The sequence below is a fragment of the Enterobacter sp. CRENT-193 genome, from assembly GCF_002787395.1.
Taxonomy (GTDB): domain Bacteria; phylum Pseudomonadota; class Gammaproteobacteria; order Enterobacterales; family Enterobacteriaceae; genus Enterobacter; species Enterobacter hormaechei_C.
Genome location: NZ_CP024812.1, coordinates 3766653 through 3818858, shown reverse-complemented (window position 1 = coordinate 3818858; position 52206 = coordinate 3766653). Strand labels below are relative to the sequence as shown.

Here is a 52206-nt window from a genome sequence, read left to right as displayed (position 1 = left end):
ACAGTTTACGTAGCCAGTCCGCCAGTACCCGCGCGTGATTCTGCTCCCTGTTTTTCGCCCCGTAGAGTAGCGTCACGGTCTGCTGTCGGGCGAGGGCCGCCAGGCGTTTGCCTTCATCCTGATGCTGCGCCAGCTCTTTACGATAGGCTTCACTGAACGCAGTGAAATCTATCGTTTCACTGTGAAAAGCTTTTCGCAGTTCGCTGGACGGCGTTAGCGATTTACACCACTCATCACAGGCGAGGTCGGTCTTTTTTATTCCTCGCGGCCAGAGTCTGTCTACCAGCACCCGGTAACCATCGTCTGACGTTGCCTGTTCATATACGCGCTTACATTGAATCATCCGTTTTCCTCCTGCCGTGCGACGTTCGGCAAGAACACTATAGCACCCGGCTTTTATCCACCCAATTTAAGGTATTGTGATAATTGCAAAAGATCGGTAGTCTGAGGCTCCTTATGTTATCTGAAAATCCTCCGGCATAAGGAATCTCTCATGGAACTCTCCCCGGTTAAAACGACGCTGCGCATTGCGCTGGTTGGTGATTTCAATCCTGATGTTATTGCGCACCAGGCGATCCCGCTGGCGATTGACGACGCCGCTGCGGTTCTGGATCTCACCGCTGATTATGACTGGCTCGCCACGCCTGAGCTGACCAGCCCCGAAGACCTCGTCGGGTATGATGCCATCTGGCTGGTACCGGCAAGCCCGTATAAAAACACCGAGGCGGCGTTTATTGCGGCGCGTTACGCGCGTGAGAATAGCATCCCCTTTCTCGGCACCTGCGGCGGGTTCCAGCATGCGCTGATTGAGTATGCGCGTAATGTACTGGGCTGGCACGATGCAGGCCATGCCGAAACCGATACCGAGGGAAGGATGGTGATTGCGCCGCTGACCTGCTCGCTGGTAGAAAAAACCGACGCGATAGAGCTGCGGAATAACACGCTGATTGCCAAAGCGTATGGCAAGCCGGAAATTCAGGAGGGGTATCACTGCAATTACGGTGTCTCGTCTGAGTTTGCCAGCCAGCTTGAGCGGGGCGACATGCGCGTAACGGGCTGGGACGAGCAGGGCGAGATCCGCGCGGCAGAGCTGATAACCCATCCTTTCTTTGTCATCACCCTGTTCCAGCATGAGCGGGCTGCGCTTCAAGGGCGACCTGTCGTGCTGGTACAGGCCATGCTGCGGGCGGCGCAGGGATAAAAAAAGCAGACCGTCAGGTCTGCCTTGAATGTCAGCGGGGTGTGATCTCCCGGTCACGCCCGGCCAGCATGCCGCACAGGGCCATCACTACCGCAGCCAGCGCACAGGCCAGCAGCGGAATGCGCCAGTCTCCGGCGGTATCGTGAATTTTCCCCATCAGCGGTGGGCCACAGGCCGCCAGAAGATAGCCAATCGACTGTGCCATGCCGGAGAGCGCGGCGGCCTGATGTGCCGAGCTGGCCCGCAGTCCGATAAACGTCAGGCCGAGGATCATGGTGGCGCCGGATCCAAAGCCAAACACCAGCGTCCAGACGACGGCCAGCCCCGGCGCGAACCAGAACCCGGCCGCACTGACAGCGCACATCAGAGCGACAAGCCCGGCTATGCCACGCTGATCGTTAAGACGGTGCAGGATCAGCGGAATGGCGAGACCGGGAACAGCGGTTGCCAGCTGGAGAAGCCCGTGCATGGAGCCAGCCTGCGTTTCGCTGTAGCCGTGGCTAAGCAAAATCGCGGGTAACCAGCCGATAATGACATAGTAAATCAGCGAGTTAATGCCCAGAAAAAGCGTCACCTGCCAGGCGAGTGCCGAGCGCCAGATAGCCCGGTTGTGCAACGCGCCCGCGCCGGTCAGGGTGGCGGCCGGCCTCTGGCGCCATTGCGGTAACCACAGCAGCAGCGCCACCAGCGGGAAGAACATCAGCATCAACAGCGCTCCGTGCCAGCCACCACTCCCCAGCGACAGCGGGACGATCAGCGCCGACCCTGCGGCAGCGGCGGCCCCCATCGTCAGCGAATACGCCCCCGTGAGTTTTGCGACCTGGCCCGGAAAATCACGTTTGATTAAGCCAGGTAACAGGACATTGCCCAGCGCAATCCCACAGCCCACGATCGCCGTACCGATAAACAGCAGCGCGGCCGACGGCAGCGAACGTACGCCAATCCCGATGCAAATCAGCAGCAGAGCGATAAAAAGGCTGCGCTCCATGCCCAGGCGCCGGGCGACGCCTGCGGCAAGGGGAGAGATAAAGGCGAAGGCAAGCAGGGGCAGCGTTGTGAGCAGGCCGGTTTGCGCCGTGCTTAAGCCATAGTCCTGTCGGATGGTGTCGAGCAGGGGGGCGACACCGGTAAATGTGACGCGCAGCGTCGTGGCGATCATCAGGATGCCTGCAACCAGCAGTGCACCCTGTTTCCCGGAAGGTTGAATAGCAGTAGTCATTATTGTCTCTTACGTTCAGGCGAGCGCATACCATACCGATTTAAGTTGTGGTTGAAATCAGGCTAAAATGACAGTTTATCGCTAATATCGGACAACTTTATGTACGGACTGGGGCTCGACGGCTACGATCCCGATAGCCAGCACGACGCGGCGGTGGCCTTTCGCATCCGCGTGGTGGCACAGGAACAATTTATTCCGCTGCATCAGCACCGCAAAGGGCAGCTGATTATGGCGCTGGGTGGAGCGATCACCTGTGAAGTGGAGAGCGCGATGCTGATGGTGCCGCCCCAGTATGCGGTGTGGATCCCAGGACAAACGCCGCACAGCAACAAGGCGACGCCCGGCGCGCAGCTCTGCCTGCTGTTTATTGAACCCGGTGCGCTCGAATTGCCGACGCGTACCTGTACGCTGAAAATATCGCCCCTGGTGCGGGAGCTGGTGCTGGCGCTTGCGGACAGGTCACGGGAAGAGTTGCCTCTTCCCGCTACCGGAAGGCTGGTAGACGTCCTGTTTGATGAACTGCCCCTGCAACCGCAGGAGCATCTACAGTTGCCGGTATCTCCGCATCCAAAAATTCGCCTGATGAGTGAGACCATGGCAAACGAACCTGCCGCCTGGCAGACGCTGGCGCAGTGGGCAAGCCACTTTGCCATGAGCGAACGCAATCTGGCGCGGCTGGTGGTGAAAGAGACCGGCTTAAGCTTTCGCCGCTGGCGGCACCAGCTCCAGCTGATTGTCGCATTGCAGTTTTTGATCGGCGGGAAGTCGGTCCAGCAGGCGGCGCAGGCGCTGGGGTATGACTCCACCACCGCCTTCATCACCATGTTTAAGAAAGGACTGGGACAGACGCCGGCCCGCTATATCGCCAGCCTGACTACGACTTCCCGATAAACAGCGAAACCAGACCGGCAGCAATCAGTGGGCCAACCGGCACGCCACGAAACAGCGCCACGCCTAACACGGTGCCCACCAGCAGCCCGGCCACCAGCGAAGGCTGGCTGCTCATCAGCGTCACGCCGCGACCGCCAAGCCACGAGACAAAAACGCCCACCGCAATCGCCACCAACGATTTCCAGTTTACAAAGGAGTGCAGCAGCGTTGAGGCCGGTAGCGTTCCGCTGGCAATCGGGGCCATCACGCCGATGGTCAAAATAATGATCCCGATGGTAAGCCCCTGTTTTTCTATCCACGGGAAGAAGGTGTTCAACGGTGTGACGCGAACGATGATCAGGACCAGAATGGAAATCGCGACGGTGGTGTTGTGGCTGACAAAACCCAGTGCAGCCAGGGCCAGAAGTATGAGCAGTGTAGGGTCGAACATGACGGGATCCTTGCCAAAAATAGTAAGCCTGCTTACTTTACGCGCAAACGCGTCGGCAGGCAGGCTTTACTGAAAAAATTGTCTATTTTTGGGCACTTGCCTGACGTCAGTCCACCAGCTGCTGGATAAGCGGACTCCCTTCGCGGATAAACACCGGGATGATTTCCAGCGCCGCAGGCACCCGGATATGCTCCCCACCGGCGTAGCGCTCACCGTTGAGAGCGACCCAGCTATTGCCCGTCGGCAGCCAGACATCGCGCTCACGCTGGCCGGCCTGCATAACCGGTGCCACCAGAAGATCTTCGCCAAACAGATACTGATCTTCACACGCCCAGCTCTGCTTGTCCTGCGGATAGTGCCAGAACAGCGGACGCATGAGCGGGTCTCCGTGCAGATGAGCCTGCTGGTACAACGCGTCAATATACGGGCGCAGGGTTTCGCGCACGGTAAGCCAGTGCTGCATGATGGCGTAATTCTCTTCTCCGTAACTCCACAGCTCATTAGGCGAACCGCTGTTACACTGAGGAATGCCGTCACGGTAGCGCTCCGGAGGCTGAATCTGCGGTTCGCGATAGCCGTGCATGCGCAGAACCGGTGTAAACACCGCCCACTGGAACCAACGGATCAGTAATTCGTGGAACGCCGGGTCGTTAACGTTCCCTCCCTGGAAGCCGCCGATATCGGTCGTCCACCATGGGATCCCCGCCAGCCCCATATTCAGTCCCGCGGCGAGTTGATTGCGAAAAGCATGGAATGAGGAGTGGACATCACCCGACCACGCCAGCACGCCGAATCGCTGGCTGCCTGCCCAGGCGCAGCGTACAAGGTTAACAATGTCGGTTTCACCGTTTGCCTGGAGCCCATCGTAAAAGCCCTGCGCAAAATCACGCGGGTAGCGATTGCCCACTTCCAGTACCGGACCGGCGTGGTAGCGATAGTTGTCAAAATCATAGGCGCGGTATTCCGGTTCCGCTTCGTCCAGCCAGAACAGCTTAATGCCCATGTCGTAGTAATTTTTCTTCACCGCATCCCAGACGAATTTCCGCGCCTCAGGATGGGTCGCATCAAAGAAGGTGGTATTGCCCATAAAGTCGAGGTTGACCTGCACGCCACGTTCACTGCTGACCAGCCAGCCTTTGGCTTTCATCAGCGGATAGAGAGGGCTGCGCGCCTCTACCGTTGGCCACACCGACACCATCAGCGCAATACCCATTTCGCGCAGCTCGTCGACCATCCCTTCAGGGTCGGGCCAGTCTACGGGGTCGAAGCACCAGGTGCCCTGATTCGGCCAGTGGAAAAAGTCGATGACCATTACCGACAGCGGCAGATTACGGCGGCGATACTCCCGCGCAACCTCCAGCACCTCCTGCTGGGTACGGTAGCGTAATTTGCACTGCCACAGCCCGCTGATAAACGCCGGGGCGGCGGGCGGAGTTCCGGTGGCTTTTACATACTGGCGGGTGATATCCGCCACCGTGTCAGCGGCGGTGATCCAGTAGTCCATTTCTCCCGTCACGCGGGCGCGCCATTCCGTCTGATTTTTTGCAAAGCTGGCTTCACCAATCGCCGGATTGTTCCACAGCAGGCCATAGCCAAGGCTGGACTGCATAAAGGGCACGCTGGCCTGGGAGTTGCGCTGCGCCAGTTCCAGCGTACAGCCTTTCAGATCCAGCCACGGCTGTTGATACTGACCCATGCCATAGATGCGTTCATCCGGACGCGATTCAAACCGGACGGTGAGCTGATATTTTCCCCCCATTAGCGGCTTAAATTCACGGCCATCCAGCTTCAGGGCGCTGACATATTTATCCTGACTCTTCTCGCTGGCACCGATACCCACCGTTGAACGCTGGCGCCACATCTCTTCCAGCAGCAGTTCGCCGCGCTGATTGTAGAAGGCCAGCTGACCTTTAAGGTTCAGCGTCGCGGTAATATTGCCGTTGCGCAGCGTCAGGCTTTCCGCTTCGGCGATAATCTCAGCCTGGCAAGGGGCGGCGGGCAACAGTGCCTGTAAGGCGTCCTCAAAAGCCGGGGAGCAGGTGGCCCTGACGCGCAGGCTGTTTTCTCCCCACGGTTCAATACGCAGGATCTGGCGTTCAAAACGCCATTCGATGCTGTTGGAATGTTGAATCAGCTCACTCATGGATAACGCGTCCTTCTAAACAGGGTTTTTGGCGAGATGGATGGATTGCATTGTGCTGTCGTCGAGCTTATACCAGCGCAGCGTGGCAAACGCGCAGAGTGACAAGACGCCAGGCACGACGGTGAAGAGGGCGATGATGCAGTACATGGCGGTGTTGGTCTGCTCCGGGGCATTGGCAACATAACCGCTTAAGCCCAGCGTCCAGCCAACAATCGCGCCGCTGATCGCCATCCCCAACTTGAGTACGGCGAGGAAGGTGGAGAAGATCACGCCGTCCATGCGTTTGCCCTGTTTCCATTCGCCGTAATCGGCGACGTCCGCCATCATTACCCACATCAGCGTGGTGGTGGCCTGGTAAAGGGTGGAGACGATAAACGTCATGGGCACCAGAATAAGCACCGACTTAGGCGCAAAGAACAGAGCGATGCTGAGTACCCCCGCCAGTACGGAACAGTATCCAAACATCTGCACTTTGCTGACGTTCTGCGTCAGACGTTTGGCCAGCGCGCTGCCTGCGGCTTTCCCGAGAATATGTGCCCCGAGCATCCACATAAAATAGCTTGCGCTACCGAGATAATAAGTGACGAAATACATCATTGCGCCAAGGCGAATAACGCCAAAACCAATGTTGGTTAATACCAGGACGGCGACAATCCGCCATTGGTCGTTTCGTAATAAATCCCGCAGTTCCGCAAGATAATTATTGTGGGTAGCGGGAGCCTTAATACGTTCACGCGTATTGGCGAAGCAGATCCAGAACATGACGACCGCGACGGTCGCCATAATGGCCATTGCCCAGCGGTAGCCCAGTAATTTATCGTCGCCACCTAAAAACTCTGCCAGCGGCATCATAAAGAATGTCGACAGCGCGCCACCCAAAGTGGCAAGGAAAAAGCGATAAGACTGGAGGGAAATTCGCGCATCGTTGTCGGGCGTAATCACCGCGCCCATGGAGCAATAGGGAATATTGATTGCGGTATACATCAGCATCATCAGGGTATAACTGACGGTAGCGAAAATCATTTTACCGTGCAGATCGAGGGACGCCGGCACGGCGTAGGTCAGCAGACAACTTGCGCCAAAGGGCAGCGCCAGCCACAGCATCCAGGGACGGAATTTGCCCCAGCGCGTGCGCGTCCTGTCAGCGATATAGCCCATCGCCGGGTCTATTATGGCATCGGCGGTTCTCGCCAGAAGAAACATGGTGCCCACGAATGCGGCAGGTAGCCCCACCACGTCCGTATAGTAAAACGTCAGAAAAATAATGACGTTATCCAGCCCAATATGGCTCGCCATATCGCCTAACCCATAACTGATCTTTTCTTTACGGGTAATTATCTCGGTCATTGTATTCACCTTGCCAGTGTAAGGTTTATTTTTGAGGTGCTCCGTAAACAGGGTTAACCAGGATGAAAAGGTTAACAATTGCGAGATCTGGCATCGGGGTTACGTAAATTTCTTTTCGTGATACCGGTAACAAATAAAGTATTTAAACAGTGACTTTATACGGAGGAGGATAGTTAACAGCGAATCGTTTCAGCGAAAAAAATCGTCTTTTCGCGGACGCGTCATTGTCATTTAGCTGTCATTGTGGGGGAGTAAAAAAGAGGTAAATGGGCAAAGCAGAGGGCATCATGAACGATCCTATGTTTGTCGAAACGCTAATTATTTCCTCATCATTTTTTATCATCGCGATTATTTTGATTGCTTCCGTGCTGCTGCTGGAAAACGGCTGACCGTTAGCCAGCCGCTGTATTTATTGTTTACGGAACGTCACCAGTTCAGGACGGGCGATACGCAGATAGTCCTGGGTATCCATTATCACCGATTTTTCCAGCAGGCCGGCGTTAAAGGCGATTTCATCGAAGCGCTCAAACAGCAGCGGATCGGCGACCAGCGTCAGATCCGGATGAAAGCTGAAGGGGGGAATGGCGCCGAAAACGCAGCCGGTAAGCGCATCCACTTCTGCCGGACTGGCGAGAGAGGCCTTTAGCCCACCGAAATGGCTGGCCAGCAGGCTCAGATCGGCCTGCCGATCGGCGGCAAGGATTGCCAGAATATGTTTCTTAACGCCGTTGCCTTTTACCTTGCAGACCAGTGCTTTTGCACCCTGCCGGAGATCGGTCCCGCGAATTTCACTGACCGCTTCGCATTTCCCAACGGCCTCATGCGCCACCACGCGAAAGCGCGCCTCCTGCTCGGTTAATAAGCTGATTAGCCGCTGATGGGTCGTCGTCCCGGTCACGTCATCAGACATAACGATTTCACCTGTGATTTGCCAATACGTAGCTTGCTACATTAGCACGGGACGGAGAGGGCTGAAAGAAAACAGCCAGCGGGAGCGCTGGCTGTTGGGTCATGCGTTGCTGGTGGATGACTGTTTCTGGAGCAATTCGCTAAAATCTAAGTGACTGAATTTAATTCGTAAAACTCTTTCCCCAAAACATCCCCAAAATAATTCCCCAAAACTCCCTGTTTAAATCACAACTTTTTTCCATTCTAGACCACGGTCATCTCCATACATTACGCTCATTGCTTCGGTTTTATGCCCTAAAAGAGTTTTGACATCTATACCCTGAGCTTTGTATGTTCTTGATGAAAGAGAGCGCTGTTCATGAAACGGTGGGAGGGCAGTGCAATCCTTAGGCCAGGTAATATTTGCTTTATCTCTTGCCTCCTTAAAATATCTTGATATTGTTTTTTCGGGAACGTGAGATCCCGCTTTACCGTAAGCGTGATGCTTAACATGGTGGATCAGATAAGGGCTCACTACTCTATCGCGACACTTACTAATAACATCAGCCAGAGTCAACCCGATTGCATCGCACCTTAAATTTAAGGGGATAGCTAACTTCATTCCGGTTTTATTTTGGGTAACATGAAGGTGATTATCCCAAATGTCACTAAACTTCATCTCGACTATGTCACCTATCCTTTGCCCGGTTACTAAAGCCAAAAGCATAGAATTTTGAGCGCAAGGCGGCAAAGAGCCTGCGCTTTCAAAAATCAACTTCCATTGTTCAATGCTAAGTCTGCTTCGTTTCACTTTGGCTATTGGATTTTTTACAGCTAAGGCTGGGTTGTAGCCAGGATCAACCTCGCCAGCATGCTGCGCCTCTTTGAACACGTCGTTTAGTACGCTTCTTATCAGTTGGCCCATTCTGTGCTTTCCCTCTGCCTTATATTCATCAATAATTTTTGCAATGAGTCTTGTATCAACATCCTTCAGGCGAAGGTTTGGCACTCTATCTGCGAGGATCTGAGAACATAATCGTCTGGATTTTAAAGTAGGGTTTTTTATCTCACCGTCACGCAACCTTTCCATCTGAATTTCGATGTATTTTTTAATCCACTCACAAACACGTATACCTTGATCCTTTTTCCCTGAGCTCTTCATTGCCATATCAATCAGAGCATAAGATTGCTGAGTTTCTTGTTCTGCGGTTATACGGTTCATCTCGATTGCAGCAGCTTTTGCCGCTTCCTCATCTGTTCCGAATCCAATAAATGAACCTGTTACAGGGTGGCGATATTGCCAATAAATTTTTGAAGTACGCTTATCTAACTTACAGTAAAGGTTGGGTATTTTGACATTATGTTTTCTGGGGCGAGCTGCCATTTATCGCTTTCTCCACTAACTGGCGGGCCTTGTCTGATAATGATGACGAAATATCAACACTGCCAACCATGCCAACAAAACGAGCATCTTCATCTATAACCCAGCGTCGACCTTGCTTTAAGGCTGGTGGATAAGTCTGTTTGGTCTTTGCTATTTTGTTTAATGCTGAGTTGCTTAATGGATATTTGAATCCATTAGGACCAGATGCCCACTCATAAAGTGTTACTAACTGCCCCATGCGTTTCTCTCCACTTAACCGGCTGCACCCGGTGTTTATTTCTGCAATTTATCCTTCATGCTCTTAACTGTTACCGTAAGCAGATCGATATCAGTCACTTTGCCATGAATTATTTCAGCTATCCGCTCAACGATAGCGCGGTATTTTGTTTGTTCAGCACCCTGAAGCATGGCGGCGCGGCGACCAGCTTTCCACGCAGATTCGGCCATAACACCAAGCATCTGTTTAGCTGCCGTGGTGTATTGGTTTTGCTGATAATGCTCATGCCATTCTCTACCGAACCATGAATAAAAATTATCATCAGCATCAACTACCGGCGCTGGCGGGGCGGTGTATAGCTCTGTACCAAGAGCAGGTTTGCGAGGTACGCCGTTATCTGCGTACCAACAAACCCCAACAGTCTCAACCTTCGCCACCGGAACAGCATTTTTCTCCGCTTCGAGCGATGCCAGCGCCAGCTTCATCGCAGCCAACGCCATAGCCGCGTCTTCGTTTACTGCGCCGGGCACAGCATCGCGCTCTTCTTCAAGCTCCATTATGGTCTTCACTAGCCATTCTTTTAGGGTAGTGCTCATTGGGCGGCCTCCTTGCGAAGTTGGACGGCGATGTCTTCGAGTACTCCATCAGCGAACGAGCGATCGAAATCCCCCTCTGGCGCATCAGCCATAAACTCTGTAGATGTGAGAATCATCCGTGCGATGTCTGCCGCGTTCTTCGCCGTGTCATCGATAAACCCAGCCTCCCATGCGGCCAGCATCCTGTTAGCAACAAAGTGAGCGCCTTCCTTGTGGGCCTGCGCCCGCACTTCAGCCAGGCATTTGCGGAATTCAGCAACGTATTGTTCGACACTCATTCCCCAGGTTAACGGGCATTCTTCGACGGTTTCGCCTTCGTATTCTTCATCAGGGACTTCTTTGGTAAAGAATTCGCGCTCGATGGCATGGAGCGTGTCAGCGAAGCGGCGTAGGTTTCTCAGACCTTCCGTGATAGAAAATTCAGGAGCCTCGCAGCCAGCGCCCATCTGCTGATATACGGCGGTTTTGAAGGCCTTCAGCCCCGCATTCTCCGCAGCCAGCGCCGCAGCTTCATTACGAACCTTACGCAGTTCCAGAACAGCTACCTGCACTGCATAAGCGAACATAGCAGCAGGTCGATCACTCACTTTTTCACTGTCTCGTTGCATGTTGACTGCAATAGTCATAAGTTCATCCAGCTGTTCGCCTGTCATTGGTTTATTGGCTGTCATGATTTTGCTCCTGCTGCAATTTGTGTTGCTTGACGAAGTGGGCCACAGCCTTTGACTGGCTGGCGACAATGGTTTTGTCATCCATGTCCAGCCAAACGGTTTTACCGCGATACAGTGAGGCCCGACCAATTTCCTTACCATTGAGCATCACATACAGAGATCGTCCGCGAATTTCTGTTGTTGGTACTGGTTGTGACAAGCGATAGAGTTCACGTGCTTCAGCAATGGCTTTATGTTCGTCAATAATCGAGAGCGCCTCGGCCAGGGCAGTCCCTTCAAGTGTGAAGACACCTTCATCAGTGATCGTGGCCTGAGCCATCAGCTCAACGAAACGGCGTGCGTTCTTTACGCTCAGCTCCGGCGCGATAGAGCTACGGGTAACTTTCGTTTTCCCCTGTGCAGCTGCTACTGCTTTATCGTGCTGTAAAACTTTCCCGGCCTGTTCGCCATACTCAATAACGCGATCAACCGCGACATCGACAGACACCGCACCGGATTTAACTTCCTGCTGAACGTCATGGTTCGCCGTGCTAAGGAGCAGCAGCTTCTCGACGGTGGCCACAGACTTATTCACCAGCTTTGCTATCTCGCTGGTGGTCTGGTTAAAGGCGTTATGTAGCTCCTGAATAACAGCTGCCTGTTCCATATCGGATAGCGGAAGCTGGTTATTACTGGTCATGATGCGGGCCAGGCGCTGAACATCGTTACCGTTGAACGGCATGATATGGATGCGGTCTACTGGCTTACCTGCTTCTGCACAACGCGCATAGCAGCGACGACGACGGTGACCTTCAACAACCCACACTCCACCTTCATCACGGGCGATAACCTCCAGCGGGGGAACGGAGCCACCGTTCATCAGGTAGTTGAAGAGGTCATCATCTGCCTGGCGGGTTCGTTCATCATCTTCGCGTTTGTTGAAACCTTCCCGCACATGGATTTGATCAAGGCTGATGAACATCCCGGTATCGGTGCGCTTGATGGTCCCGTCACGGGTCATTTGCTTGAATGAGTTAGCCATCAGAGAGCCACCTCGTTATTTTGGGAAATGACGATGGGTGACAGCTCACGCAATTCTCGCTGGGCTTCCAGTAAATGCATATTGGTTCTGCTCTTCGTGTGGCGTTCAACAATGCGGTCACACTCTTTGGCCCAGCTTGCTACATCTTCACGCAAGGTGATGTTCTGAAAAGCCAGTTCCTTACGCTGAGCCATCGCTTCGCAAAGCGCTACGCTTGTATAGTCCAGGCGGTTAGCCAGTTCGGTCATAATTCCGCGATAAGCTGGCGGAAGGAGAGGGGCGGCCTTACGCGCTGCGTCGATCAGCTGCTCCCGGGTCATGCGTGGTTGTAACTCGGTGACGTTCTGTGTGTTCGTCATGGTTAGTTTCTCCGTGTTATACGCGCTCTGCACAGCGCTGAATTTTGGTTGCACGAATCCCGGCACTTGAATGCTGCCAAATTCGTAATTATTCATTAGGTATTAAAAATATTCGCGATTATCAGAACGAACGCGTTCGAGAATAATTTTTGCTTCATCCAAGGTTGGTGCAAGCAAGGCTTTTTCTATCGCTCTGGCAAAACTAATCGCATCGCATTCGTAACTGTCTGCCCGTGATTCCCAATCAGATGCCTCTTCTTCAGCAGAAGAAATACGGTCATCGTATTCATATTCCAGCTCGTGGCGAACCTCAGCGCGAAGACTTTCACGAATAATGTCTGACGCTTCTTCAAGTGGAAGGATGACCAGTAAATTTTCGGGCTGATAAGTACCATATTTAACAGCCAAATCATTTGCAGACATGCTACCTCCAGAAAAAGCGCCCGCCGCTGAGCGGGCAAATAACATTTTTCCAATCCAACCAGAACAGGCTCATCGTCTCCTGTTGGTTGAGATGGCGTTATTACCATCACCAAGCACCCTGAGGATGCTTGAGGCTGGCAGCCACAATCGACACTGCAATGTCGACACGTTACTTCTCCACAAATGAGAGCGCGCTCTCCTGAGTTGATTTAACGACTACGGCCTCTCAAGTTGAACGCAGAACGCGCTTTCAGTTGTGTAAAAGGGGCGGTCGACAATAAGGACATTCAAAACTGCCGACCGCCAAGACTACACACAGCAATCAAAACTTTGCCTGTCTTTTCACCACATCAGGCTCAGTGGTATTCTTGGAGTTCTCACACAACCAAGAAGGAAATTAAAATGAGTCAAACTCCAATTGATATGGTAACTCTCGCCCGAAGGATTGAGGCGCTTGAGAACGCATTTACTGTTGCTCTTCACTCAATTTCAACAGCATTACCATCAGTTAAATCAGATGTAATAGAGAACCTTAATCGGCACGCTCAGTCTTATGAGGGTAAGGATTCTTACATTGTTTCTACAAGTCGTTCGCTTGTTGAGCGAATCGAGGGCTTTAACCCCACCATTAAAGGCTGATTTTTGTTATCTCGCCGCCCTGGATGTGGGCGGCTTCAATCATCGAGCGCTCTTCAAGTGCCAAAATAGAAGCCAAATTTGCAAACACCGTAACGCACTGAACAACGCAGTCAGAGCAAATGACCGCCTCGTCTTTTCCACCTTTAGCAATAATCCGTTTTGCCTGCTGTTCTGTAACTCCGCAGAAAGAGCACTTGTAGATACTGTTACCGCTCATTTATGTTCACCACCACAATGTTCGCTGCTGATGGATTAAATATGTACCAATAGTTCAATAATGTAAAGTACCAAAAGTACACTTGTAGTGTTTAAATACATAACTCATTGAAAGTTAGCGTGTTTTAATTTATCTAATGCCGATGCTATGATTAATAAAACATCAAAAAGGTGAGCGCTAATGGATTTGGACGATGAAAGGGTGAGCATGATTGTTCATGCTATGGGCAGGGCGATTATGGATTTATCGCTATCAGATCAACCAGTGACGAAGGAAGCCATCATCGAGAAGTTGGAACACTATCGCAGAGAGACAGGCAATGTGATCGGCAAGGGAGTTAACAGGGATGCTGCGGAGATATTGAGGGAAGGTAGCAAGGCTGTGAAGTAGGTACAAAAACCCGGCCCAATGGCCGGGGATTCATTTAGTTAGCCTTCTCGCAACCTGGCTGTCCACGGTCGATAACTTCGGTTCCCTCTACAATAAATCCGAATTTACCGAACAGGAAAGAGTGGTTGAATTGAGTAACAACAACGTCAGAAAGAGCAACAGAGCATCTGTTCTTCTCAATAGCACGATCAATTGCCGTTTTCACATTAGGGATCCCGAGCGGGAAAATCACGACGGGAGCAGAATCTTCTGCTTTAACGCGCGCACCTTTAACGAAATTGTTTGAGTTGAGATTGTAATTTTTTGTGCTCGCTACAGTCAGATCCGCAACGCGAGAGCTACACCCAGCTAACATCATTACCCCAAGAGCTAAAGCTAAAGCCTTTTTCATTTTTTGTTTCCTTTGATTGCAATCGGAAATATCTTAACATGGGTTGGTGGCAATAAAAAACCCGACCGAGGTCGGGTTTCATAATTTATCCAGCTATCCATGGTATCGGTAAGTAACTCAAAGATGTATGTTTTAGAATGTTTTCGGTTACTAACTTGAGCGCAATTGCATTGAAACGTTCAAAATACCATAAATTATCCTGAACGAATTGCTCATCAAAAGCATCCGCATCGCTTAAGGAAAAAAACGTAGTGAACACGGCATTGGACTCAAAAGCTAAATCGGATTCATCGGGATCCTCCCTTCTCGGTCCAGAGAATGCGCGAACCTTAGCTTCGATCAGCATGCTTATCTTGAATGAATTTGAGTCATCAACCTTTTCGTAACTAACCTCAGGGTCCTGAGTGTTTACAGTAATGAATCCCTCTTCACCGATGTTGATTTCTTTGAAAGAAGAGGAAATAACTTCAAAACCTTCAAAATAAAAATTTTCCAACATCAATGTCTTATCCCCCTGCCTACAGAGAGATGCCAGTTTCCTGGTTGGCGAAGCTCTCTACTGAAATCCAATGTTTCAGAAACGAATTCATTTTTTCTTTCAAAATGGAAATGGATTTCTTTTTTGATTGCCAGTTTTTCTTCTATCGCTTTTTTTACAAACTCATTCAAGTTAAGCCCTTGATTCTTAGCCGATAGATAAGCATCTTTATGCAGGTTTTCTCCAACCCTAACGTTAAAGGTTCCGCTCATAGCTTTTTCAGGTTGTTTCCCTATGGCAGAACAGGTCTCCAGATAGTCGTCAACTGCTTCCTCAAAGGCTCGCTTCAAGGCAGGGAGGGAGTCTGCTTCATAAGTAACAACATCTGCAATGCACTCAATTTTTCCATGCAAAACCATGTCATCAAGTGACGTTTCTACACTTCCACAATAATTCTTGTATTTCAGCATCTTATTCATTGCTATCTAACTCATCTAAAAGAGATTTGGCTTCTTCAAGCACATACCCTTTCACAATATTGCCTGGGTGTGGGCAATGGAAGGCTACGATACGCTTTACATCGTTGACAAATTTCCGACGCGATCCTGAACCGTTGATAACCTTAAAGCCATAGTGTCCAAGAAGCGTAACAAGTTCATCCCAAGTAAAATCTTTAGGAAGAGCGTTGAGCCTTGAGCGAAGTTTTTCCTTCCTGCTCATAGTGATTACATCCTATACGAAGAAGTATAGCAACTAAAAAACAGTTGCAAGTTGTGCTTAGTCTTAAAAATCAGAAAAATAACCACTTGCCACAGGTAAGGAAGCCTGTCTTTTCTGAGTTTTCTACAGGTCATCACTGCTTATGCTTAACAACTATAAATCAGAGCCTATTGTACGTGATTGACTCATGAATCAGCGCCTTACCCATTACGTAGAGTTGGTCCTGATTTTCTTCTTTGATGTACCACTTCTCATAAGCTGGGTTATCAGACAGAACTGCTAATTTGTCACCTTGCATCTGAAGACGCTTCACGTGGAAAGTTCTGCCGTACACGAAAGAGTAAACTCCGTCAGTTTGGAAATGTCGCACCGAGATATCCACGAACAACCTATCCCCTGACACTAAAGTTGGGGCCATGCTGTCCCCACTTACCGTCATTACTTTGACGTCTTGTTGTGGGCGATTACCGAAGAGAGAACGGGCATGTTCAGTGGTGAACTCGATTGCATACAGAACTTCAACATAGTCCGAAAGCATGTAGTTTCCGGGACCAGCACTTACAGTAAGATCAAGAACATCTACACGGTAAACATCGCTGCTCATGTTGGCTTGTCTTTTGGTAATTCCGTCCTCAGAAGAATCACCTAGCAGGTAAGTTGCAGACGTGCCAAGAAGAGCTGCCAGATCCTGCAACTTTCCACGCCTTGGTATTGCTTCCCCGTTAAACCATTTACTCACAGCTTTAGGTGTTAGCTTCATTTTCTTGGCAATTTCTGCCTGCCGACCATGAATCTGAAAACCAGCTTTTTCACAGGCCAGCGCTAGCCTTTTGGAGAAGTCTTGTCGCGCTCTTTCTTCCTGAACCATGAGTTCAATAATAGGTGTACTTGCGTGAACTATCAGTTCCGTCATAATATGTACTTTAAGTTCATAAAGTGAGGTTCATATGCAAGAGGAAAAACTCCCAACTCTTACTGAAGCAATCAAGGAGATTGGTGTCATTACCATCTCTTCTGCTTGCGGATGTAGTGCTCGTTCCATCTATAAGTGGATGAAAAAAGGATGTCTGCCTCGTACAGATTTTACTGGCGAGACTAACTACGCGGAAAAAATCGCCTTAGCCTCCGAGGGAAAATTCTCAAAGGAATTGATCAAGGCGATTAGTCGCCCCCAAAAGCCTACAGATTCAGCGGCTTGATAGAAACCACAGAAAGGAGGATATGACCGTGGGTAAAGAACCTGAATGGAAAGTTGAGAAGCAACCCGCCTGGCTGGTGGCCGCAATCAGGAAGACCATTGCCGCGTTGCCAGGCGGGTATGCTGAAGCGGCGGAGATTCTGGACGAAACCCAGAACTCACTCTTTAACCGCCTTCGTGCTGGTGGCGACCAGATTTTCCCAATGGGCTGGGCAATGGTGCTTCAGAGCGCTGCGGGCGTAAGTTACATCGCTGACGCGTTCTCTCGTGAAACTGATAACGGTATTCACGTTCCCGGCGCCGTGCCAGATGATGAAAACGAAGAGATTGGCCTGAAACTGGCCGAGCTGGTGGGGAGACTTGGTGAGCTGGTCAATGCTTACCGTCATTACATTGAAGATGGAGTCGTTGACCGGAGCGAGTGGCAAAGTCTTAACGATATCGCATATCAGTTCAGGGTCACTCTCATGACGTTCCTGAACCTTATTTCCCGTGTTTATTGCCTCCCAGAAATGGGTGAGGCCCGCGAGTGTGCAGCTCCGGGCCCCTTGGCGTGTCGTATCAGTGGAGAAACTAACGCATGAACAGTTTAACGGTAAACAACCGTCTCCCGCAACTCCGTGGTATTCCCGTTGTTGGAACCTCGTCGTTTCGGTATGAGCGCATGGTATCAGGCCGCTGGGTTCCATGTAACCACAGCAGGGCTATGGCGATTGTGGGTGTCTGGCGTCGGAAGGGGAGAGCGCTGTGCGAGAACTTAACCGGCGTTTCAGAGATCACTATGGCGTCCCGGTGCGCGTCATCAGGTGGGAGCCCGAGACTCGACGCGTTATATACCTTCGCGAAGGGTACGATCATGAGTGCTTCAGCCCTCTTGAGCAATTCCAGCGTAAATTTACAGAGTTAAAGGACGACCATGAGCAGAATCTTTGACATCGTCCAGTCAATGTCAGGCCAGAAGAACGTCATTGTTCTTCCCAGGCCGTACCTGCTGTTCTTTAAAGAAGACCAGCAGGCTCATGCGCTGGCAGCAGTTCTTAATAACCTCGTTTTCTGGTCAGCATTTGGGGATGAAGACGGCTGGTTCTATAAAACTCACAAGGAGCTTGGAGCTGAGGCGGGCGAATTAACTGAAGACCAGACAGAGCGGCTGGTTAAAAAGTTGGTAAACAAGTATCTGCCTGGCGTGATCGAGACCTGCTCTCGAAAGGTCAATGGTACGCCAACCAAGCATTATCGCATCGACGGCGATGCTCTAATCTCATTAATCTTTCCAGAAAATAACGATTCCGCAAAAGTACGTAATGGAAAACGTGAAGATGCGGAATCAAAACCGCGAAGCTGCGTTTCTCAATCCGCGAATGACAGGAATCTTGGGAGCCGCGAAAGTACGGAATCCTATCTCTATACAGACTTTAATACAGAGTTAAACAAGCAGACTAATAAACCTATTTGTCCGGTTGCGCCGCAACCAGACCGTGATGTGTTGATCACCGATCAGGCTAAACAGGTTTTAACCCATCTGAACCAGGTGACCAGTTCGCGTTATCAGGTTTCAACAACCTCGCTGCAAAACATTCGCGCCCGAATCGGGGAGGGATTCACCGTTGAAGATCTGTCGCTGGTGGTGGACTACTGCAACGCCAAGTGGAGCGACGATTTAACAATGGCGGCCTACCTGCGCCCGCAGACACTTTTCCAGCCAACGAAGTTTCCAGCTTACCTGAAGTCCGCTACCAACTGGGCGAATGCCGGAAGGCCAGCGCGTGTTAACGGGAAGTGGGAGCGTGAGGATGGAATCTTCAAATCAAGCTTCCAGAATACCGACTACAGCAAAATTCCCGATGGCTTCAGAGGAGCGAACAAATGATGGAATTAACGCCGCGTCAGAATGAAGTGTTCGAAGCTATCAAGGTTCATATCGAAAAGGCTGGCTTCCCACCTACGATGCTGGAGCTTGCCGGATTAATTGGCTGCGCATCACCGAACGCTGCTGTAACGCACGTGAAGTCACTTAAGAAAAAGGGTTACATCACTGTTGCTCCTGGCGCAGCCAGGGGCATTACCGTCGTCAAAACGGAATGGGATGCAGATCCAGTAACGATCATCAAAGACCTGCTATCCGGTGGAGATAAGGCCAGAGATAACGCTGTTGATTGGCTGAAAAAACAGGGAGTGAGTTTATGAAACTGGTGCTCCCGTTCCCACCGAGCGTAAACACATACTGGCGAGCCCCAAACAAGGGGCCGTTAAAAGGCCGCCATCTTATCAGCGAGAAGGGCAGGGCATATCAAAGCGCGGCATGTGCAGCGATCATTGAGCAACTGCGTTGCTTACCAAAACCATCATCATCACCAGCTGCGGTGGAGATCCTTCTCTTTCCTCCAGATGCCCGCCGCCGCGACATCGACAACTACAACAAGGCTCTGTTTGACGCGCTCACGCATGCAGGCATTTGGGAGGATGACAGCCAGGTGCAGAGAATGTTGGTGGAGTGGGGACCGAAGGTACCGGGTGGACGTGTAGAAATATCGATCAAGAAACATGAACCTCTGGCGGGTGCAGCCGCCTGATAAGTGGAGAAGAGCATGAATCAGATGAACATCACCGTAACGTGTCCGACGCACCATGCCGCCGCAATAGGCCATCAGATAACGATGTCCAGTCGTGAAATTGCGGAGCTGGTCGATTCCCGACATAGCAATGTCTGCGTAACCATCGAGCGACTGATGAAATCCGGCGTGATTGGGGGGTATGCTGCAATGCAGTACACCCATCCTCAGAACCAGCAGGTTTACCACTACTACGAAGTTAACAAGCGAGACAGCTATGTGATCGTCGCGCAGTTGTGCCCGGAGTTTACTGCCCGTCTGGTTGATCGCTGGCAGGAACTGGAGAGCGGGGTCGGGATGGTTGTTCCCCAAACACTCCCTGAAGCGCTCCGGCTCGCCGCTGATCTTGCTGAACAGAAGCAACGTCTGAGTGAAGAACTGGCAATTGCCGCACCGAAGGCTGAATTTGTTGATCGCTACGTCAAAGCTACCGGGTCAATGACTTTCCGGCAGGTTGCCAAGCTCCTTAACGCCAAAGAACCAGAGTTCGCGATGTTCCTCATTGAGAACGGCATCATGTATCGCCTGAACCGCGTGCTTACTCCGAAGAGTAAACACATCGAAGCAGGCCGATTTGAAGTTAAGACCGGGACCACTAACCAGACCAACTATGCGTTCAATCAGTCTCGTTTCACGGCGAAAGGGGTGCGCTGGATAGGTGGACTTTGGGCAGAGTATGTCGCTAAGGGGCAAATTGCGTGAGAGCCATACTGACGCCTGAAATTGCGCCGATGTCCGGGGTGGTTCTGTTCCGCCCTGGTACCGAACTGCTCTGGCTATTCCGTCAGGGAAGGGTAGTTATTGAGCCACCATCCGAAGCCATACAGCATCTGCCATCTGGATTAATCCCTGAAGCCCACCAGCCCCTGACTGACGATGCCAACATGCAGGCTATTTTCGTTAACGAGAGGGTCATTCAGCGAGCTGGTGGATTGAGTAGCCTTGATGCCTGGCTGGAGAGAAAATTTGAATGCCAGTGGCCTCACACTGACTGGCATGCCAGTGACTTTACGGTTATGCGCCACGCTCCGGGGAGCATTCGTCTTTGCTGGTCATGTGATAACCATTTACGTGAGCAAACCACTGAAAGACTGGCAGGAATTGCCATGCAGAACCTGGTAAAATGGCTGCTGGAAAGGGTAAATATTGATTTAGGTTTCAGCCCTGACCACACTCTTTCGCTTCCTGAGTTCTGCTGGTGGATGGTACGTAACGATCTTGCTGACCTTGTTCCTGAATCAGTGGCGAGCAAAGCCCTCAGGATTAAGCCTGAATCGCACACTTCAGTAATGCGGGAAAGCGACATTGTTCCGTCATTACCGGCGACTGAAATCCTCCAGGAGAAGGTTAAAAAGATAGTCTCGGTGAAAGTCGATCCTGAATCACCGGAATCTTTCATGCTGAGGCCAAAGCGCCGCCGCTGGGAGAACGATAAGTACACCCGCTGGGTGAAGTCGCAGCAGTGCAGTTGCTGCAATAACCCGGCAGACGACCCCCACCACCTGATAGGCCACGGGCAGGGCGGAATGGGTACCAAAGCGCACGACCTGTTTGTGATACCGCTGTGCAGAGCGCATCACAACGAGTTACACGCTGATCCTGTGGCATTTGAAGCGAAGCACGGCGACCAGTTAACGCTGTTGTTTCGGTTTTTAGATCGTGCGCTGGAAATCGGCGTACTGGCGTAAGTGGAGACGCAAATGATCAATCCTTCAGAAGTAGGCAAATCCGGCGAGTTGGTTCGCCTTCGCACTCTCGAAAGTATCTGGGTACAGGGAAAGCTCCGCATGTGGGGTCGCTGGTCTTATATCGGTGGTGGCTCGGGCGGAAACATGTTCAACCAGCTGCTGGCTTCCGGGAAAATAACCAAATCCGCTATCAACGATGCGCTGCGCCGCATGAAGAAATCCGGCATCACCAAACCAGAGCTGGAAGCATACCTGCGCGAAATCCTCGACAGCAAAAACAAAAGCGGCCTGGCATTCTGCTCGGATGAAGAGGGTCTGAAGGTGGATGGTGTTATTGCTTCCGTTCTGATGAATGACGACTACCGATCACTTTATGGCGTCATCGTGGACCGTCACAGACTTCGCAAGAGCAAGCTCCAGATGGCGAACGAGCTTAATGCCAAACACCCTGACTGGACCCTCATCACATGCCGTCGTCGCATTGATACATGGGTTAGTCTTGCAGAATCGATGCTTTACGCACCACTTTGTGACGCATTCGGCACAAATAGCGACAGATTTAAGTTGCAGAGTGAGCAGGAAAGTGCTTAAATTGTGGTAGGCTCGGGACGTTAAAGCGAACTGAGCAGCAAAACACTAAGAAACCCGCGATTAGCGGGTTTTTTCATTTCTGATTAAAAAAACATTTTTGACATAATCGTTTTGGAAATATGCTGAATCCACTTATCAACGAACAGGTGGATACATGCAGCAGATTAAAAACCATAAAATACCTCTTGATGGCACAAACCCCACAGATTTGAATGCCTTAAAAGATATTATCGAATCTAATTCGTATATGTTCGAAGAGTATCTTCTTACTGATTTTGGTGGAGATGCGAGATACTCGGTCGTTGATGGTTCTTTTGAAATCACGGCGATAGCCGAAGGATTTTTCGAATACACAGCCGAGATAAATTTCTACGCGGGATGCGCAAACATGAACGACACCAGTTCTGTTAACGGGACTATGGAGTTCGAAATCGAAGATGGAAATATCATCATCGAGTTGGATGAAACTGTTTGGGATGTCAGATAAAAAACAATTACCTATCTAAAGAATAAGGCCTCTTCATTAGAGGCCTTTTTTATTTCCCCTCATTACTGAGAGGACCCACGGCAATAAGAGGGGGCTAAATGTCCGCAGAACCGATATCTGCTACGGCAACTGCTGGTGTTGCTGCCGGAACTACCGGAATCACCTTCGCCACGATGTTTCCTGAGGCTACTCCTGCCGTAATGCTTTGTTCTCTTGCAGGGGCCGCTTTATACGTCCTGAGCAGCGAAGACCATAAGCTCTGGAAGCAGATACTGTTTGCGCTTATCTCATTTATCGGTGGGGTTTACTGCGCCGGAACAGCATCTGAAATCATCGCAGCGCTTATCAATGCGGCATTAAGTCACCTTTCTCCGCCAGTTGCCGTGAAAGTATCTCCAGCCATTGGCGCGCTGGCGGCCTCAACGGTTTCTGTCACCGTCCTGCTTCGCGTTCTCAAGCGCTCGAAGACGGGAGACTTACCCGGATTGAAGGGGGAAGAATGACGTGGCAAACACTGATCCTGAACATTAACGCTGTTGCATGCATCCTCATCACCATACGCCTGATGTTCTTCAGGAAGCGGAGCTTACGGCGCCGCCGTCTGATGGAGTTTCTGGCGTATGGGCTGATCCTCGCTCCAGCGTTTACTGCTTTCCGAATCTGGCATGGTGATTACGTGCAGGTTGATTACGGAGAGTTGGTCGTCAATCTCGTTGTCTGCATAGCCGTATGGCGAGCGCGCGGCAACATCGCAAGAATCGCAGGGGAAAGCACAACGTGAACCAATCACAATTTCAAAAGGCGGCTGGGCTAAGCGCCGAGTTAGCTGCGCGCTGGTTTCAGCCAATCAGTGATGCGATGGAAGAGTTCGGCATCACCAAGCCGGTAGACCAGGCCATGTTCATTGCTCAGGCTGGGCACGAATCAGCAGGTTTCACTCTGCTGGTGGAGAGCTTCAACTATCGCATTGCAGGACTGGTTAACTTCATCCGTGCGGGACGCCTCACGGCAGACCAGGCTAACGCGCTTGGGCGTCGTCCTGAAGAGCGAACATTACCGATTGAGCGACAACGCGCCATCGCGAACCTGGTATACAGCAAGCGCATGGGTAACAACGCTCCCGGTGACGGCTGGTTATACCGTGGACGTGGGCTTATCCAGATTACTGGCCTCAACAACTACCGTGATTGCGGCAACGGCCTGAAGGTTGATTTGGTCAAGCAGCCTGAGCTACTGGCTGATGATGTTTATGCAGCCAGAAGCGCTGCTTGGTTCTTCGCTACTAAGGGATGCCTGAAATACTCCGGAGACCTTATGCAGGTGACGAAGATTATCAACGGCGGCACTAACGGGCTGGAAGATCGTCGCGCTCGCTTCGGTCATGCCAAAACGGTCCTGGTGTGAGGTTGATATGGGATTCGAAACGCTTATCGCTATTGCTGCACTTGTTATGGCTGCTATCGCTGGTGCCTTTGGGATTGGTCATTCACGCGGCACAAGCAAAGCCGAAGCCAAAGCCGACCAGCAGCGCACCGAAGATAACGCAGCTGCAACGGTCGCAGCAGCGGAACGTCGGGTAGAAGCAACGAAAGAGGCCAGCAATGTACAACAGACTGTTAACCATATGCCTGGCGACGATGTTGATCGCGAGCTGCGCACAAACTGGACCCGTAAAGGTTGAGGTAGTGGACACTGCTTGCGACTGGGTTAAACCCATCTACGGTACGGATCACGACTGGGATGTACTGGACCGCCAGACGAAGAAAGACATCCTGGCGCATAACAAAGCGTGGCAGGCTAACTGTCATAATCCAAAGGAAGTGAGGTCCAAGTGATTGCAACCATCGGAACTATTCTTGTTTGGGCTCTAATCCTTATTGCTGGAGCTGCTGGACTGTTTTTCGCATTCATCGGTTTTATGTTTTTTATCAGTTGGCCGAAGTGACATTGAGTGTTAGTCATTACAAAGCTCACCGGCTGGTGGGCTTGATAATGGTTATTACTCGCGTAATGCAAATCCTTTCCAAGCTGCCATCCCAGCAAAGATGCCAATTACAGAGGAGGCCATGCCTCCTGCCCAAGTAATAACATCAGAGGCAGAAGGGATTGATTTTGATATAAATAAACAAAACTCTATACCAGAATGAGCTATAGCAATAACGACCCAAAGGCACAGTGCTTGTTTCAATAACTTGATCAACATGGATTTGCTCCCTTTGTGTTTACGCTCTTAGTTATAGCAGTTTATGGCATCACAGCAGGCATTCACTGAGTGCCTGTGATAATGACGAATTGTGGTGAATGCGCAGGCTGATGCGCTAAGCGGCAAAATAATCGGGATTAGGTAGGCCACCTATCCGCTGTTTTTCCAGCTTTGACTGGTAACACTCTAAACAAGCCGGAGATCAGCACCGGCCACCACAACCTATCCAAGCCACTGGCATCCGCTGGTGGTTTTTTTATGCGCATCGCACGCGCACATCGAAGAAAGTCTTTCAGCTGTGAGCCTGGGCAAACCGTTAACTTTCGGCGGATTTGCCGTGCGACAGGCTCACGTCTAAAAGGAAATACCACATGAAATATTTATCGCTACAGCAAGCGATGCTCGGCATGCGAGTCATCATGACCGACGATGGCCTCATTTTGAAAAGTCCGGCAGGTAGCGCACATTACGATTTGAAAGGACGTCGCCATACAGTATGGGGTGATGCTTCTTTCTTTCCTGAACATCTACGCGTTAAAGATAAGCGCAAACCGAAATGTGGCCACGTCAGTTTCGGAAATGACGAAATCGTTGCTCATCGGGCTGATGGTTCTGTGGCCTGGCGAATGGGTAAGATCGAAGAACCTACAAAAACGCCTGATGCTGCATTAGGTGAGCTGTCGGCTGTTTACACTCTTCCACGTTATAAAATTAGTAGCTACATGAAAAGACAGGAGCTGATTGCTAATGCCCTTGATGAAGCCAAGCAAAGATTTAGTGAAGAGTTTGGAGGGGTTCCAGCCGATAAAACAGCGGTAGTATTCCTGGCTGATCGCTGGGTTGCTGTTGAGGGGGGATATACTCCAGACGAAATACGTGATGCTGCGGAATACATCAAGCACAGACGCTTGACGAGGGAATTTGGCAAGGCGCTTGCTGATCTTTCTCCATTTGCAATGAAGGGTGGACATGTTTTTATCAAGGATACCTTCATTCAACCAAGCAATACTGTTAGCGCAAAAGTTGACACTTATTCCGTTGGTACCAGTACGTACAACTGCAACATGCGCATCAATGTTGATGGAGCGGATAAAACAATTCGCGAAAAAGTTCATGCTGTAGTTTCCAGTTATCTTACCCCTGAGGCAACTGAGTACACCGAAGAGATGGTGGATGAGTTAATGTCTCTCAAAGTGCCTGCCATTTGCGATGAGACAGCATTAGGCCGCCTTATTAGCGAAAAAATCGAACAATTGTTGCAGAAAGAAACCCGCCCCGGCGGTTCTATTCACAATGCAACCAAGCGTTAAGCGGTTGGAGGTAATATGCAGGTCACTATTGATGGTGTCCCATACGCTCCCGCCAGCGTCGTTTCATCCCGGATCGGCATTGCCATTTCGACACATCAGCGCGCAGACGTTTTAAAACGTTCACTCGAACAGCATCTGAGGCACCTGCCAGCCGGCGCGCTGGTGGTGGTTGTAGATGATGGTTCGAAACCTGCCGCAGTAGTGCCTGACGGCGTGCAGCTGCTTCGCCATGAAACATCACTCGGCATTGTTGCATCGAAGAACGCCAGTTTAACCGCGCTGATGGACGCCGGGTGTGAGCATCTTTTCCTTTGGGACGATGACGCCTGGCCCATCGCTGATAACTGGCACCTTCCATACATCGAATCACCCGAACCGCACCTGGCTTACCAGTTTCTCGATCTGGCAGGAACGAATAAGCTGAAGGATATGGCGATCCTGTACCGGGATGATAAGCACATCGCTTACACCGGGCAGCGCGGCGTGATGCTGTATTACCACCGTAGCGCTATCGACAAGGTTGGCGGTTTCGATCCCGTCTACGGTCGCGGCATGTACGAACACAGCGACCTCGCCCTGCGGATTCATAACGCTGGCCTCACGACGTGGGCTTACGGTGATGTGGTCGGTTCAGAAAAGCTGATCCATTCTCTCGATGAGCATGAAGCCGTAGAGCGTTCGGTACCGCGTCCCGACCGACAGGCGCTGGTGGAACGTAACGTGAAGATCCACAACGAACGGCGTGATGCCGGATTTACTGGTTACGTTGAATATCGCCAGCAGCGCGATGTGGTTATCACAACGCTGCTCACCAGTCAGCCTGACCCGCAGCGCGGCACGAGAATAGTGGCCTCGCCTGACATGCTGAGCAAATGGGCGGCCTCGCTTCGCCAGTGTGGGCGTATAGCGCTGGTGGATGAATTACTGACGGCTCCAACAGATGTTGAGCTGTATCTCGTACCTGACGTGAAGATGAATGTCTACTTTCGTCGCTGGCTGCACATCTGGCAGCACCTACGAGATCACCCTGAATACCGGTTCGTCTGGTGTACCGATGGTACCGATGTCGAAATGCTTCGCGCGCCGTGGGAAGAAATGGAAGCCGGAAAGGTGTATGTCGGTTCAGAACCGAAGACCTACGCCGACACCTGGGCAAAGCAGAATCATCCGGAGCGCATCTATCAGGAGTTCATTGAAGAGCACCGCAACGATGTGATGCTAAACGCTGGGCTGCTGGGTGGTACCCGCGCTGATGTAATGGCGTTCGCTCACGGCATCATCCGTCTTTACTACCGGATCGAGAGCTATCGTTTCTGGAAGAAAGAACAGGCTGGCGCCGCGGTGGGTGACATGCTGGCGTTTGGCAATGTCGCGCAGTCATTTGGCGATCGAGTTGTCACCGGCCCGCGCATCCACACAGTGTTTAAGTCTGAAGGTATCGGTAAGGAGTGTGCCTGGTGGAAACACAAGTGAAGTTTGTGGTGGTCGGGCATCACTCACGCTTGGGACATGCACAACGTCTTGCTGCGCTGCTGGATGCTCATTTGCTGATTGATGACGGTAACCACGGCGCGAACTGGAATCACCGGCGTGCGCTTGAGTGGGCAGCAGAGCAAAAATGCCGGGTAGTAGTGTTGGAAGACGACGCACTGCCAGTATATGGATTCGCCGAAAAGGTAACGGACTGGCTGGCGCGCTTCCCTGACGACATGCTGAGCTTTTATCTCGGTACCGGTCGACCGCCGCAGTATCAGAAAGAGATTGCCGGAATGCTGGTGGAATCAGACAGAGTAAACGCTGATTACCTTGTTCTTTGCAAATTGATTCACGGCGTATGTTATAGCCCTCCTCAGGGCAGGCTGGCGCGCATGCTTAACGCATGGAATAAAACGCTGGCAGCTGATTACGCCGTCGGTGAGGCATTCGGTGGCCGGGTGATTTATCCGTGTTACTCGCTGGTGGATCACGCTGACCTCCCGACGGTTGAGCGTCACCCTGACAACGAGCCGAGGACGGAACGCCGCCGCGCATGGAGACTGGCATGAACAAAGAGCCCCGTGTATATGGCAGCCGATGGGATAAGGCCCGTCGGCGTTTTCTCCAGCAGCACCCACTGTGTGTGATGTGCGAGCAGCAGGGGCGCATAACACCAGCAACGGTGGTTGACCATATCGTGCCCCACAAACTGAAAGATGCGCTTAAGTCAGGTAACCCGCTGGCCATATCGAAAGCACAGCTCCTATTCTGGAATAAAGATAACTGGCAGCCACTGTGCAAAGCACATCATGATTCAACGAAACAGAGAATGGAGAAGAGCGGCGCGGTAATAGGCTGTGATGCCAACGGCTACCCGCTCGATCCTGCGTCTCACTGGAGGACATAATGAAAGACCTCATCATTGAATACCGCGATGGTAAGTTTGTTCAGCTGGCAATTGATGGCGTAGCGATGAAGACTGTTACCTCTATTCAGTTCTCTCACACGGTAGGAGAAAACGTGCCGACGCTGACCTTCTCAGGTCATGTGTGGCCCGAGCATGGGAAAGGCGCTCAGAAACTCGAACAGGTTGATAAACAGACCTCCTGGCATGATGAAGCAAAGCAGATTATGAACGAGTGAAATCGTTTCAAATGCAATCATTCCAAGTGAGAATGAATACCATCAAGGGCAGGGGGGGGGGGATCAAATCTTCAAAACCTTTGCCCCAAATGACCGCCGCCAAAGTTTGAATTTAACGCTAACCCGATTTTTTTAGTTTTAAGGTGTTGACATATGGCAGATAAACGAACCCGTTCCGACAGTTCGGCGGCAGCGGTTCAGGCCATGAAAAATGCAGCTGTGGACACCATCGATCCGCCGTCCCATGCAGGTTTGGAGAAAAAAGCCGAACCATTCTGGCATGACAATATCAGATCGAAAGCTCTGGACAGCTGGACGCCTGCCGACCTGCTGGCCGCCGTAGAACTGGCTAATAATCAGCTCTATATCACCGTTTTACGCAAAGATTTACGTAAAGAAGAGCGTATACGCGGGGAGGAGCGAGACGAAGGCCTTATCAAAGACCTCCGCAAGCAAATTGTTGAGCTACAACGAACTATCCTGGCTCAGCGCCGTGACCTCCAGATCCATTCCCACGCAACCAACGGCGAAAGCCGCGACCAGAAGAAACGCAATCAGAATGATCGTGATGCACGAAATACCAAAAACGAGCATCAGGACCAGGACGACAACCTGATCGCCTTTCCCAAGCACGGATAAAAGACTATGACGCGAGGTGAGCGTGTAATAGCGTTCATTGAGCGCTTTTGCATCGTGCCGGAAGGCAAGCTTATCGGCCAGCCAATGAGGCTGGACACCTTTCAGAAAGAATTCATCCTGGCGGTTTACGACAATCCAGCCGGAACGGATATGGCGATCCTCAGCATCGCCCGAAAAAATGGTAAGACTGGCCTAATTGCCGGAATTCTGCTGGCTCACCTGGTGGGGCCTGAAGCGGTGCAGAACACTCAGATTGTCAGCGGTGCACTCAGCCGGGAACAGGCGGCCATTGTTTTTAACCTCGCGGTGAAGATGGTTAACCTGAACCCCAAGCTACAGGAGATTGTGCACATTACGCCCAGTGGCAAAAAGCTGATCGGCCTGCCGTGTAACGTCGAATACAAGGCTTTATCCGCAGAAGGTAAGACGACGCACGGCCTTTCCCCCATACTGGCCATTCTCGATGAAACCGGGCAGGTCAGGGGGCCGCAGGATGATTTTATCGATGCAATAACTACGGCGCAGGGGGCCCATGAAAACCCGCTGCTGATTGTTATCAGTACGCAGGCAGCAAACGATGCTGACCTGCTGAGCATCTGGATTGATGATGCGGTCAAATCGAAAGATCCGCACATCGTGTGCCACGTTTATGAAGCGCCAAAAGACGCTGATATCAGTAAACGCGAGTCCTGGCTGGCTGCGAACCCGGCACTGGGAACATTCAGGTCAGAAAAAGATATGGCGCGCCAGGCTGAGAAAGCTGGCCGAATGCCAAGCTTCGAAAACACCTTCCGAAACCTCAACCTCAATCAGCGCGTATCTACCGTATCGCCGTTTATCTCCCGCAGCGTGTGGGAGCTTTGCGGAGAGATGCCGATTAACACGCCGAGGAAGTGGTACGCGGGGCTGGATCTGTCAGCCAGGAACGACTTAACGGCGCTGGTTATCGCTGGTGAAGCAGATGATGGTGTCTGGGATGTTTTCCCCTTCTTCTGGACACCGAAAAAAACTCTTGAAGAGCGAACCAAAACGGACCGCGCACCCTATGACGTTTGGGTGAGAGAGGGGCTGCTGCGCACCACGCCAGGCGCTTCGGTGGATTACTCATTCGTCGTTGCGGATATCGCTGAAATTATCGGTGATTTCGACCTTACGTCGATGGCTTTTGACCGCTGGCGCATTGACCAGTTCAGGAAGGATGCCGATGCCATTGGGCTGAGCCTCCCGCTGGTCGAGTTCGGCCAGGGATTTAAGGATATGGGGCCAGCTGTAGACACGCTGGAGTCTCTGATGCTTAACGGGCGTGTGAGGCATGGCATGCACCCCGTATTAACGATGTGTGCTGTGAATGCGGTGGTGGTGAAAGATGCTGCTGGCAACCGCAAGCTCGATAAATCCAAAGCAACGGGCCGTATTGATGGCATGGTCGCAATGACAATGTCCGTTGGTGCTGCTAATGGGGAAGTTACCGAACCGGGTGGTGACTTCGACGACTTCATTTTCCGACCGCTGAGCATGTGATGGAAGAACCTAAATACACGATTGACCTGCGAACCAATAACGGCTGGTGGGCAAGGCTACAGTCCTGGTTTGTCGGCGGGCGTTTAGTCACCCCAAATCAGGGCTCACAGACGGGGCCTGTTTCGGCCCACGGACACCTGGGCGATTCATCCATTAACGATGAACGGATACTGCAAATTTCGACGGTTTGGCGCTGCGTGAGCCTGATTTCAACGCTCACGGCATGCTTACCGCTTGATGTCTTCGAAACTGACCAGAATGACAACCGCAAAAAAGTGGGTTTGAGCAATCCGCTGGCGCGACTGCTGCGCTACTCACCGAATCAGTACATGACCGCCCAGGAATTCAGGGAGGCCATGACGATGCAGCTCTGTTTCTACGGTAACGCGTATGCACTGGTGGACCGCAACAGCGCGGGTGACGTGATCAGCCTTCTCCCGCTTCAGTCTGCCAATATGGATGTGAAACTCGTCGGGAAAAAAGTGGTTTATCGCTATCAACGCGACAGCGAATACGCCGACTTTTCGCAGAGAGAGATTTTTCACCTTAAAGGCTTCGGATTCACCGGGCTGGTCGGCCTGTCACCCATTGCTTTTGCCTGTAAATCGGCAGGTGTGGCAGTTGCGATGGAGGACCAGCAGCGAGATTTCTTTGCCAACGGCGCCAAGTCTCCGCAAATCCTCTCAACCGGCGAAAAAGTGCTGACTGAACAGCAGCGCTCGCAGGTCGAAGAGAACTTCAAAGAGATCGCCGGCGGTCCGGTTAAAAAACGCCTCTGGATTCTGGAAGCGGGCTTTTCCACATCAGCAATTGGCGTAACGCCGCAGGATGCCGAAATGATGGCGTCTAGAAAATTTCAGGTAAGTGAACTGGCGCGGTTCTTTGGCGTACCGCCTCACCTTGTCGGCGACGTCGAGAAATCAACGAGCTGGGGATCGGGCATCGAGCAGCAGAATCTAGGCTTCCTGCAGTACACCCTGCAGCCCTATATCTCCCGGTGGGAAAACAGCATTCAGCGGTGGCTTATTCCTGCTAAGGATGTTGGCCGCATTCATGCTGAGCACAATCTCGACGGCCTGCTGAGGGGCGATTCGGCATCCCGCGCTGCCTTTATGAAGGCAATGGGAGAGGCAGGGCTACGCACCATCAACGAGATGCGACGAACGGACAACCTCCCGCCATTGCCGGGTGGCGATGTGGCAATGCGCCAGTCGCAATACGTGCCGATCACCGATTTAGGAACCAACAAAGAGCCCCGTAATAACGGGGCTTAATTTTTATGGGGGCCGTAATGCCTGAGATCGTAAAAACGCTGTCCTTCGACGAGACAGAAATCAAATTCACCGGTGACGGTAAACAGGGGATTTTTGAAGGCTATGCCTCTGTTTTTAATAACACCGATTCCGATGGCGACATCATTCTGCCCGGGGCGTTTAAAAACGCACTGGCTAACCAGACCCGCAAAGTGGCGATGTTTTTCAACCACAAGACGTGGGAGCTGCCGGTTGGTAAATGGGACAGCCTGGCCGAAGACGAAAAAGGCCTGTATGTGCGCGGTCAACTTACCCCAGGGCACAGCGGCGCCTCCGACCTGAAAGCGGCAATGCAGCACGGTACGGTTGAGGGTATGTCGGTTGGCTTTTCCGTTGCGAAAGACGATTACACCATCATTCCAACAGGCCGCATCTTTAAGAATATCCAGGCTCTGCGCGAAATCAGCGTCTGCACTTTCCCCGCCAACGAACAGGCTGGCATCGCAGCCATGAAAAGTGTCGATGGCATTGAAACGATTCGTGATGTGGAGAACTGGCTGAGGGATTCAGTCGGGCTCACCAAATCACAGGCAGTTGGGTTAATAGCCCGGTTTAAGTCAGCGATTCGGAGCGAGTCCGAGGGCGACGGAAACGAAGCACAAATCAACGCTCTGCTTCAGAGCATTAAATCTTTCCCTTCCAATTTAGGTAATTAATTATGTCTGAACTCGCTCTCATTCAAAAAGCAATCGAAGAATCCCAGCAGAAAATGACCCAGCTGTTCGATGCGCAGAAAGCTGAAATCGAAAGCACGGGCCAGGTTTCCAAACAGCTGCAGTCCGACCTGGCAAAAGTACAGGAAGAACTGTCCAAATCCGGTACGCGCCTCTTCGATCTGGAACAGAAACTGGCTTCCGGTGCTGAAAATCCTGGTGAGAAGAAATCCTTCTCCGAACGAGCGGCCGAAGAGCTTATTAAGACATGGGACGGCAAACAGGGCTCTTTCGACGCCAAAACGTTTAACAAGTCGCTTGGCAGCGACGCAGGTTCTGCTGGCTCGCTGATTCAGCCGATGCAGATCCCAGGCATTATCATGCCGGGCCTGCGCCGTCTGACCATTCGTGATCTTCTGGCTCAGGGCCGTATGACCAGTAATGCTCTGGAATACGTGCGTGAAGAAGTGTTTACCAATAACGCCGACGTGGTGGCAGAGAAGGCACTTAAACCTGAATCTGATATCACTTTCAGCAAGCAGACCGCGAACGTGAAGACCATCGCCCACTGGGTGCAGGCATCGCGTCAGGTGATGGACGATGCGCCAATGCTGCAGTCCTATGTCAACGATCGCCTGATGTATGGTCTGGCGCTGAAAGAAGAAGGCCAGCTGCTGAACGGCGACGGCACCGGGGATAACCTGGAAGGTCTGAACAAAGTGGCAACCGCCTACGACACCTCGCTGAATGCCACCGGCGACACCCGTGCTGACATTATCGCTCACGCTATTTATCAGGTGACCGAGTCTGAGTTTAGCGCTTCCGGTATCGTCCTGAACCCGCGCGACTGGCACAACATTGCGCTGCTGAAAGACAATGAAGGCCGCTATATCTTCGGCGGTCCTCAGGCGTTTACCAGCAACATCATGTGGGGTCTGCCAGTAGTTCCGACTAAGGCACAGGCCGCCGGTACCTTTACGGTGGGCGGTTTCGATATGGCCTCTCAGGTTTGGGATCGCATGGATGCCACCGTGGAAGTCAGCCGTGAAGACCGCGATAACTTCGTGAAAAACATGCTGACCATCCTGTGCGAAGAGCGCCTGGCGCTGGCGCACTATCGCCCGACGGCAATCATCAAGGGCACCTTCTCTTCTGGCTCATGATGGAGGGGGCGGGGAAACCCGCCCTTTAACGTATGGCGATAGATGTTCTCGATGTAATAAATCTCAGTCTGTTTAAGCAGCAGATTGAGTTTGAGGAAGACGACAGGGACGAGCTGATCACGCTGTACGCCCAGGCTGCTTTTGATTACTGCATACGCTGGTGCGATGAACCAGCATGGAAGGTTGCATCTGATATTCCTGCAGCCGTTAAGGGCGCCGTTCTCCTTGTCTTTGCTGACATGTTTGAACACCGCACCGCGCAAAGCGAAGTACAGCTATATGAGAACGCTGCAGCAGAACGCATGATGTTCATCCATCGCAACTGGCGCGGTAAATCTGAACCTGAGGAGGGCTCCTGATGGAACCTGGACGATTCAGGCACCGGGTAAAAATTCTCACCTTCACGACTTCGCGCGATCCATCTGGTCAGCCGGTTGAATCGTGGACTGGTGGCAACCCGGTCCCGGCTGAGGTAAAGGGGATCAGCGGCAGAGAGCAGCTTTCAGGCGGCGCGGAAACGGCGCAGGCAACCATTCGCGTCTGGATGCGCTTCAGGTCAGAGCTGAACGCCTCTTCTCGTCTGGAAGTGCTTAGCGGCCCGTATAAAGGTCAGGTGCTAAATATCATCGGTCCTCCTGTAGCAAATGCGACCGGCACTCGCCTGGAAATTCTTTGCAAAACGGGAGCTGAAAAATGATTGAGACGAGCCTCGATTTTTCTGGGTTAAATGATATCGCAAAGGACCTGGAGGCGCTTAGCCGCGCTGAAAACAACAAGGTCCTGCGTGATGCTACGCGCGCCGGTGCCGAAGTGCTTAAGGAAGAAGTAATCGTACGCGCACCAGTGCGTACCGGGAAACTGAAAAAAAACGTGGTGGTGGTGACCCAAAAAAGCCGCCGCCGCGGGGAAATTTCTTCCGGCGTCCATATTCGTGGCGTTAACCCGCGCACCGGCAACAGCGATAACACGATGAAGGCGAATAACCCGAGAAACGCCTTTTACTGGCGATTCGTTGAAATGGGAACTGCCAACATGCCTGCGCATCCGTTTGTACGACCCGCTTACGATACGCGCGAGGAAGAGGCCGCCAGCGTCGCCATTGCCAGGATGAATGAGGCTATTGATGAGGTATTGAGCAAGTGAATGAAGATAATATCTACGCCTTGCTTTCTCCCCTGGCAGAAGGACGGGTATATCCCTATGTTGCGCCATTAGGTAGTGACGGGAAACCGTCTGTCTCTCCACCCTGGGTTATCTTTTCCATCGTCGATGATGTTTCCGCTGACGTGCTGTGTGGCCAGGCAGAGAGCAGGGTTTCCGTTCAGGTCGATGTGTATTCCACTTCGATCGCTGAATCACGATCCCTGAGAGATTTGGCGCTCGCTTCGCTTGAGCCGTTAAACCCTACAGAGGTGGTAAAAATCCCCGGGTACGAGCCGGATTATCGGCTCTACCGTGCCACCCTGGATTTTAAAGTTACCCCCTGACAATTAATTCACCCAACGAACCCGCCTGATGGCGGGTTTTCTTTTTCCAGGAGACAGCTATGTCTGCACTTTATGAAAAATCGCAGCTGACGAAGATCCTTATTTCCTCCCTGCCAGCCACCAAAGAAACGATGGATTCCGCAACCTTCCTCGATCTGAGTTGCACCATCAAAGAAATTCAGTTCACCGGTGGCCAGAAGCAGGATATCGACGTAACAACGCTTTGCTCAGAAGAGCAGGAGAACATTAACGGCCTGCCTTCTCCGTCAGAAATCTCCCTGTCCGGAAACTTCTACAAGAATCCGGCGCAGGACGCCTTGCGTGAAGCGTATGGCAACGATACGACCTACGCTTTCCAGGTGATCTTCCCTTCCGGCAAGGGCTTTAAGTTCCTGGCTGAAATTCGCCAGCACACCTGGTCTTCAGGTACCAACGGCGTAGTGGCGGCAACGTTCTCCCTGCGCCTGAAAGGTAAGCCTGAAAACATTGAGTCTGGCTCCTGAGAGGTCTCATGAAGAATATTAAAAATCTCGCCCTGGCTAAGATGTCGGGATTTCGTCATAAGACGGTCGCCGTTCCTGAGTGGGAAGGCGTCAAAGTGGTTCTTCGTGAGCCGTCAGGTGAAGCCTGGCTGCGTTGGCAGGAAGTGGTGAAAACGGGTGCTGATGATGAAAATGTGTCGGTATCGGAAAAAGCACACCGTAATCTTTGCGCTGACGTGGTGCTCTTCATTGACGTTCTGTGTGACACCGATAAGCAACCGGTATTCAGCGTAGACGAAGAAGAGCAGGTACGTGAAATCTACGGCCCCGTCCATTCACGCCTGCTCAAACAGGCGCTTGACCTGATCAACAACGCGGACGAAGCGCGGGAAAAGTCTCAACCCCCGGCGTAAAGTTTCTGATGTCGCTTGCGCTCCGGATGGGGCGCACGCTCTCAGAGCTTCGGCATAATATGACGGCAAGCGAGCTTCTGATGTGGATTGAGTACGACAGGCAAAGTCCGGTTGGCGATATCCGTGGTGACATTCAGGCAGCTCAGCTCGTCTCTGCCATCTACGGCTCTCAGGGGGCAAAAGTACCGCTGGACGATGCGATCCTGCGATGGGGTGGCGATGAGCAATCAGAACCGAAGGACCCGTTTGCAGGGCTTGAGGCGGCGCTAACTGCTGCAACTCAGTGACATTTTGCTACATACATAATATTATCCCTCTTTAACTGGAGGGATTATGGTGAAAATTTTAATACTCATAATATTTCTGATTGCGGGTTGTACTGGTGATACAAGGAACGATATAAAGAATAATAAAAAACTTTCTTTCTCATCAAGCAGAAGTGCAGATGACGTAAGTGGTTGTATACTAGATAAACTAGATTTTTTAATACCAGAAAAACTTGTTACCAATAACTTAGTTGATGGGGAAGGTTTGGAGATTTATATTGGTGCGATTCAGTTCTCCCGCATGAAGTATTTTCATAGGGTAGAGATTAAAAAAAACAATAGTCAATCTTTAATCTCTTATCAACGTTCTGAAACTGACTTCGTACCAATTTCTGAAAAGGAAGTTTTGGAAATAATCAAAGAATGCAAATGAAATTAATTATCCCATTATGATAACCCGCCTCGGCGGGTTTTTTTTTCGCCTGGAGAAATGTGATGGCAACATTACGTGAATTGATTATTAAAATTTCCGCTAACTCGCAATCATTCCAGACGGAAATTTCCCGCGCCTCACGAATGGGGCAGGATTATTACCGCACTATGCAGAATGGTGGTCGGCAGGCCGCTGCTGCTGCCAGAGAGAGCGAAAGGGCGCTCTCTGATTTGACTGCCGGATTTGCATCTGCTGGAAGGGCTGCCGCCGCAGCTACGGCAGCTTTTGCAACGGGTAAAATTGTGCAGATTGCTGATGAGTGGAACTCCGTAAACGCTCGCCTTAAACAGGCATCATCTTCTGCTGATGATTTTGCCGCTTCACAGCGTCAGTTAATGGAAATCAGCCAAAGAACCGGCACGGCATTTTCAGATAACGCAAACCTTTTTTCCCGCGCAGCAGCCTCAATGCGCGAGTACGGTTATAGCTCTGACGAAGTTCTGAAAATTACAGAAGCTGTCTCTACCGGCCTCAAACTTTCTGGGGCTAACACCCAGGAAGCGAGTTCTGTTATCACTCAATTCAGCCAGGCGCTGGCACAGGGCGTTCTTCGTGGCGAGGAGTTTAACGCTGTTAACGAATCTGGTGATCGCGTTATCCGCGCACTTGCCGCAGGAATGGGCGTGGCCCGCAAAGACCTCAAGAGCATGGCCGATCAGGGGCAACTTACGATTGATAAGGTTGTTCCAGCACTGGTAGGCCAGTTAGATAATTTGCAAGATGAGTTCAAAAGCTTACCACAAACGGTTTCTGGTTCCTTGCAGAAGGTTACTAACTCATTCATGCAATGGGTTGGCGGTATTGATCAGGCTACCGGCGCAACGGCAGGTTTGTCTGGCGGGTTGGATAGTTTAGCCCAAACTCTGGATGCGTTCACTTCTTCAGCTGTTAGCGGTGCCTTGAATGACGTTGCTGACAATATGTCCACAATAACAACTGTGGCAGGGGCGCTTGTTGGCGTGGGGCTGGCACGCTACCTAAGCGGAGTTGTAACCAGCGCCACCAGTGCAACAGGTGCGCTAATTTCAGCCGCGAAATCAGAGGTTGCTCTTGCTGTCGCACAGGACAAAGCGGCTCAGTCTGCTGTTGCAGCTTCAAGGGCTGAAGTTTATCGAGCTCAGCAAGCTGTTCAGCGATCACGAAGCGCAGATGTTCAGGCCGCCCAGCAAGAGAAAATTGCGGCAGCAGAGGCAAAAGTTACAGCAGCTCAAGCCAGACTGACTACCGCTCTTGCAAGTGGCACTGCTACGGAAAAAGTCAGGGCCAGAACTGCACTTGAGCGTGCACAGGCAGGGCTGGTGGCTGCAAAAAATTCTGACGCTCAAGCTGCTGCAGAAAGGCGTCTGTCCGCGACCCAGGCTTCCTTAAACCGGAACCTTGCAAACCGTGTTTCGGCTCAAAGCAATCTCAATAGCGTGACATCCGTCGGCACTCGGCTCATGAGTGGTGCACTTGGTCTCATCGGTGGAGTTCCTGGTTTAGTTATGTTGGGTGCTGGAGCCTGGTATGCGATGTATCAAAACCAGGAGCAGGCACGTCGCTCTGCCCAGGAATACGCCAGTCAAATCGACGAAATACGAGAAAAAACTTCCCGCATGTCTTTGTCTGAAACAGACGACAATAGGGGGAGAACTGTTGGTGCTCTGGTAGAGCAAAATCGTTTGGTTGATGAGCAAGCCAAAAAGGTTGGTGAGCTGAAGAACCAGATCGACGATTTGAATGCATCGCGTGGAAAACCGGGCATTACCAGCGAGAACGATGCAAATATACTGAGAGCGATAGCTATCGTTACGGATCAACTTGCTGTTGAAGAGGGAAAATTAAATGACATGCGAGATAAATCTCGCGGCATACAGCAGGCTCTCGAAGAAATTGAGCGACGTCGCAATGATTTAATACGCGAACAAGCCTGGCGACAGAATGCGGTATATCAGTCGATGATCATGATGAATGGTCAGCATACTGAATTTAACCGTCTGCTGGGGCTGGGAAATCAGCTATTAATGGCTCGGCAAGGGCTGGCTAACGTCCCGCTCAGACTTCCGCAGGCCGATCTCGACAAAAAGCAAACCGATGCCCTCGAAAAGAGCCGCCGGGATCTGGAGTTGTCACGCCTGAAGGGTGAAGCAAAAGAGCGCCTGCGTCTGAGTTATGCAGCCGATGACCTGGGGTTAACCAGTGATCCGCAATTCCAGACAGGCCGTCAGGAGTTGATTAATAACGGCCTTGCTGAATGGCGGAATAATGAGGCCAACAAACCTAAGGCGAAGGGCGGTAAAACCGAAGGCGAGAAAACCGAGGATGTGTATAAGCGCCTTATCAAGCAGCAAAAAGAGCAGATTGCCCTGCAAGGTCAGAATACTGAGCTGGCGAAGGTTAAATACCAGGTCAGCCAGGGGGAACTTGCTTCTCTGACGGAAGCCCAGAAAAAGACGGTATTGCAGAATGCTGCACTGATTGACCAGGTTAAATTGCGTGAGCAACTGCGAAATTACGAAGCCAACCTTGCCGACAGTAACGCCAGCGCCCGAGCAGCCAATGAAGCGCAACTGCTGGGATACGGGCAGGGAACCAGGTTCCGTGAAAGACTTCAGGAGCAGTTCAATCTGCGTAAGGAGTTTGAGCAGAAGAATACCGATCTTCTCCGCCAGCGTCAGGCTGGTGAAATCGACGAGACGTTCTATCAGCAGGGGCTGGCACTTAATAAGCGCTACCTCGAAGAGCGCCTGCGCGACCAGGAGGGATATTACGCAGCTTCTGATGCGCAGCGTGACGACTGGATGACGGGACTGTCTGAGGGTTATGCGAACTGGGTGGACGAAGCCACTGATTATTCTTCCATGGCCGCTGACGGCATGAAGCAGGCCATGGGTGGCGCGGTCACCACGATCACCGACATGCTCAATGGCAACGTTGACAGCTGGAAGGACTGGGGCGTGAGCGTACTGAAGATCATCCAGAACGTTCTGGTGAACATGGCTGTTGCTAATGGCGTCAGCTCAATTGGATCACTGTTCAGTTTTGGCGCCTCGTCAGCCGCAACCGCCAGCAGCGGTACCGCTATTCAGAATGCCGGCGCGAACTTTACCTTTAATGCGAAGGGTAATGTTTACGACTCTCCGTCCCTGAGCGCTTACAGCAATGGCGTTTTTCAGACGCCTCAGCTGTTTGCTTTTGCCAAAGGCGCAGGGGTTTTTGCCGAGGCTGGTCCGGAAGCCATTATGCCGCTTACGCGCGCCGCTGATGGTTCGCTGGGCGTTCGGGCAGTTGGTACTCCGCAGGTCTCCGGCGGTGTGCCTTCAGTTAACTTCGGCGATATCAATATTCAGGGTGGATCACCACAGGCAGCCAGTCAGGGAACCGCCGGCGCCGCTGGCAGACAACTGAAAGATGCCATCACTGGCGTCATTAACGAACAGGCCAGCATGCCGGGCTCGCCTCTGTGGCGATTAATCAAGGGAGTTTAACCATGGCAGTCGAAACCTTCAGCTGGTGCCCAAAGGTTGCCTCTCAGGTTGATACAAATTTTCGTACCCGAAAGGCGCAGTTTGGCGATGGCTATACACAGGTGGCCGGGGACGGCATCAACCCGGCAACACCTCAGTGGAGCGTGAGCTTTACCGGCGACGAGGCTTACATTCAGGCCATTAAAAACTTTCTGAACAGACATGCAGGGTGGAAGTCATTTATCTGGAAGCCACCGCTTGAGCCTTCAGGTTTATGGCGCGCGGAATCCTTCCAGATATCTACCCACGGCAACAAAAAATACACCCTCAGCAGCACATTCATACAGGCATACCATCCATGAGTATTTCATCTGATGTCCAGAAACTGGAACCGGGTAAGCGCGTCCGCCTGATCGAGGTGGACGGCTCAGCGTTCGGTGCGGGTATTCTTCGCTTTCACAACGAGACAATCCCGCATACCGAGGCGGAAATCATCGCCGCAGGCGGCGACGAGTCAAAACTTGAGCCGAAGTCGGTGTGGTGGCAGGGGCAGGAGTATGGCGCGTGGCCGTATGAACTGACCGGCATATCTGTAAGCAGTGACGGCCAGAGTTCACGGCCGTCACTCACTGTTGCAAACATCAGCGGTACGATTGGCGCGCTGTGCCGAAGGTTTCAGGGGATGGCTAAAGCAAAGGTGATCATCCATGACACCTTCGCTCACTACCTGGACGCAAGAAATTTTCCTGGCGGGAACCCGACTGCGAATCCCAACGAGGAGCGCAAACAGGTTTATTACATCGACCGTAAATCAGGGTCAGACGATGAAACCGTAGAGTTTGAGCTTTCAAGTCCAGCCGATTTGCGAGGGCAACTCATTCCGACCCGGCAAATTCAGCCAATGTGCACGTGGTGCATGCGGGGCTGGTACAAAACCGGGAACGGCTGCACCTACGCCGGGCAAAACGGCTGGTTCGATAAAGACGGCAATCGGGTAGACGATCCTTCACAGGATGTTTGCTCCGGATTGCTGTCAACGGGCTGTAAACCTCGCTTCGGAGAGAATGAACAGCTGGATTATGGCGGGTTCCCCGGCGCTTCACTTCTGAGAGGATAATCATGCGCGACAAAACAGTTAGCGCCATTCTGGCGCATGCCGCCGCATCCTTCCCCGAAGAGTGCTGTGGCGTGGTTATTCAGAAGGGGCGGGTGGAGAAATACATCCCCTGCAAAAATAATGCTGAGTCGCCGACTGAGCAATTTGAACTTAATCCTGAGGATTATGCGGCCGCCGAAGAGCAGGGCACTGTGGTGGCGATCGTCCACAGCCATCCCGGCGACGGGGCAACAACTCAGCCGAGCGAGCTCGACATGCTGATGTGTGATGCCACGGAACTGCCCTGGATTATTGCATCGTGGCCGGAGGGCGACATTCGCACCGTCATGCCTCGCGGAGACCGTCCCCTCACAGGGCGCCAGTTTGTACTCGGGTATGCAGACTGCTGGTCTCTCATCATGGACTATTTCCGCATCGAGCACGGCATTGAACTGCCCAACTACAGCGTAGATCGCCACTGGTGGGAGCAGGGTGAAAACCTCTATATGGATAACTGGCAGGAATGCGGTTTCCGTGAGTACGACGGTCCCGCTCAGCCAGGTGACATGGTTATCATGCAGGTTCAGTCCACCGTCCCGAACCATGCCGGGATTTTGCTTGATGGCAACATGCTACTGCATCACATGTATGGCCAGCTAAGCCAGCGTATTCCCTACGGTGGCTATTACCGTGACCGTACCATCAAAATTCTGCGTTATAAGGATTTGATGTAATGGAAAGAAAAACCGTTATCAAACTCAGCGGCTCAATGGCTCAGCGATTTGGCAGGACACATCGCCGTGCACTAACGTCCGCCAGCGAAGTTTTCAGGGCGCTTTCTAACACCATTGCCGGCTTTGATGCTTATCTGCGTGAAGCTCGGGCAAAGGGACTGGATTTTGTTATTTTCCGGGATCGTCGCAATATCGGGCACGAAGAGTTTGAACTCCTGGGGCCGGGTGATGAGTTAAGAATAATCCCTGTGATAAGGGGTAGTAAAAGAGCTGGAGTATTCCAGGCGTTGCTCGGAACGGCTCTGGTCGCTGCTGCCATATGGATGCCTGGAGTTAGTATCGCAGCAAGTAACCTCATGTTTTCCGTTGGTGCCGCAATGGCCGTTGGCGGTGTAGTGCAAATGCTCTCTCCTCAGGTTTCAGGTCTGCGAATGCGTCAGGAACCTGATAACAAACCCTCCTATGCGTTTGGTGGTCCCGTTAACACGACGGCATCTGGCAATCCCGTCCCCCTGCTTTATGGGCAACGGGAAATTGGCGGCGCCATTATATCCGCCGGGGTTTATGCAGAAGATCAGCAATAAACCAAACCACGTACTGCAAGCCACCTGACGGTGGCTTTTTTATGGACGCGATATGACGACGACAATCATCAAAGGCCGCGGTAAAGGTGGCAGCAATCAGACCCGAACACCCGTTGAAGCACCGGACAGCATTCAGTCCATTGCAAGGGCAAAGGTGCTGATTGCGCTTGGAGAGGGTGAGTTCGCTGGCGGGCTTGATGGTAAAAACATTTTTCTTGGTGACTCATCTTCCTACACGCCTCTTCAGAACGCCGACGGAAGTTATAACTTCAATAATGTGAAATATGAGTTCCGTTCCGGTACTCAGGACCAGGACTACATTCAGGGCTTCCCCGGCATTGAAAACGAACTTCAGGTTTCATACGAGCTGAAACAGGCTGTGCCGTACGTGCGCGCGGTATCCAACACGCAGCTCTCTGCGCTGCGAATTCGCCTGGGATGGCCAACTCTTTTACTCCAGAAAAACAACGGCGATAAAGTCGGCACCCGCGTAGAGTATGCTATCGATCTGTCGGTCGATGGCGGGCCGTATGAAACGGTGGTTAACGGTGCTGTTGATGACAAAACCACGTCGCTTTATGAGCGCAGTCACCGCGTCAATCTTCCGAAAGCCTCGACTGGATGGCAGTTGCGGGTTCGCAGAATCACGCCGGATTCCACGAGCGTGAATATCGTCGACACCATGCGCGTTGTGGCCGTTACTGAAATTATTGACGCCAAACTTCGCTACGTTAACACAGCGCTGCTGTATGTAGAGTTTGACGCAAAGCAGTTCCCTAATGGCATTCCTCAGGTTGTGTGTAATCCGAAAGGGCGAATCATCCGTGTACCTGATACTTATGATCCCGAAACCCGCACTTATTCTGGTACATGGGAGGGCGTATTTAAATGGGCATGGACGGATAATCCTGCCTGGATTTATTACGACATCATTCTGAACGAGCGCTTCGGGCTGGGTCAAAGAATTGATGCGACTCAGATAGACAAATGGGAGCTTTATCGCATCGCCCAGTATTGCGATCAACTGGTACCAGATGGCAAGGGCGGAAGTGGGACGGAGCCTCGTTTTCGTTGCAACGTTTATATCCAGGACCGTAATGACGCCTGGACTGTACTTCGTGATCTGGCGGGTATATTTCGCGGCATGACGTACTGGGGTGACAATAAGATGTATGTCCTGGCTGATATGCCCCGCGATGTGTGGCATATCTATAACCACGCCAGCGTAGTTGAGGGTAAATTTACCTTTTCGGACCCGAGTGAAACCACCCGAAACACTGCCGCGCTGGTGAACTGGTCTGACCCAGCTAACCACTACAAAGACACGCCTGAGCCTGTTTACGATAACGATCTGGCCATGCGCTTCGATTATCGTCAGCTCGAAATGACTGCGATCGGCTGCACCAGGCAGTCAGAGGCAAACCGTCGGGGGCGCTGGGCGCTGCTTACTAACGGTATCGGCGAGGTGGTGACCTTCAGCACGGGCATGGACGTTCCCCCTGTCGGGGAGGTGATCGGTGTGGCTGCTAACGAGCTGGCCGGAAGAACTATCGGCGGCAGGGTGAGCGCGGTTAACGGCCGCAACATAACCCTCGATCGCGCTGCTGATGTGAAAGCCGGTAACAGGCTGTTTTTGAATCTTCCATCAGGCACGGCTCAGGCCAGAACCGTCCAGGCCGTTAACGGAAACACAGTCACTGTCACCACACCCTACAGCGAAACGCCGGAGGCTGAATGTAACTGGGGCGTGGACTCTGACGATCTGTTTATAGCGCTTTTCCGTGTTACGGGAACGCGGGACAACAACGACGGAACTTTCGAGGTCACCGGGACGACTTACAACCCTGATATCTATTCCGCTGTTGATACCGGCGCAAGACTGGACGAGCGGCCAGTCAGTGTCATTCCACCGGGGGTTCAGGCTCCCCCAGGAAATATTGTCGTAGACAGTTACTCTACGGTTAACCAGAACATTGCGATTACCACCATGCGCGTTGCCTGGGATTCTGTTCAGGGTGCAGTTGCGTACGAGGCGGAATGGCGGCGTGACAGCGGCAACTGGGTAAGCGTTCCCCGAACGTCTTCTCTCGGCTTTGAAGTACAGGGTATCTACTCGGGTCGCTATCTGGTCCGCGTCAGGGCGGTGAACGCCAGCGACGTTTCATCAGTCTGGGCGACATCATCAGAAGCGAATCTTACGGGTAAAGTGGGCAATCCGCCGAAACCGGTCGGCTTCATCGCTTCCGATAATGTGGTATTCGGTATCGAGCTGAGCTGGGGATTCCCGGCGAACACCGACGACACGCTGAAGACGGAAATTCAGTACAGTCTGACCGGGACGGAAGACGATGCGATGCTGCTGGCAGACGTACCCTATCCGCAGCGCAAGTATCAGCAGATGGGCCTTAAAGCGGGGCAGATTTTCTGGTATCGCGCGCAGCTGGTGGACCGCAGCGGCAACGAATCAGGTTACACAGAATGGGTGCGCGGGCAGGCCAGCATTGATGTATCCGATATCACCGATGCAATCCTGGAGGACATGAAAGGCTCCGATACGTTCAAAGACTTGATCGAGAACGCGGTGGACAGCAGCGGAAAACTGGCAGAACTGGCTGATGCAATCAAAGAGAACGCAGACGGCCTTGCTGCTGCGGTTGGCTCGAACAAGCAGACCGCTGAAGCAATCATCGGAAACGCGCTGGCTATTGCCGATGTTGTCGTGCGCCAGACAGCCCAACAGGGCGCTAACTCTGCGACATTCGAACAGCTCCGGGAGGTGATCGCTACTGAAACGGAGGCGCGCGTAACGGATGTTACCCGTCTTGAGGCAAAAACTGCGCAGAACGAGGCGGGAGTTACCGAGGTAAGGCAGGCTCTGTCAGATGAAGCTCAGGCAAGGGCTACTGCTGTTGATCAGCTCACTGCGAGCACTCAGGTCATTTCTGATAAAGCTGATTCGGCTTCGAGTAAAGCTGATGCTGCATCAGGTAAGGCAGATGCGGCTGAACAAGCCAGCTCACAAAACACTGCTGATATCACCACGTTGCGACAGGTTGTCACAGACACGACTTCATCAATGGCATCCCGCCTGGAGGAGCTGGGAGCAAGAACCGATACTGCCAGCGGCGGCATCCAGAATAACGCTATCGCGCTAATAACGAGTACGCTGGCGCAGGTTGATCAGCGGGTGAGACTCAGTGCGCAGTACGGTGACAGCAAGGCCGGCATCGATCGTATTGATAACGTCATGGCAAGCGACAGGGAGGCAACAGCACGTTCGCTGCTAAGTTTGCAGACTGACGTGAACGGCAACAAGGCATCCATCAACAGCCTGAATCAGACGTTCTCCGATTACCAGCAGGCCACCGCGACGCAGATAAACGGCATCACGGCGACCATCAACGGGCACACTTCAGCGATCACCACCAACGCGCAGGCCATTGCGAACGTCAACGGCGACCTGAAGGCGATGTACAGCATCAAGGTCGGGTTATCCAGCAATGGTCAGCTTTACGCGGCAGGGATGGGGATCGGCGTGGAGAATACGCCGTCCGGCATGCAGTCGCAGGTTATCTTCCTGGCTGACCGCTTCGCCGTTACTCACCAGGCCGGAGCGACCGTTACGCTTCCGTTCGTTATTCAGAACGGGCAGGTGTTCATCAGAGACGCGCTGATAGGTGAGGGCACCATCAGCAACGCCAAGATCGGCAACTACATCCAGTCCAATAACTATGTCGCTGGCTCAGTCGGATGGAGGCTGGATAAGGGAGGTACGTTTGAGAACTACGGTTCGACAGCTGGTGAGGGAGCCATGAAGCAGACTAATCAAACGATCAGTGTCAAGGATGCCAACAATGTGTTGAGGGTGCAGATCGGGAGAATCACGGGAACATGGTAACGGGAGGCCTCTTACGGGGCCTCTTTTTTTTTCAGGAGGACTGGATGGCGGAATATGGGGTTCAGACATGGGACGCCTCAGGCAATGTAAATAACTATGGCGTTAAGCCTGTCAGCGTTTGTGGCTATCTCCAGCTGGCCCAGAACCAGAAAACAGGCTCTTACACCGTAGCGCTTCCACCGGGTTGCAGGCTGACCTATTTTCAGAGCATGAACGGCGATCAGTTTGGTACGAGTCGGAGGAAGATCACCATTTCAGGGGGAACCGCAACAGTGTCAGCAGCAGGCGATACCGACTACTCAGCAGGGACTGAGCCTGCGGCAGCGGCTTATCTCATTTTCCAGATCGAGAGGGCATAAATGGCGGAGTATGGCGTTTTACTGACGACGACCAGCGGGGAAGTATGGGTGACCGCGAACAGCTCGCCAATCGCTCTACAGGAACGAAAGACAGCGGCACTTCAGGGAACATCGGGGTTTAATACCAGAGTGACGCACACATTCCCCGCAGGTCAGCCTGTTGTCGCCTTCGTTCATTGCACGGTAGAGGTCGAAATCACTCAGACGATAAGCGGGAACACCATCACGATTGATTTTCTCAGACCGAATGCAACCGGCACAGCGTACGTTTATTTTTTCTCTATTTTCCCGCAGACAAAGCCAGACTACGGGCTGGCTGTGTGGGATGCATCAGGGACGCTGATTTTAACAAACGAAACGCGCACGCTGAGTGATGTTGTCACCCTCGGTACCGCCGGGGTGGATGCCAGCTCAGGATACAACATCAATACAACTCTGGCGGGGAAGTGGGCCTGCATGCCTGCCATGCTGGGGCTAATTACCGGGGTTGTATCGGCTGGCGGTCAACCGCAGCCATACTCGGCTATATACAAGAGCTTGGCAAAACTTGAGGGAAGCAATACGCGGATATTCGCCAGGCCGCAGACAACCCCCGGTGGCAACCTTCAGAACGTTACGTATTCGAATCTGAGGAACGTGATTATGGCCATTAACTGCGCCAATTATGATTGATCGTTTTTAGCGATCAATTTTGAATAATTGATCTATCAAATCAATTATATCCCGTTGATTCATATTGTTATTGTGTAGCTTCATGAATGCCCTGGGATATAACCACTATGAAAAATATGATTCTTTGCCTGGCGGTAGCGGTATTGCTCTCCGGTTGCGCTGGCGTTATTGAGAAGCAGCAACCCGTATGCACCGGAACAGCCCTGATCGGCGGACAGGAAAGCAGCGTCCAGATCTACGGAGTCCGTAAACAAAACAATCAGACGCAGTACCGCGCCGGTTATCCCTTTAACTGGTCATGGGTGAGCGCCAACACGTTCACCAGCACCACCTGCCACTAACCCATTCAGTTTTGAACAAACCCCGCTCCGGCGGGGTTTTTTATTGCCTGGAGAAAACATGATTTATACTACTGGCACTATCGCCATCAGCGGAAATACCCTTACAGGTACCGGCACAAACTTCACTGCTGCTGGATCTCTTATTCGTAACGGATGTACCGTTATTGCAATGACCAGCCCTGTGCAGGTATTTCAGATTACCACCATCGGCAGCGCAACAAGTCTCACCGTAACGCCAGCAGCTAACCCAACTGTTCCCGCCGGAACCCGATTTGCCATTCTTCTGAGTGACAGTCTGAGCGTGGATGGTCTGGCGCAGGATATCGCTGAAACCTTCACGATGTACCAGCGCTACATGAGCGGGTTCGCTGATGTAATGAACGGGACATCTGATGTCACCATCACTATCAACGGCACTGTCGTTACCGTGCCGGGTCAAAAATCTCTGGCGAAGAAAGGGGATAACAGCGACATTACCAGCCTTTCTGGGCTGAAAACAGCTCTCAGCATTGAGCAGGGAGGGACCGGGGCAAAGAATGCCGCTGACGCTCGCACAAAACTCGGTTTAGGAAACAGCGCTACACGAGACGTTGATAGCCAGTTTTCCCCAGGTTCCGCGTATCTAAACGGAGCTGCTGTCATGGCGCAATGCCATCGCGATTATCGCAATATCGGCCCTTACGACGCTATATCCCAGTACCCGCTCGGTATGTCTTTTGGCATACAGCTTGGAGGAAGTGGCTGGGGTGGCGGTAGCGGGGCAGACACCTACACGGGTATGTTGACGCTACGTGGGTGGCATGATTTTTCTGCTGGTGGCTATGTGTCGTGGCAGCTTGCCTCAACCTCTCAGGGACTGAAGTACCGTCAGGGCAACGGTACAATTCAGGGCAATGCTAACGTAGGGTTCTCCACGACGCACACCATTTATTCGACGCAGAACACCACGAAAGCCAGTGACGGAACGCTCAAGGCTGCATCTCCGATCGCCAGAATCGTAAAATCTCAGGAAGAGAACCAGCGTACCGATGTTGACGAAGTAGGCTTCACCTGGTGCGGCTGCGGTACGGCGAACGCCGAGGCTGAAGGGATCAAAATCTCGCGGCTGGATGTTGGGGTTTATGTTCTTATCGGCTCGGCAGGCCTGGCATCAGAAGGTTGGCAATTGCTCCCGCCAATGGACCCGGGTGGAATGGGAGAGCTGGGTGTTGTTGAAGCAGAGCAGACAGAAAGCGGTGGGCTGACGATTCGGCTTTTTAAGCGGAAATACATGCTGAGCGATGAAGGGGAGATCGTCAAAACAAAAGGGGCTCCTATGGATGTTCCGGCCAACAGCTGGATCGACGTTCGCCTCGATATGCCAGAGGATAGCATCTGGAAAACAAGAGCTTCCGAAGCTTCTCTTGAACTGACAGAGCAGCCTGGGGACATTCAGCCTTAAAAATTAATAGGCGAACCCAAATTGATCTGCATTCCATTTGAAACTACTGTATATAAACACAGTAATAAAGGGAGTGCAGATTATGCCCCGAATTTCAGATATTCAGGCCGCCTTTATTGCGGCCATAGAGCTTAACCCAAAGGGCTACCGCTACCTGAGAACAGACAGCTTTATAGAAAAGTTGCGTGGTTTTAACTGGCACTTCACCCGAGCCGACGCCAATGCATGGATAGAGCGCAATCAGCCAGGCTTCGCTGACAAGACGACAGACGGTAGTGATAACCGGTACTGGATCCTGCGTAACATGGGGAGGGTCCTCTGATGGGATTTGCATCACCTGCTACCGATTACGTCGAACGCCAACTTTCTCCATCCGTTCTGTGCAACATAGGGGCCGAAAGCAGGGTGCTTGAAACAGATGTTGGGTTTGCAGTCATTGAGCCAGCCACGAAAAAAAGGCCAGGAGATGTATTGTTAATTTTGTGCGACGGCCACACGCAGTTTGCAAAACTGATGGGTAAGTCATTGATCACGGATGATGGCGAGGCAATAGAAGGAGCCGCTCTGGAAGAGGTGGAAGTGTTGGGCAGAGTGACGTTCTTCATCAATCGTGCATTAGATGATGATTGCCCTGCAATATAGATAAAGTTCCCCATGCTTCACTGACGAATAACCAGCCATAAGCGGCTGGTTTTTTTGTGTGGTTTGGTCGGAACGAGAGAATTTTAACCTCCATCCCATGATGGCATCCTAAAGCCCAAAGGAAGTTTTGCATAATCACTTCTACAAAATCGCATTCCCCAAAATAAAATTTAAGTGAATGAAAAACATGGAGAAAAATGAGGATGAAAATACAATAAAATCAGCCAGAAAAACAAAGTTAACTGGCTGATTAATAACATTTAATTGGAGGTTGTCGAACTCTGCTTCTGGAACAGTTCCCGGAAGACCGGATAGATGTCATCCTGGTCACGAATGTGCTGCATCGCAAAGTTATCAAACATCGCTTGCAGATGCTCATACTCACGCCATAGCGTCTGGTGGGCACGACGGGTAATTTCAATGTAGCTGTAGTAACGCACCACCGGCAGGATCTTCTTCGCCAGAATTTCATGACACAGCGGCGAGTCATCCGCCCAGTTATCGCCATCCGATGCCTGCGCGGCGTAGATGTTCCACTGCGCCGGATCGTAGCGCTCCCTCACTACCTCATCCATCAGCTTCAGGGCGCTCGACACGATGGTGCCACCGGTCTCCTGCGAGTAGAAGAACTCATGTTCATCCACCTCTTTCGCCTGAGTGTGATGGCGGATGTAGACCACCTCCACGTTCTTATACGTTCTGCTCAGGAACAAATAGAGCAGAATATAAAAACGCTTAGCCATATCCTTGGTGGCCTGATCCATTGAACCTGACACGTCCATCAGGCAGAACATCACCGCCTGGCTGGAAGGCTCAGGGCGTTTTTCGTAGTTCTTGTAGCGCAGGTCGAACGTGTCGATAAACGGCACCCGGTCGATCTTCGCCCGCAGTTCGGCAATCTCTTTTCGCAGGCGCTCCTCTTCCAGCAGTTGCGCCGGTTCCGTGTTTTCCACTACTTTCAGGCTGGTTTCCAGCTCGCGCAGTTCGCGCCGTTTGCCTGCCGTCATCGCCGTGCGTCGCGCCAGCGAGTTTTGCAGTGAACGCACCACGCTGATGTTGGCGGGCACCCCATTTGCGGTATAGCCCGCACGATGGGTTTTGTATTCGTTGAGTTGACGGTGCTGATTCTTTCTCAGATTCGGCAGGGCCAGATCCTCAAACAGCAGATCGAGATATTCGTCTTTTGAAATCTGGAAGACAAACTCATCCTGGCCTTCTCCGTCCTGGCTGGCTTGCCCCTGACCGCTGCCAGAACCGCCGCCTCCGCCTTGGGGACGCTCGATTCTGTCATTCTGGACGAAGTGGTCATTACCTGGGTGTACACGATGGCGAAGGCCGCCACGCCCCTGATGAAACATCGGTTCGCTGATGTCATCGTTGGGGATGGAGACGGATTCGCCGCTGTCGACGTCGGTCACCGAGCGTTTGTTGATGGCCTCGGAGATCGACTGTTTAATTTGCGCTTTATAACGGCGCAAGAAGCGCTGGCGATTCACCGTGCTCTTGTTTTTGCCGTTAAGACGCCGGTCAATAAACCAGGTCATATATCCCCCGTACTGCATTTGCCAACTTGCAGCGTCCGTAAGTGCCGGACATTTTGTTGGCCCGGTAAGCGCGTTACCGGGCACTTGTTTTAAGACGATTTACGCACGCGCAGATACCATTCACAAAGCAGGCGGACCTGTTTGCGCGTATAGCCTTTTTCCATCATACGGTCGACAAAATCGTCGTGCTTTTTCTGCTCGTCGGTTGAGGTTTTGGCGTTGAACGAGATAACCGGCAACAGCTCTTCCGTGTTAGAGAACATTTTCTTCTCTATAACGGTGCGCAGTTTTTCGTAGCTGGTCCAGTTCGGATTGCGGCCGTTGTTATGCGCTCTGGCGCGCAGCACGAAGTTCACAATCTCGTTTCGGAAGTCTTTCGGGTTGCTGATCCCGGCTGGTTTCTCGATTTTTTCAAGTTCCGCGTTCAGGGATTCACGGTCAAACAGCTGGCCGGTATCCGGGTCGCGATACTCCTGATCCTGGATCCAGAAGTCAGCGTAAGTGACGTACCGGTCGAAGATGTTCTGGCCGTATTCGGAATAGGATTCCAGATAGGCGGTCTGGATCTCTTTGCCAATGAACTCGGCGTATTTCGGGATCAGGTAGCCTTTCAGGAACTCCAGGTAGCGTTCAGCCTGCTCCTGTGGGAACTGTTCACGTTCAATTTGCTGTTCCAGCACGTAGAA

At 52.0% G+C, this 52206-nt stretch carries 70 protein-coding genes and 1 pseudogene (2 of these 71 running past the window's edge); 49 read left to right on the top strand and 22 right to left on the bottom strand.

What is annotated here, in order from left to right:
- A protein-coding gene (locus tag CU081_RS19085; RefSeq protein WP_003857886.1) for a DUF488 domain-containing protein crosses the window boundary here: on the bottom strand, nucleotides 1-343 show its 5' portion. 2 nt of this gene lie to the left of the window's left edge; only the first 343 of its 345 coding nucleotides appear in the window; its start codon is at nucleotides 341-343; its stop codon straddles the left edge of the window (only 1 of its three bases is visible, at nucleotide 1).
- 150 nt (nucleotides 344-493) lie between these two features.
- Between CU081_RS19085 and CU081_RS19080 the strand changes: the two genes are divergently transcribed.
- Nucleotides 494-1201 (top strand): CTP synthase C-terminal region-related (seleno)protein, encoded by a 708-nt coding sequence (locus tag CU081_RS19080; protein WP_022650811.1) that lies wholly within the window; start codon nucleotides 494-496, stop codon nucleotides 1199-1201.
- A gap of 31 nt (nucleotides 1202-1232) precedes the next feature.
- On the opposite strand, the gene CU081_RS19075 is transcribed toward CU081_RS19080, so the two are convergent.
- Nucleotides 1233-2420: a CynX/NimT family MFS transporter gene (locus CU081_RS19075; protein ID WP_022650812.1), complete on the bottom strand. Its 1188-nt coding sequence runs from the start codon at nucleotides 2418-2420 to the stop codon at nucleotides 1233-1235.
- Nucleotides 2421-2519: 99 nt separating this feature from the next.
- Between CU081_RS19075 and CU081_RS19070 the strand changes: the two genes are divergently transcribed.
- Nucleotides 2520-3311 carry an AraC family transcriptional regulator gene (locus CU081_RS19070; RefSeq protein WP_022650813.1) on the top strand — a complete coding sequence of 264 codons (792 nt, stop codon included), beginning with the start codon at nucleotides 2520-2522 and terminating at the stop codon, nucleotides 3309-3311.
- Here the strand turns inward: CU081_RS19070 and CU081_RS19065 are convergent.
- From CU081_RS19065 to CU081_RS19055, 3 genes are all read right to left on the bottom strand, one after another.
- On the bottom strand, nucleotides 3295-3741 hold the full coding sequence (locus CU081_RS19065; protein WP_003857881.1) for a DUF441 domain-containing protein: 447 nt from the start codon (nucleotides 3739-3741) through the stop codon (nucleotides 3295-3297). The genes CU081_RS19070 and CU081_RS19065 overlap by 17 nt on opposite strands.
- 106 nt (nucleotides 3742-3847) lie before the next feature.
- A complete protein-coding gene (locus CU081_RS19060; protein ID WP_022650814.1) occupies nucleotides 3848-5884 on the bottom strand; it encodes a glycoside hydrolase family 31 protein in 2037 nt (678 codons plus the stop codon).
- A gap of 15 nt (nucleotides 5885-5899) precedes the next feature.
- Nucleotides 5900-7231, bottom strand: coding sequence for a glycoside-pentoside-hexuronide (GPH):cation symporter (locus tag CU081_RS19055; RefSeq protein WP_022650815.1), 1332 nt, complete (start codon nucleotides 7229-7231; stop codon nucleotides 5900-5902).
- 287 nt (nucleotides 7232-7518) lie between these two features.
- Between CU081_RS19055 and yoaI the strand changes: the two genes are divergently transcribed.
- Nucleotides 7519-7620 carry a small membrane protein YoaI gene (yoaI, locus tag CU081_RS26640; protein WP_017384693.1) on the top strand — a complete coding sequence of 34 codons (102 nt, stop codon included), beginning with the start codon at nucleotides 7519-7521 and terminating at the stop codon, nucleotides 7618-7620.
- Between the two features lie 20 nt (nucleotides 7621-7640).
- On the opposite strand, the gene CU081_RS19045 is transcribed toward yoaI, so the two are convergent.
- From CU081_RS19045 to CU081_RS19010, 8 genes are all read right to left on the bottom strand, one after another.
- The gene (locus tag CU081_RS19045; RefSeq protein WP_022650816.1) at nucleotides 7641-8141 is read right to left on the bottom strand and encodes a YbaK/prolyl-tRNA synthetase associated domain-containing protein; all 501 of its coding nucleotides are present in this window, start codon (nucleotides 8139-8141) and stop codon (nucleotides 7641-7643) included.
- A gap of 219 nt (nucleotides 8142-8360) precedes the next feature.
- Complete coding sequence (locus CU081_RS19040; RefSeq protein WP_058647396.1) at nucleotides 8361-9503, bottom strand: phage integrase Arm DNA-binding domain-containing protein; 1143 nt, start codon at nucleotides 9501-9503, stop codon at nucleotides 8361-8363.
- Nucleotides 9478-9741, bottom strand: a complete 264-nt coding sequence (locus CU081_RS19035) for an excisionase (protein WP_072202861.1) — start codon at nucleotides 9739-9741, stop codon at nucleotides 9478-9480. Before CU081_RS19035 ends, CU081_RS19040 begins: the two co-directional genes overlap by 26 nt.
- Before the next feature lie 35 nt (nucleotides 9742-9776).
- A complete protein-coding gene (locus CU081_RS26635) occupies nucleotides 9777-10316 on the bottom strand; it encodes a hypothetical protein (RefSeq protein WP_225535745.1) in 540 nt (179 codons plus the stop codon).
- Nucleotides 10313-10882 (bottom strand): hypothetical protein, encoded by a 570-nt coding sequence (locus tag CU081_RS26630; protein ID WP_225535779.1) that lies wholly within the window; start codon nucleotides 10880-10882, stop codon nucleotides 10313-10315. Before CU081_RS26630 ends, CU081_RS26635 begins: the two co-directional genes overlap by 4 nt.
- 91 nt (nucleotides 10883-10973) lie before the next feature.
- Nucleotides 10974-12008: a hypothetical protein gene (locus CU081_RS19020; RefSeq protein ID WP_058647395.1), complete on the bottom strand. Its 1035-nt coding sequence runs from the start codon at nucleotides 12006-12008 to the stop codon at nucleotides 10974-10976.
- Entirely contained in the window at nucleotides 12008-12367 is a 360-nt protein-coding gene (locus CU081_RS19015) for a hypothetical protein (protein WP_205913751.1), read from the bottom strand. Before CU081_RS19015 ends, CU081_RS19020 begins: the two co-directional genes overlap by 1 nt.
- Before the next feature lie 102 nt (nucleotides 12368-12469).
- On the bottom strand, nucleotides 12470-12790 hold the full coding sequence (locus CU081_RS19010; RefSeq protein WP_022648915.1) for a hypothetical protein: 321 nt from the start codon (nucleotides 12788-12790) through the stop codon (nucleotides 12470-12472).
- Between the two features lie 402 nt (nucleotides 12791-13192).
- Between CU081_RS19010 and CU081_RS19005 the strand changes: the two genes are divergently transcribed.
- Nucleotides 13193-13429: a hypothetical protein gene (locus tag CU081_RS19005; protein WP_058647394.1), complete on the top strand. Its 237-nt coding sequence runs from the start codon at nucleotides 13193-13195 to the stop codon at nucleotides 13427-13429.
- Here the strand turns inward: CU081_RS19005 and CU081_RS19000 are convergent.
- Nucleotides 13419-13646, bottom strand: coding sequence for a ClpX C4-type zinc finger protein (locus CU081_RS19000; RefSeq protein ID WP_058647393.1), 228 nt, complete (start codon nucleotides 13644-13646; stop codon nucleotides 13419-13421). The two genes, CU081_RS19005 and CU081_RS19000, sit on opposite strands and share 11 nt — an antisense overlap.
- Before the next feature lie 180 nt (nucleotides 13647-13826).
- Here CU081_RS19000 and CU081_RS18995 point away from each other — a divergent pair, with 180 nt between their 5' ends.
- Nucleotides 13827-14036 (top strand): hypothetical protein, encoded by a 210-nt coding sequence (locus CU081_RS18995; protein WP_058647392.1) that lies wholly within the window; start codon nucleotides 13827-13829, stop codon nucleotides 14034-14036.
- Between the two features lie 34 nt (nucleotides 14037-14070).
- Here the strand turns inward: CU081_RS18995 and CU081_RS18990 are convergent, their stop codons facing one another.
- The 5 genes from CU081_RS18990 to CU081_RS18970 form a co-directional block, all read right to left on the bottom strand.
- Complete coding sequence (locus CU081_RS18990) at nucleotides 14071-14427, bottom strand: hypothetical protein (RefSeq protein WP_058647391.1); 357 nt, start codon at nucleotides 14425-14427, stop codon at nucleotides 14071-14073.
- A gap of 85 nt (nucleotides 14428-14512) precedes the next feature.
- Nucleotides 14513-14926 (bottom strand): hypothetical protein, encoded by a 414-nt coding sequence (locus CU081_RS18985; RefSeq protein ID WP_006809189.1) that lies wholly within the window; start codon nucleotides 14924-14926, stop codon nucleotides 14513-14515.
- Nucleotides 14926-15384 (bottom strand): type II toxin-antitoxin system HicB family antitoxin, encoded by a 459-nt coding sequence (locus CU081_RS18980; RefSeq protein ID WP_006809188.1) that lies wholly within the window; start codon nucleotides 15382-15384, stop codon nucleotides 14926-14928. Before CU081_RS18980 ends, CU081_RS18985 begins: the two co-directional genes overlap by 1 nt.
- The gene (locus tag CU081_RS18975; protein WP_006809187.1) at nucleotides 15377-15625 is read right to left on the bottom strand and encodes a type II toxin-antitoxin system HicA family toxin; all 249 of its coding nucleotides are present in this window, start codon (nucleotides 15623-15625) and stop codon (nucleotides 15377-15379) included. Before CU081_RS18975 ends, CU081_RS18980 begins: the two co-directional genes overlap by 8 nt.
- 160 nt (nucleotides 15626-15785) lie before the next feature.
- Nucleotides 15786-16538: an XRE family transcriptional regulator gene (locus CU081_RS18970; RefSeq protein ID WP_058647390.1), complete on the bottom strand. Its 753-nt coding sequence runs from the start codon at nucleotides 16536-16538 to the stop codon at nucleotides 15786-15788.
- Between the two features lie 34 nt (nucleotides 16539-16572).
- Here CU081_RS18970 and CU081_RS18965 point away from each other — a divergent pair, with 34 nt between their 5' ends.
- From CU081_RS18965 to CU081_RS18900, 14 genes are all read left to right on the top strand, one after another.
- Complete coding sequence (locus CU081_RS18965; protein WP_045345728.1) at nucleotides 16573-16824, top strand: hypothetical protein; 252 nt, start codon at nucleotides 16573-16575, stop codon at nucleotides 16822-16824.
- A gap of 28 nt (nucleotides 16825-16852) precedes the next feature.
- Nucleotides 16853-17407 (top strand): YmfL family putative regulatory protein, encoded by a 555-nt coding sequence (locus tag CU081_RS18960; protein WP_047359615.1) that lies wholly within the window; start codon nucleotides 16853-16855, stop codon nucleotides 17405-17407.
- A gap of 163 nt (nucleotides 17408-17570) precedes the next feature.
- Nucleotides 17571-17756, top strand: a complete 186-nt coding sequence (locus CU081_RS18955) for a DUF4222 domain-containing protein (protein ID WP_032673528.1) — start codon at nucleotides 17571-17573, stop codon at nucleotides 17754-17756.
- Entirely contained in the window at nucleotides 17740-18693 is a 954-nt protein-coding gene (locus tag CU081_RS18950; protein WP_058647389.1) for a conserved phage C-terminal domain-containing protein, read from the top strand. The genes CU081_RS18955 and CU081_RS18950 overlap by 17 nt, the downstream gene beginning before the upstream one ends.
- The gene (locus CU081_RS18945) at nucleotides 18690-19010 is read left to right on the top strand and encodes a LexA family transcriptional regulator (RefSeq protein ID WP_058647388.1); all 321 of its coding nucleotides are present in this window, start codon (nucleotides 18690-18692) and stop codon (nucleotides 19008-19010) included. The genes CU081_RS18950 and CU081_RS18945 overlap by 4 nt, the downstream gene beginning before the upstream one ends.
- Nucleotides 19007-19396 carry a RusA family crossover junction endodeoxyribonuclease gene (locus tag CU081_RS18940; RefSeq protein ID WP_023293909.1) on the top strand — a complete coding sequence of 130 codons (390 nt, stop codon included), beginning with the start codon at nucleotides 19007-19009 and terminating at the stop codon, nucleotides 19394-19396. The genes CU081_RS18945 and CU081_RS18940 overlap by 4 nt, the downstream gene beginning before the upstream one ends.
- Nucleotides 19397-19480: 84 nt before the next feature.
- Nucleotides 19481-20137, top strand: a complete 657-nt coding sequence (locus CU081_RS18935; protein WP_372658233.1) for a phage antirepressor KilAC domain-containing protein — start codon at nucleotides 19481-19483, stop codon at nucleotides 20135-20137.
- Nucleotides 20134-21123, top strand: coding sequence for a DUF968 domain-containing protein (locus tag CU081_RS18930; protein WP_058647387.1), 990 nt, complete (start codon nucleotides 20134-20136; stop codon nucleotides 21121-21123). The genes CU081_RS18935 and CU081_RS18930 overlap by 4 nt, the downstream gene beginning before the upstream one ends.
- Before the next feature lie 12 nt (nucleotides 21124-21135).
- Nucleotides 21136-21714, top strand: coding sequence for a DUF1133 family protein (locus CU081_RS18925; protein ID WP_058647386.1), 579 nt, complete (start codon nucleotides 21136-21138; stop codon nucleotides 21712-21714).
- A gap of 154 nt (nucleotides 21715-21868) precedes the next feature.
- A complete protein-coding gene (locus tag CU081_RS18920) occupies nucleotides 21869-22201 on the top strand; it encodes a hypothetical protein (protein ID WP_047746036.1) in 333 nt (110 codons plus the stop codon).
- A 98-nt stretch (nucleotides 22202-22299) separates the two neighbouring features.
- Nucleotides 22300-22704 (top strand): putative holin, encoded by a 405-nt coding sequence (locus CU081_RS18915; RefSeq protein WP_006809173.1) that lies wholly within the window; start codon nucleotides 22300-22302, stop codon nucleotides 22702-22704.
- The gene (locus CU081_RS18910; protein WP_000220248.1) at nucleotides 22701-22982 is read left to right on the top strand and encodes a phage holin family protein; all 282 of its coding nucleotides are present in this window, start codon (nucleotides 22701-22703) and stop codon (nucleotides 22980-22982) included. Before CU081_RS18915 ends, CU081_RS18910 begins: the two co-directional genes overlap by 4 nt.
- Nucleotides 22979-23605, top strand: a complete 627-nt coding sequence (locus CU081_RS18905) for a glycoside hydrolase family 19 protein (protein WP_058647385.1) — start codon at nucleotides 22979-22981, stop codon at nucleotides 23603-23605. The genes CU081_RS18910 and CU081_RS18905 overlap by 4 nt, the downstream gene beginning before the upstream one ends.
- Nucleotides 23606-23612: 7 nt before the next feature.
- Entirely contained in the window at nucleotides 23613-23882 is a 270-nt protein-coding gene (locus CU081_RS18900; RefSeq protein WP_058647384.1) for a hypothetical protein, read from the top strand.
- 318 nt (nucleotides 23883-24200) lie between these two features.
- Here CU081_RS18900 and CU081_RS26175 read toward each other — a convergent pair whose 3' ends face one another.
- On the bottom strand, nucleotides 24201-24404 hold the full coding sequence (locus CU081_RS26175) for a hypothetical protein (protein ID WP_127673971.1): 204 nt from the start codon (nucleotides 24402-24404) through the stop codon (nucleotides 24201-24203).
- 371 nt (nucleotides 24405-24775) lie between these two features.
- Between CU081_RS26175 and CU081_RS18890 the strand changes: the two genes are divergently transcribed.
- The 30 genes and pseudogenes from CU081_RS18890 (at nucleotide 24776) to CU081_RS18745 (ending at nucleotide 49976) form a co-directional block, all read left to right on the top strand.
- Complete coding sequence (locus CU081_RS18890) at nucleotides 24776-25714, top strand: hypothetical protein (protein ID WP_058647382.1); 939 nt, start codon at nucleotides 24776-24778, stop codon at nucleotides 25712-25714.
- Between the two features lie 15 nt (nucleotides 25715-25729).
- Entirely contained in the window at nucleotides 25730-27187 is a 1458-nt protein-coding gene (locus CU081_RS18885; protein WP_058647381.1) for a glycosyltransferase family 2 protein, read from the top strand.
- On the top strand, nucleotides 27169-27759 hold the full coding sequence (locus tag CU081_RS18880; RefSeq protein ID WP_058663728.1) for a hypothetical protein: 591 nt from the start codon (nucleotides 27169-27171) through the stop codon (nucleotides 27757-27759). Before CU081_RS18885 ends, CU081_RS18880 begins: the two co-directional genes overlap by 19 nt.
- Nucleotides 27756-28097 (top strand): HNH endonuclease, encoded by a 342-nt coding sequence (locus CU081_RS18875; RefSeq protein ID WP_059468688.1) that lies wholly within the window; start codon nucleotides 27756-27758, stop codon nucleotides 28095-28097. Before CU081_RS18880 ends, CU081_RS18875 begins: the two co-directional genes overlap by 4 nt.
- Nucleotides 28097-28333 carry a hypothetical protein gene (locus CU081_RS18870; RefSeq protein WP_059468687.1) on the top strand — a complete coding sequence of 79 codons (237 nt, stop codon included), beginning with the start codon at nucleotides 28097-28099 and terminating at the stop codon, nucleotides 28331-28333. Before CU081_RS18875 ends, CU081_RS18870 begins: the two co-directional genes overlap by 1 nt.
- A 153-nt stretch (nucleotides 28334-28486) precedes the next feature.
- Nucleotides 28487-28972 (top strand): hypothetical protein, encoded by a 486-nt coding sequence (locus tag CU081_RS18865; RefSeq protein ID WP_058663679.1) that lies wholly within the window; start codon nucleotides 28487-28489, stop codon nucleotides 28970-28972.
- Nucleotides 28973-28978: 6 nt separating this feature from the next.
- Nucleotides 28979-30493 (top strand): terminase large subunit, encoded by a 1515-nt coding sequence (locus CU081_RS18860; protein ID WP_058647353.1) that lies wholly within the window; start codon nucleotides 28979-28981, stop codon nucleotides 30491-30493.
- Nucleotides 30493-31767 carry a phage portal protein gene (locus CU081_RS18855; protein ID WP_032624427.1) on the top strand — a complete coding sequence of 425 codons (1275 nt, stop codon included), beginning with the start codon at nucleotides 30493-30495 and terminating at the stop codon, nucleotides 31765-31767. The genes CU081_RS18860 and CU081_RS18855 overlap by 1 nt, the downstream gene beginning before the upstream one ends.
- Nucleotides 31768-31784: 17 nt before the next feature.
- Complete coding sequence (locus tag CU081_RS18850) at nucleotides 31785-32462, top strand: HK97 family phage prohead protease (RefSeq protein WP_057992068.1); 678 nt, start codon at nucleotides 31785-31787, stop codon at nucleotides 32460-32462.
- 2 nt (nucleotides 32463-32464) lie between these two features.
- Nucleotides 32465-33622, top strand: a complete 1158-nt coding sequence (locus tag CU081_RS18845; protein WP_058647336.1) for a phage major capsid protein — start codon at nucleotides 32465-32467, stop codon at nucleotides 33620-33622.
- 32 nt (nucleotides 33623-33654) lie between these two features.
- The gene (locus CU081_RS18840; protein WP_080396119.1) at nucleotides 33655-33981 is read left to right on the top strand and encodes a head-tail connector protein; all 327 of its coding nucleotides are present in this window, start codon (nucleotides 33655-33657) and stop codon (nucleotides 33979-33981) included.
- Nucleotides 33981-34319 carry a phage head closure protein gene (locus CU081_RS18835; protein WP_016042205.1) on the top strand — a complete coding sequence of 113 codons (339 nt, stop codon included), beginning with the start codon at nucleotides 33981-33983 and terminating at the stop codon, nucleotides 34317-34319. Before CU081_RS18840 ends, CU081_RS18835 begins: the two co-directional genes overlap by 1 nt.
- On the top strand, nucleotides 34316-34765 hold the full coding sequence (locus CU081_RS18830) for an HK97-gp10 family putative phage morphogenesis protein (RefSeq protein ID WP_058663680.1): 450 nt from the start codon (nucleotides 34316-34318) through the stop codon (nucleotides 34763-34765). Before CU081_RS18835 ends, CU081_RS18830 begins: the two co-directional genes overlap by 4 nt.
- Complete coding sequence (gene gp17, locus CU081_RS18825; RefSeq protein WP_058663681.1) at nucleotides 34762-35109, top strand: tail completion protein gp17; 348 nt, start codon at nucleotides 34762-34764, stop codon at nucleotides 35107-35109. Before CU081_RS18830 ends, gp17 begins: the two co-directional genes overlap by 4 nt.
- A 59-nt stretch (nucleotides 35110-35168) precedes the next feature.
- Nucleotides 35169-35588: pseudogene (locus CU081_RS18820) on the top strand (phage tail tube protein); the annotation flags it as partial.
- 32 nt (nucleotides 35589-35620) lie between these two features.
- Nucleotides 35621-36004 carry a phage tail assembly chaperone gene (locus tag CU081_RS18815; protein ID WP_040117541.1) on the top strand — a complete coding sequence of 128 codons (384 nt, stop codon included), beginning with the start codon at nucleotides 35621-35623 and terminating at the stop codon, nucleotides 36002-36004.
- An 8-nt stretch (nucleotides 36005-36012) separates the two neighbouring features.
- A complete protein-coding gene (locus CU081_RS18810) occupies nucleotides 36013-36291 on the top strand; it encodes a phage tail assembly protein T (RefSeq protein WP_058647334.1) in 279 nt (92 codons plus the stop codon).
- Between the two features lie 46 nt (nucleotides 36292-36337).
- Entirely contained in the window at nucleotides 36338-36703 is a 366-nt protein-coding gene (locus tag CU081_RS18805) for a hypothetical protein (RefSeq protein ID WP_058647333.1), read from the top strand.
- A gap of 62 nt (nucleotides 36704-36765) precedes the next feature.
- Nucleotides 36766-40230 carry a phage tail tape measure protein gene (locus CU081_RS18800; RefSeq protein ID WP_058663677.1) on the top strand — a complete coding sequence of 1155 codons (3465 nt, stop codon included), beginning with the start codon at nucleotides 36766-36768 and terminating at the stop codon, nucleotides 40228-40230.
- Nucleotides 40231-40232: 2 nt separating this feature from the next.
- On the top strand, nucleotides 40233-40571 hold the full coding sequence (locus CU081_RS18795) for a phage tail protein (protein ID WP_058647356.1): 339 nt from the start codon (nucleotides 40233-40235) through the stop codon (nucleotides 40569-40571).
- On the top strand, nucleotides 40568-41326 hold the full coding sequence (locus CU081_RS18790; protein WP_016240208.1) for a phage minor tail protein L: 759 nt from the start codon (nucleotides 40568-40570) through the stop codon (nucleotides 41324-41326). Before CU081_RS18795 ends, CU081_RS18790 begins: the two co-directional genes overlap by 4 nt.
- Before the next feature lie 2 nt (nucleotides 41327-41328).
- Nucleotides 41329-42039, top strand: a complete 711-nt coding sequence (locus CU081_RS18785) for a C40 family peptidase (protein WP_023296258.1) — start codon at nucleotides 41329-41331, stop codon at nucleotides 42037-42039.
- Nucleotides 42039-42623, top strand: a complete 585-nt coding sequence (locus CU081_RS18780; protein ID WP_022650859.1) for a tail assembly protein — start codon at nucleotides 42039-42041, stop codon at nucleotides 42621-42623. Before CU081_RS18785 ends, CU081_RS18780 begins: the two co-directional genes overlap by 1 nt.
- A 52-nt stretch (nucleotides 42624-42675) precedes the next feature.
- Complete coding sequence (locus tag CU081_RS18775) at nucleotides 42676-46521, top strand: phage tail protein (protein ID WP_100185512.1); 3846 nt, start codon at nucleotides 42676-42678, stop codon at nucleotides 46519-46521.
- Nucleotides 46522-46565: 44 nt separating this feature from the next.
- Complete coding sequence (locus CU081_RS18770) at nucleotides 46566-46880, top strand: hypothetical protein (RefSeq protein WP_006809146.1); 315 nt, start codon at nucleotides 46566-46568, stop codon at nucleotides 46878-46880.
- Nucleotides 46881-47552: a hypothetical protein gene (locus tag CU081_RS18765; protein WP_100185511.1), complete on the top strand. Its 672-nt coding sequence runs from the start codon at nucleotides 46881-46883 to the stop codon at nucleotides 47550-47552. It begins immediately after the preceding gene.
- Nucleotides 47553-47659: 107 nt separating this feature from the next.
- Nucleotides 47660-47893, top strand: coding sequence for a phage exclusion lipoprotein Cor (gene cor, locus CU081_RS18760; RefSeq protein ID WP_032665940.1), 234 nt, complete (start codon nucleotides 47660-47662; stop codon nucleotides 47891-47893).
- 58 nt (nucleotides 47894-47951) lie between these two features.
- The gene (locus CU081_RS18755; protein WP_059468795.1) at nucleotides 47952-49334 is read left to right on the top strand and encodes a phage tail fiber protein; all 1383 of its coding nucleotides are present in this window, start codon (nucleotides 47952-47954) and stop codon (nucleotides 49332-49334) included.
- 82 nt (nucleotides 49335-49416) lie between these two features.
- The gene (locus CU081_RS26625) at nucleotides 49417-49656 is read left to right on the top strand and encodes a hypothetical protein (RefSeq protein ID WP_022650864.1); all 240 of its coding nucleotides are present in this window, start codon (nucleotides 49417-49419) and stop codon (nucleotides 49654-49656) included.
- Entirely contained in the window at nucleotides 49656-49976 is a 321-nt protein-coding gene (locus CU081_RS18745) for a hypothetical protein (protein ID WP_058647314.1), read from the top strand. Before CU081_RS26625 ends, CU081_RS18745 begins: the two co-directional genes overlap by 1 nt.
- A gap of 260 nt (nucleotides 49977-50236) precedes the next feature.
- On the opposite strand, the gene CU081_RS18740 is transcribed toward CU081_RS18745, so the two are convergent.
- Complete coding sequence (locus tag CU081_RS18740) at nucleotides 50237-51520, bottom strand: YeaH/YhbH family protein (RefSeq protein WP_022650866.1); 1284 nt, start codon at nucleotides 51518-51520, stop codon at nucleotides 50237-50239.
- An 89-nt stretch (nucleotides 51521-51609) separates the two neighbouring features.
- On the bottom strand, nucleotides 51610-52206 hold the end of the coding sequence (gene yeaG, locus CU081_RS18735; protein ID WP_006809140.1) for a protein kinase YeaG. The gene runs 1338 nt beyond the window's last position; the window shows 597 of its 1935 coding nt (coding positions 1339-1935); the start codon falls outside the window, past its right edge — the gene reads right to left on this strand; its stop codon occupies nucleotides 51610-51612.

Bases quoted from the DNA above. Each gene is read 5' to 3' on its own strand.
- CU081_RS18910 (WP_000220248.1), top strand. From the start codon at position 22,701: ATGACGTGGCAAACACTGATCCTGAACATTAACGCTGTTGCATGCATC.
- CU081_RS18805 (WP_058647333.1), top strand. From the start codon at position 36,338: ATGGTGAAAATTTTAATACTCATAATATTTCTGATTGCGGGTTGTACT.
- CU081_RS18940 (WP_023293909.1), top strand. From the start codon at position 19,007: ATGAAACTGGTGCTCCCGTTCCCACCGAGCGTAAACACATACTGGCGA.
- CU081_RS18995 (WP_058647392.1), top strand. From the start codon at position 13,827: ATGGATTTGGACGATGAAAGGGTGAGCATGATTGTTCATGCTATGGGC.
- CU081_RS26175 (WP_127673971.1), bottom strand. From the start codon at position 24,404: ATGTTGATCAAGTTATTGAAACAAGCACTGTGCCTTTGGGTCGTTATT.
- CU081_RS19000 (WP_058647393.1), bottom strand. From the start codon at position 13,646: ATGAGCGGTAACAGTATCTACAAGTGCTCTTTCTGCGGAGTTACAGAA.
- CU081_RS18865 (WP_058663679.1), top strand. From the start codon at position 28,487: ATGGCAGATAAACGAACCCGTTCCGACAGTTCGGCGGCAGCGGTTCAG.
- CU081_RS18790 (WP_016240208.1), top strand. From the start codon at position 40,568: ATGAGTATTTCATCTGATGTCCAGAAACTGGAACCGGGTAAGCGCGTC.
- CU081_RS18980 (WP_006809188.1), bottom strand. From the start codon at position 15,384: ATGAATAAGATGCTGAAATACAAGAATTATTGTGGAAGTGTAGAAACG.
- CU081_RS19075 (WP_022650812.1), bottom strand. From the start codon at position 2,420: ATGACTACTGCTATTCAACCTTCCGGGAAACAGGGTGCACTGCTGGTT.
- CU081_RS19070 (WP_022650813.1), top strand. From the start codon at position 2,520: ATGTACGGACTGGGGCTCGACGGCTACGATCCCGATAGCCAGCACGAC.
- CU081_RS18755 (WP_059468795.1), top strand. From the start codon at position 47,952: ATGATTTATACTACTGGCACTATCGCCATCAGCGGAAATACCCTTACA.
- CU081_RS19010 (WP_022648915.1), bottom strand. From the start codon at position 12,790: ATGTCTGCAAATGATTTGGCTGTTAAATATGGTACTTATCAGCCCGAA.
- CU081_RS18780 (WP_022650859.1), top strand. From the start codon at position 42,039: ATGGAAAGAAAAACCGTTATCAAACTCAGCGGCTCAATGGCTCAGCGA.
- CU081_RS18860 (WP_058647353.1), top strand. From the start codon at position 28,979: ATGACGCGAGGTGAGCGTGTAATAGCGTTCATTGAGCGCTTTTGCATC.
- CU081_RS18915 (WP_006809173.1), top strand. From the start codon at position 22,300: ATGTCCGCAGAACCGATATCTGCTACGGCAACTGCTGGTGTTGCTGCC.
- CU081_RS18745 (WP_058647314.1), top strand. From the start codon at position 49,656: ATGGGATTTGCATCACCTGCTACCGATTACGTCGAACGCCAACTTTCT.
- CU081_RS18795 (WP_058647356.1), top strand. From the start codon at position 40,233: ATGGCAGTCGAAACCTTCAGCTGGTGCCCAAAGGTTGCCTCTCAGGTT.
- CU081_RS18925 (WP_058647386.1), top strand. From the start codon at position 21,136: ATGATCAATCCTTCAGAAGTAGGCAAATCCGGCGAGTTGGTTCGCCTT.
- CU081_RS18985 (WP_006809189.1), bottom strand. From the start codon at position 14,926: ATGTTGGAAAATTTTTATTTTGAAGGTTTTGAAGTTATTTCCTCTTCT.
- CU081_RS18835 (WP_016042205.1), top strand. From the start codon at position 33,981: ATGGAACCTGGACGATTCAGGCACCGGGTAAAAATTCTCACCTTCACG.
- CU081_RS18935 (WP_372658233.1), top strand. From the start codon at position 19,481: ATGTCCAGTCGTGAAATTGCGGAGCTGGTCGATTCCCGACATAGCAAT.
- CU081_RS18900 (WP_058647384.1), top strand. From the start codon at position 23,613: ATGGGATTCGAAACGCTTATCGCTATTGCTGCACTTGTTATGGCTGCT.
- CU081_RS19015 (WP_205913751.1), bottom strand. From the start codon at position 12,367: ATGACGAACACACAGAACGTCACCGAGTTACAACCACGCATGACCCGG.
- CU081_RS19005 (WP_058647394.1), top strand. From the start codon at position 13,193: ATGAGTCAAACTCCAATTGATATGGTAACTCTCGCCCGAAGGATTGAG.
- CU081_RS18775 (WP_100185512.1), top strand. From the start codon at position 42,676: ATGACGACGACAATCATCAAAGGCCGCGGTAAAGGTGGCAGCAATCAG.
- CU081_RS18850 (WP_057992068.1), top strand. From the start codon at position 31,785: ATGCCTGAGATCGTAAAAACGCTGTCCTTCGACGAGACAGAAATCAAA.
- CU081_RS18740 (WP_022650866.1), bottom strand. From the start codon at position 51,520: ATGACCTGGTTTATTGACCGGCGTCTTAACGGCAAAAACAAGAGCACG.
- CU081_RS18855 (WP_032624427.1), top strand. From the start codon at position 30,493: ATGGAAGAACCTAAATACACGATTGACCTGCGAACCAATAACGGCTGG.
- CU081_RS19055 (WP_022650815.1), bottom strand. From the start codon at position 7,231: ATGACCGAGATAATTACCCGTAAAGAAAAGATCAGTTATGGGTTAGGC.
- CU081_RS18815 (WP_040117541.1), top strand. From the start codon at position 35,621: ATGAAGAATATTAAAAATCTCGCCCTGGCTAAGATGTCGGGATTTCGT.
- CU081_RS18890 (WP_058647382.1), top strand. From the start codon at position 24,776: ATGAAATATTTATCGCTACAGCAAGCGATGCTCGGCATGCGAGTCATC.
- CU081_RS18920 (WP_047746036.1), top strand. From the start codon at position 21,869: ATGCAGCAGATTAAAAACCATAAAATACCTCTTGATGGCACAAACCCC.
- CU081_RS26630 (WP_225535779.1), bottom strand. From the start codon at position 10,882: ATGTTCGCTTATGCAGTGCAGGTAGCTGTTCTGGAACTGCGTAAGGTT.
- CU081_RS18965 (WP_045345728.1), top strand. From the start codon at position 16,573: ATGCAAGAGGAAAAACTCCCAACTCTTACTGAAGCAATCAAGGAGATT.
- CU081_RS18990 (WP_058647391.1), bottom strand. From the start codon at position 14,427: ATGAAAAAGGCTTTAGCTTTAGCTCTTGGGGTAATGATGTTAGCTGGG.
- CU081_RS18970 (WP_058647390.1), bottom strand. From the start codon at position 16,538: ATGACGGAACTGATAGTTCACGCAAGTACACCTATTATTGAACTCATG.
- CU081_RS18840 (WP_080396119.1), top strand. From the start codon at position 33,655: ATGGCGATAGATGTTCTCGATGTAATAAATCTCAGTCTGTTTAAGCAG.
- CU081_RS18765 (WP_100185511.1), top strand. From the start codon at position 46,881: ATGGCGGAGTATGGCGTTTTACTGACGACGACCAGCGGGGAAGTATGG.
- CU081_RS26635 (WP_225535745.1), bottom strand. From the start codon at position 10,316: ATGAGCACTACCCTAAAAGAATGGCTAGTGAAGACCATAATGGAGCTT.
- CU081_RS19020 (WP_058647395.1), bottom strand. From the start codon at position 12,008: ATGGCTAACTCATTCAAGCAAATGACCCGTGACGGGACCATCAAGCGC.
- CU081_RS18800 (WP_058663677.1), top strand. From the start codon at position 36,766: ATGGCAACATTACGTGAATTGATTATTAAAATTTCCGCTAACTCGCAA.
- CU081_RS18875 (WP_059468688.1), top strand. From the start codon at position 27,756: ATGAACAAAGAGCCCCGTGTATATGGCAGCCGATGGGATAAGGCCCGT.
- CU081_RS19035 (WP_072202861.1), bottom strand. From the start codon at position 9,741: ATGGGGCAGTTAGTAACACTTTATGAGTGGGCATCTGGTCCTAATGGA.
- CU081_RS19080 (WP_022650811.1), top strand. From the start codon at position 494: ATGGAACTCTCCCCGGTTAAAACGACGCTGCGCATTGCGCTGGTTGGT.
- CU081_RS18770 (WP_006809146.1), top strand. From the start codon at position 46,566: ATGGCGGAATATGGGGTTCAGACATGGGACGCCTCAGGCAATGTAAAT.
- CU081_RS18950 (WP_058647389.1), top strand. From the start codon at position 17,740: ATGAGCAGAATCTTTGACATCGTCCAGTCAATGTCAGGCCAGAAGAAC.
- CU081_RS18885 (WP_058647381.1), top strand. From the start codon at position 25,730: ATGCAGGTCACTATTGATGGTGTCCCATACGCTCCCGCCAGCGTCGTT.
- CU081_RS18785 (WP_023296258.1), top strand. From the start codon at position 41,329: ATGCGCGACAAAACAGTTAGCGCCATTCTGGCGCATGCCGCCGCATCC.
- CU081_RS18945 (WP_058647388.1), top strand. From the start codon at position 18,690: ATGATGGAATTAACGCCGCGTCAGAATGAAGTGTTCGAAGCTATCAAG.
- CU081_RS18870 (WP_059468687.1), top strand. From the start codon at position 28,097: ATGAAAGACCTCATCATTGAATACCGCGATGGTAAGTTTGTTCAGCTG.
- CU081_RS18830 (WP_058663680.1), top strand. From the start codon at position 34,316: ATGATTGAGACGAGCCTCGATTTTTCTGGGTTAAATGATATCGCAAAG.
- cor (WP_032665940.1), top strand. From the start codon at position 47,660: ATGAAAAATATGATTCTTTGCCTGGCGGTAGCGGTATTGCTCTCCGGT.
- CU081_RS19040 (WP_058647396.1), bottom strand. From the start codon at position 9,503: ATGGCAGCTCGCCCCAGAAAACATAATGTCAAAATACCCAACCTTTAC.
- CU081_RS19045 (WP_022650816.1), bottom strand. From the start codon at position 8,141: ATGTCTGATGACGTGACCGGGACGACGACCCATCAGCGGCTAATCAGC.
- CU081_RS18810 (WP_058647334.1), top strand. From the start codon at position 36,013: ATGTCGCTTGCGCTCCGGATGGGGCGCACGCTCTCAGAGCTTCGGCAT.
- CU081_RS19065 (WP_003857881.1), bottom strand. From the start codon at position 3,741: ATGTTCGACCCTACACTGCTCATACTTCTGGCCCTGGCTGCACTGGGT.
- CU081_RS19060 (WP_022650814.1), bottom strand. From the start codon at position 5,884: ATGAGTGAGCTGATTCAACATTCCAACAGCATCGAATGGCGTTTTGAA.
- CU081_RS26625 (WP_022650864.1), top strand. From the start codon at position 49,417: ATGCCCCGAATTTCAGATATTCAGGCCGCCTTTATTGCGGCCATAGAG.
- CU081_RS18975 (WP_006809187.1), bottom strand. From the start codon at position 15,625: ATGAGCAGGAAGGAAAAACTTCGCTCAAGGCTCAACGCTCTTCCTAAA.
- CU081_RS18845 (WP_058647336.1), top strand. From the start codon at position 32,465: ATGTCTGAACTCGCTCTCATTCAAAAAGCAATCGAAGAATCCCAGCAG.
- yoaI (WP_017384693.1), top strand. From the start codon at position 7,519: ATGAACGATCCTATGTTTGTCGAAACGCTAATTATTTCCTCATCATTT.